The organism is Roseateles sp., from assembly GCF_039929605.1.
GTDB lineage: Bacteria > Pseudomonadota > Gammaproteobacteria > Burkholderiales > Burkholderiaceae_C > Pelomonas.
The window spans coordinates 1-44232 of record NZ_JBDSQX010000157.1 but is presented as its reverse complement, the minus strand read 5'-3'; the positions used below and the strand labels follow the sequence as shown (position 1 = coordinate 44232).

The following is a 44232-nucleotide window of genomic DNA, read 5'->3' as shown; positions in this document are numbered from 1 at the left end:
TGTTTGAGCAGAGCGTAGCGACGCGAGTTCGGCGCGGGGCTTCGGGGCTGAGTACCGCAGGGAACCCGAAGCGCAGCGAAGGGCGGGGCGGTCAGGGGGGAGCTTTTTGCTTACTTTTTGGCGGCCCAAAAAGTGAGTCGCCCGCCGGGGCGAACTCCCGGCACCAGTCTCACGCGCTGCTGAAGGTTTCGCCATGAGCACGGCCGCCCCCACCGTCGGCCTCCGTGCCTCCCGCCCCGCCTACGCCCTCTTCGTCCTCCCCTTCGTCGCCGTCTACGCGGCGCTGCTGCTCTGGCCCTTGGCCAAGGGCATCTTCATCAGCTTCCACGATCACGACCTGCTGTCCGACGACAGCATCTGGATCGGCCTCGCCAACTACCAGGAACTCTGGGGCGACGAGGTCTTCCACCAGGTCGTGTGGAACACCATCCGCTTCGTCCTCATCAGCACACCGATCTTCGTGATCCTGTCGCTGACGCTGGCCCTGGCAGTCAACCGCCCCGGCAAGCTCGCCACCTTCCTGCGCGCCACCTTCTTCTGCGCGTCGGTTTTCTCGGTGACGCTGATCACCCTCGTCTGGAAACTCGCGCTGATGCCCGAACGCGGCCTCATCGCGCAGTTTTTCGCGGCGCTCGGCTTGCCCGAACTACCGCTGCTGACCAGCGACAACCTCGCCCTGCTGACCGTGGCCCTCGTCACCGTCTGGTGGATCATCGGCCTGCCAATGATCATGTTCCTGTCGGCGCTGCAGCAGATCCCGGGCGACATCTACGAAGCCGCCGCGCTGGACAACACGCCGCGCTGGCGTGTGCTGACGCACATCACGCTGCCCAGCCTCAAACGCGCCATCGTCCTCGTCGCGCTGATCGAGGTGATCCGCCAGTTCCAGGTCTTCCCGCAGATCATGCTGATGACCAACGGCGGCCCCAACAACACGACACGCTCCGTCGTGCAGTTCATCTACGAACAGGCCTTCATGCAGCTCTCGCTGGGCTATGCCACTGCGGCTTCACAGGTGCTGCTGGCCATCATGCTGATCGGCGTGTCGACGCAGCTTTGGCTTGAGCGCGACAAGACAGGAGGTCAGCGATGAAGCAGGCCGAGCGCCGGGCCGCTCCCAAGCCGGCCTGCATCCCCCCGGGGGATCGATCAATGTACTCATGGAGCGAGGGGCAGACATGAACCCGCTGCTCAGGAGAAGCTGGTTCGACCGCTCCGTCATGGTCGCGCTGACGCTGCTCGCCCTCGTCTGGATGGCGCCGCTGCTGTGGGTCGTGGCGCTGTCGTTCAAGCCCAACGAGTTCCTGCTGACGCGCACCGACGTCTTCCTCGCGCCGCCCTACACGCTGGCCAATTACGCGGACATCCTGCAGACCTCGCAAGTGTTCCGCTGGCTGGGCAACAGCGCCCTCGTCGCGGGGCTGCAGACCGTCGGCGTGCTGGTGCTGTCGTCGCTGGCCGGCTACGGCTTCGCTCGTTGCGAGTTCCCCGGCCGCAAGTGGCTATTCGCGCTGGTCATGTTCGGCCTGGCCGTGCCGGCGCAGTCGGTCTTCATCCCGCTGCACCGCCTGTTCTCGGACTGGAACCTGCAGAACACCATTGCCGGCCTGACGTTGCCGGGCATGGCCGCGCCCTTCGGCGTCTACCTGATGACCCAGTACTTCAAGGCCATTCCGACGGAGCTGGAAGAGGCCGCGCTGCTGGACAACGCGTCGCGCCTCAAGACCTTCTTCAGCATCATCCTGCCGCTGAGCCTGCCGGCCCAGGCGACGCTCGGCATCTTCACCTTCCTGGGTTGCTGGAACGACTACCTCTGGCCGCTCGTCATCGCGACGCAGCCGGACATGTACACGCTGACGCGCGGCCTCGCGTCCACGCAGACCAACTTCGCGCAGTCGGAAGGTTTGGGCTTCCTGATGGCGCAAGCCGTGTTTGCCGGCATGCCCGCGCTGATGCTGTATCTCTTCTTCCAACGCCACCTGGTCACGGCCGTGGCGGGCACGGGAAAGTCATGAAGCGCGTCGCTCTTCTTCTTTGCGCGGCGCTGCTTGCCGCCTGCGGCGCCCGCACACCGGAAGCCGGCAAGACCGAGATCACGCTGATGCGTTTCTTCGGCAGCTGCGAGGCCAAGTTCGGCGACGTGGTCAAGGCCTCCGAAGGCGTCGGCGAGTGCGGCATCGTCACGGCGCTGGTCAACGAGTTCAACGCGACGAACACCGACGGCATCGTCGTGAAGACGCAGATCGGCGAGTGGGGCCCCTACTACGACCAGCTCACCGCGCGGCTGGTGGCCAAGGACATCCCGGCCATCGCCGTCATGCACGAGTCGGCCCTGGGCGACTACGTGCGCCGCAAGCTGGTGCTGCCGCTGAACGACGATTTCAAGCGCGTCGGCGTGCCGGTAGACGACTTCACCGAGCACGCACGCCGTGGCACCTCGTTCAACGGCCAGACCTACGCGCTGCCCTTCGACACCTGGGCCTGGCTCTGGCACATCAACACCGGCTTGATGAAGAAGGCCGGCCTGACGGGCGCAGATGGCCAGCCCGTGTTGCCGCGCTCGCCGGACGAGTTGCTGGCGCAGGCGCGGCAGTTCAAGCAGCGCACCGGCAAGCCCTATTTCGCCTGGGCCGTGGCCAACGAGACGGCGGCGAATGACCGCACCTTCCTGACGCTGGTCGCGCAGCAGAACGCCAAGCTGTTCTCAGACGACGGCAAGACCATAGACATGCACCAGCCCGCCGTCGTCAACGCGCTGACGCTGATGCAGACGCTCTACCGCGAAGGCCATGTGCGGCCCAACCTCGACTACGCGGCCGCCAACCAGGCCTTCCTGAACGGCGAGGCGGGCGTCGTTGTCGTCGGCACCTGGACGATCGACCAGTTCCTGCGCGAGTCGCAAAAGCCCGAGTCCAAGATCCTGAACAGCTACACGGTGCGGCCGTTCGCGCAGCTCTATGAGAAGCCCGCCGTGTTCGCCGACGGCCACTCCTGGGCGCTGTTCAAGGGCGGCACCCAGGACGCCAAGGCGCACGAGGCCAGCGTCAAATTCCTGAAGTTCGTCTGGGAGCACACGGCCGAGTGGTCGCGCACGGGCCACCTGCCGGTCAGCAAGAGCGTGGCCGAGAGTGCGGCCTTCCGCGCGCTGCCGTTGCGCGAGGCGCTGACCGAGATCACGCAGACCGGCGCCGGCATGCCCGGCAACGTGCCGACGCAGCGCGCCATCGAACTGCTGATCGGCGAGGACGTGGCCAACGTGATGATCTCGGGCAAGCCGGTCGACGAGGTGCAGGCCAGCGTCGAGAAACGGGTCAACAAGGCGCTGCAGAAGGCTCGCCGCTGACATGAAAACCAAACAAAGCCACAGAGGCACAGAGGCACAGAGGCGGCGGGATGACGCCCTCTCCGTGTCTCTGTGCCTCTGTGGCTGTGTTCTCTTGCCGCAGGCCACCTGATGTTCAAAGCCACCCTCACCGTCGACCGCCACTTCGACCTCGCGCCGCTGGACCGCCGCCTGTTCGGCGTCTTCGTCGAACACCTGGGCCGCTGCGTCTACAACGGCATTCACGAGCCCAGCCACCCGACGGCGGATGAGCACGGCTTTCGTGGCGACGTCATCGAGTTGACGAAGGAACTCGGCGCCACCATCGTGCGCTACCCCGGCGGCAATTTCATGTCGGGCTACAACTGGGAAGACGGCGTCGGCCCCAAAGCCGAGCGCCCGCGCCGGCTGGACTTGGCCTGGTTCTCGACCGAGACCAACCAGGTCGGCACGCACGAGTTCATGCACTGGTGCGAGCAGGTCGGCATCGAGCCGATGTTCGGCGTCAACCTCGGCACGCGCGGGCCGGACGAAGCGCGCCACTACCTCGAATACTGCAACCACCCGGGTGGCACAGCGCTGTCGGACCTGCGCCGCGCGCATGGCGCCGAGGCGCCGCTGGGCATCAAGTTCTGGTGCCTGGGAAACGAGATGGACGGCCCCTGGCAAATCTGCCAGAAGACACCGGACGAGTACGGCCGCATCGCCCAGGAAACCGCCAAGCTGATGCGCATGGTGGACCCGAACGTGGAGCTGGCGGCCTGCGGCTCGTCGGCCTACGACATGCCGACCTACGGCGCCTGGGAAGACCGCGTGTTGGAGCACTGCTTCGAGCAGGTGGACTACCTGTCGCTGCACAGCTACTTCGTGAAGCCCCCGAGCGACGACAGCACCGAGAGCTTCTTCGCGCAGATCGAGACAAACGCGCACTACATCGAGGACACCGTCGCCATTGCCGATGCGGTGGCGGCGCGCAAGCGGTCCGCCAAGCGGCTGATGCTGTCCTTCGATGAATGGAACGTCTGGTACCGGGCCCGCCACGGCGAGCACCTGAAGCAGGCGGGCTGGCCCGAGGCGCCGCGGCTGCTGGAAGAGGTCTACACGTTCGAGGATGCCCTGCTCGTCGGCGGCATGCTGACGATGATGATGAACCACGCCGACCGGCTCAAAGTGGCGTGCATGGCTCAGCTCTGCAACGTCATTGCGCCCATCATGACGGAGCCCGGCGGCCCGGCCTGGCGGCAGACGATCTTTCACCCCTTCGCTCAAGCCGCGCGCTGGGCCAAAGGCAGCGTGCTGCGGCCGGTCATCGAATCGCCCGGTTTCGCCAATGCCAAGCACGGCGAGCTGCCCTATCTGTGCGCCAGCGTCGTCGATGACGCGGCGACCGGGCAGACAGCCGTCTTCCTGCTGAACCGCAGCCTTAGCGACGAGATGGACCTGTCCATCACGCTGCGCGGCCTGGGCACCGAGCGCGAGTTGGTTCAAGCCGAGCAACTGCACAGCGCCGACCTGCAAGCCACCAACACCGCCGACGCGCCCGACCGCGTCGCGCCGCAAGCGCTGGACAGCATCGCCATCGACGGCGAGCAACTGCGCGTCAAGCTCAAGCCCGCCTCCTGGAACGTCATCGTCACGAAAGCGCAGCGCGCATGAACAGCTGGAACAACCCCGTCGTTGAACAACGCGCCGACCCGCACCTGAGCCTCGTCGACGGCCGCTACTGGTTCACGGCCTCGGTGCCCAGCTATGACGGCATCGAGCTGCGCTGCGCCGACAGCATCGCCGGCCTGGCGACCGCGCCCACCAAGACCATCTGGCACAAGCACGACAGCGGCCCCATGAGCTGGCACGTCTGGGCGCCCGAGCTGCACCGCATTGCCGGTCGCTGGTTCGTCTACTTCGCGGCGGCCGAGCGCGGCGACATCTGGAAGCTGCGCATGTACGTCCTCGAATGCTTGGGGCAAGACCCTCTGAAGGACGAGTGGATCGAACGCGGCCAGATCGCGACGCCCGAGGAAGGTTTCTCGCTGGACGCCACGCCCTTCGAGCACGGCGGCAAACGCTACCTGTGCTGGGCGCAGAAGAGCCCGCCGACCGAGAGCAATCTCTACCTCGCCGAGCTGGCCAACCCGTGGACGCTGGCCAGCGTGCCGGTCGTCATCACGCGGCCCGAGCTGGCCTGGGAGCGCATCGGCTTCCACGTCAACGAAGGCCCGGCCGTGCTGAAGCGCAACGGCCGCGTCTTCATCGCCTACTCGGCCGCCGCGACCGACGCCAACTACTGCATGGGCCTGCTGTGGGCCGGCGAGAACGCCGACCTGCTCGACCCGGCAAGCTGGCACAAGTCGCCCACGCCGGTGTTCAAAACCGATGAGACGGTGAGCCAGTTCGGCCCCGGCCACAACAGCTTCACGACGACGCCCGACGGCCAGACCGACCTGCTGGTCTATCACGCGCGCAACTACCGCGACATCGTCGGCGACCCGCTCAACGACCCCCACCGCCACGCACGCCTGCAAGCCTTTGGCTGGCGCGACGACGGCTTCCCCGACTTCGGCACGCCTGCCGCCGACGGTCCCTATTCACTCTGACGACAACGACACCATGCGCCTCATCGCTTCGCTCCTGCTCTCCCTGCCCGTTCTGGCTCAAGCCTTGGGCAGCCCCGACGGCCAGCTCCAGGTCGACGTCTCCATCAATGCCGAACAGCAGTTGGTCTACACGGTGCAACGTGCCGGCCAGCCGGTGCTGCTGCCCTCGCGCCTGGGCCTGGTGCTGGAGCAAGGCGATTTCGCCAACGGCCTCAAGCTCGTCGCCACGTCGCCCATCAAGGCCCACCGCGAGCAGTACACGCTCGCCGCCGGCAAGAAGAGCAGCGTCGACTACCGCGCCAACGAGCAGCGCTTCACCGTCGCCAACGCGGCCGGCCAGAAGCTCGTGCTGACGCTGCGCGCCTCCAACGACGGCCTGGCGCTGCGTTACACGGTGGACGGCGCGGGTCGCAAACAGTTCAAGGACGAGCTGACCAGCTTCGCGTTCGCGCCCGAAGCCCGCGCCTGGCTGCAGCCCATGTCCGTCGCCAAGACGGGCTTCGCGCGCACCAACCCGTCCTATGAAGAGCACTACCAGGTGGACATCGCCGTCGGCACGCCGTCGCCGATGCCGGCGGGCTGGATCTTCCCCGCGCTGTTCCGCAGCGGCGCCAACTGGGTGGCGTTGACCGAAGCCGGCATGGACGGCCGCTTCCACGCGTCGCGCCTGCAGGCCGATTCGACCGGCGGCATCTACCGCATCGGCCTGCCCGATCCGCGCGAGGTCTTCACCGGCGGCCATCTGCTCGCCGACATCAATGGCCCGTTAACCACGCCCTGGCGCGTGCTTGCCATCGGCCCGCTGAAGACGGTCATGGAGTCCACCCTCGGCACCGACCTCGCCGCCCCAGCGGTGCCCTTCGACAAGAACAAGCTCAAGCCCGGCCACGCGTCCTGGAGCTGGGCGCTGCTGAAGGATGCAGCCACCGTCTTCGACGTGCAGAAGCGCTTCATCGACTACGCGGCCGACATGCACTGGAACTACACGCTGGTGGACGCCGAATGGGACCGCCAGATCGGCGACGCGAAGATGAAGGAGCTGGCCGACTACGGCCGCACGAAGGGCATCGGCCTGCTGGCTTGGTACAACTCCGCGGGCGACTGGAACGACGCCCCGCAGACGCCCCGCGGCAAGCTGCTGACCGCGGCCGACCGGCAGCGCGAGTTCGCGCGCATGAAGGCCATCGGCGTGGCGGGCTTGAAGGTGGACTTCTTCGGTGGCGACGGCGCGTCCATGATTGCCTATTACGTGGACCTGCTGAAGGAATCGGCCGCGGCCGGCTTGCTGATGAACTTCCACGGCGCCACGCTGCCGCGCGGCTGGAGCCGCACCTATCCCCACCTGATGACGGTGGAGGCGGTGCGCGGCCTGGAGTTCACGACCTTCACGCAGGAAGACCAGGACGCCGTGGCCACGCATGCCGCGATGCTGCCCTTCACGCGCAACCTGTTCGACCCCATGGACTTCACGCCCATGGTGTTCGGCGACAACCCCAACATCAAGCGCACCACGCGCAACGGCTTCGAGCTGGCCGAGAGCGTGCTCTTCCTCTCCGGTATCCAGCATTTCGCCGAAACGCCCGACGGCATGGCCGCCGTGCCGGCCTATGTGAAGGGCTTGCTGCGCGAGCTGCCGCGCCATTGGGACGAAGTTCGCTTCCTGGACGGCGAGCCGGGCAAGTTCGTGGTCATCGCGCGCCGTGCCGGCAAGCAGTGGTTCATTGCCGGCCTCAACGCAGACAGCCAGCCTCGCGACGTGCAACTGGACCTGGGCTGGCTGGGCAAGGCCGAAGGCCAGCTCATCACCGACGGGGCCGGCGAGCGCGAGTTCACCGAAGGCAAGCTCGCGGCACCGGCAGCCCAACTGACGCTGGCACCCAAGGGCGGCTTCGTGGCGCGCTTTCGATAATGAAGGCTCTACTGACCAGCCAGGCGCCCATGCGAACCCGAGCGGACCACTCCACCTACAGCGCCCAGACCGAGGGCAAGAGCCAGCACGGCCGCATCGTCAGCGAGCTGGGCCTGTCCATCGTTGGCGGGGAGCTGAAGCCGGGCGACAAGCTGCCGCCCGAGGCCCAGTTGCTGGAGCGCTTCGAGATCAGCCGCCCGGTGCTGCGCGAGGCGGTGCGCGTGCTCGTGGCCAAGGGGCTGGTGGTGTCGCGCCAGCGTGCCGGCGCCATCGTGCGGCCGCGCAACGAGTGGCATCTGCTGGACCCGGACGTGCTGTACTGGCTCATCCAGGCCCAGCCGCAGCGCGACTTCGTGCAGACGCTGCTGGAAGTGCGCCAGATCTTCGAGCCCGCCGCCGCAGCCCTCGCCGCCCGTGCCGCGACGAACGAGCAGCTCGCGTCCATCGCCAAAGCCTACGAAGGCATGGCCGCCGCCAAAACGACCGAGCAGCTGCTGGAGCCCGACCTGGCCTTCCACCGCCGCATTGCCGAGGCCACGGGCAATGACCTGCTGGCCTACATCGGCAACATGCTGTCGCTGGCGCTGCGCGAGTCCATCACGCTGTCCAGCCAGCTGCCCAACACGCACGAGCTTTCGTTGCCGCGCCACAAGGCCATCCTGACGGCCCTGCAGGCCCGCGACCCGCGTGGCGCCCGCCAGGCCACGCTGGTGCAGTTGGATGAAACGGGTGACGACATCAACAGCGTGTTGGCCGCCGATGGCCGCGTCAATCTCGCCTGAGATGAGACTGCCCCGTCTGCACAGGTTCAGGAACATAGCCACAGAGACACAGAGGCACAGAGAGAGCGGCTTGTTCTCTGTGCCTCTGTGTCTCTGTGGCTGTGTTGGCATTTTCTTAGCCCGTCTGCCACTGGCGCGTGGCTTGACGAAGGACTGACATGGCCCGCGACGACGACGATGACAACGGCGGCCTGACCGACCTCAGCCCCAACCCGAACTGGTTCCTGCGCGCGCGGCTGAAGACGCGCCAGCTGCTGCTGCTGATCGCGCTGGACGACGATCGCAACATCCACCGTGCCGCCGAAGCGCTGTGCATGACGCAACCGGCCGCGTCCAAGCAGCTCAAGGACCTGGAGGACATGCTGGACGTGAAGCTCTTCGAGCGTCACCCGCGCGGCATGGAGCCCACGCTCTACGGCGAGACGATGATCCGCCACGCGCGCATGGCGCTAACGTCTCTGTCGGCCGCACACGACGACATCGTCGCGCTGAAGCACGGCCTGTCGGGCCAGGTCGAAGTGGGCGTCATCATGACCCCGGCCATGGGCCTGCTGCCGCGCGCCATCTCGCGCATCAAGCTGCAGGCGCCTCGCTTGCGCATCGGCGTGCAGATGGACAGCAGCAAGGTGCTGCTGGACCTGCTGCGCCGGGGCAAGCTGGACTTCATGATCGGCCGCATCGTCGAGGAGGAAGGCGCCGCCGGCATGCACTACGAGGAGCTGACGGTGGAGCCCGCTTGCGCCGTTGCGCGCGTTGGCCACCCGCTGCTGAAGGTCGACAACCTCAAGCTGGCCGACCTGGCCAACCAGCCCTGGATCCTGCCGCCGCTCGGGAGTGTGTTGCGGCATCGATGGGAGTTGATGTTCCGCCGGGCTGAGCTGGAGCCGCCGGCCAACAACGTCGACACGACGGCATTGCTGTTGATCACCGCGCTGTTGCAGCAGACGGATTCATTGCATGTGATGCCCGTCGAAGTGGCGCGTTATTACGCGTCGCTGAATGTGCTGGCGATCCTGCCGATCGAGCTGCCCTGTCACATGGACGCGTTCGGGATCATCACGCGTGAAGGGCATCTGATGTCGCCGGGGGCGAGGCAGTTGTTGCATGAGGTTCGGCTCGCTGCGCGGGATTTGTATTGATCATTCGGCTGGGGTGGTGGGGCTGTTTTTGCGACACGTGCGTCTGCTCGCTGCATTGCCGGGAGTCCGTCCCGGCGGCCGGGTAACTTTCTTCTGCGGGGCCAGAAGAAAGCCCACCAAAGAAGAGGCCCTGAACCGCGCGCGAGCATCACAACGCCAGGAGCGGCGCGCGAAAACACTCACTACCTTGGTGCCAAGACGCGACCCGCTTCGCTCTCGCTGCTGTCCCTGTGAAGAGCGCCAGCCATCGAACCTTCACGCCGCTTAACGCCGGCTGCACGCCGGGCTCACGTGGAATGCCAAAGAAAGCGGCGCTCGGGCGCCGCGACCACGCTGTCGGGCAGGTCGCGACCCGCCTCGCTGACGGCGCCGCTCAGGTGCTCACCGCACTCGTGAACGTCAACCGGTTGCCGAACGGATCGGTCACGGACACATCCCGCGAACCCCAGGGGGTGTCGTGGATGCCCGGGTGCGCGTGGCCGTAGTGTTTGGCGCTGAGTTCCGCGTGGAAGGCATCGATGTCGCTGACGCGGATGCGCATGCCGGCGCCCGGGCAGCAGTCGCCGTGGTGCTCGCTCAGGTGCAGCACGCAGTCGCCGCGCGACACCTGCATGTACAGCGGCATGCCCGGCTCGAAGCGATGCTCAAAGTCCACCGTGAAGCCGAGGAAGTCCACATAGAACTCGCGCGCCTTGGCCTCGTCGAAGCTGCGCAGGATGGGGGTGGTCTGGTCGAATTGCATGGGGCGCAGTGTGAAGGCTTGGCGTGGCGACGGGCAAGGCGCAGGGACCGGGACGGTGAAGCGCGCCGTCAGTCGTCGGGGTCAGTGAAAGCCGCCTGAAACGCCTCGGCGAACTCGGCCGAGGCGCTGAACGTCAGCGTCACCGTCAGCCAGCCGCCCGCCTCGTGCTGCACAAGCAGCTCGTGGTCCCAGGCGTTGCCGTCCTCCACCGGCCCCTGGCGTCCGCCGAACTCGGCCTGCGCCCAGGCCAGCACCTGCGCCACCTCGGCCATCACGGCCGCATGGTCGGCCTCGCGCGTGGAGGCCATGGCGTCCAGCGTGAGGACGTCGTCGGAGCCATCGGTGAGGTCGAAGCTGAGGTGGCGCATGCGGCGTGGGCTGTTACTGGCCAAATTGTTAGCGGATAAGTCGGGCCCTCTTGCTGGCGTTCCTGGCAAGTAGCATCCGCGCTCGTGGCGTGGCGGGCTCGGGCTCTCGCGCAGACGAGCGTTCACAGGCCAAGATCGTCACGACATGCAAAAGCATCCTCACCCTCTCACGCTGCCGTTGCTGATTTTGTCCTTGGCGTTAGCGCCGGCCGGGGCCGCGACGGCGCAGCCCGCTGCGGCCGAGGCCGTCCCGGCGCGGTTGAACGTCCAGCAGTTCCGCGTCACGGGCAATACGCTGCTGCCGGAGGCCCAGCTGCAGCAAGCCCTGGAGCCCTTCAAGGGCGAACACAGCCTGGCCGAACTGCAGCAGGCCGCAGCGGCCCTGCAGGCGCTGTACCGACAGGCCGGCTACGGCGGGGTGGTCGCCTATCTGCCCGAGCAGAGCCCGGCGCCCGGCACGCTGACCATCGCGGTGCTGGAGGGTCGGTTCAGCAAGATCACGTTCAGCGGCAACGCCCGCACCAGCGAGGCCGCGCTGCGGCGCAGCCTGCCGCTGTTGCGCGAAGGCCTGACGCCGCAGCCTCAGCGCCTGGACGCGCAGATCCAGCTCGCCAACGAGAACCCCGCGCGCCAGGTGGCGGTGTCGCTCGAGCCGGGCGCGCAGCCGGGCGAGGTGGACGCCCAGGTGCTGGTCAAGGAGCAGCCGCCCGCGCGCTGGACGCTCGGCCTGGACAACACCGGCAACGCCAGCACCGGCCGCATGCGCACCACCGTCGGCTATCAGAGCGCCGAGCTCTGGGGGCTGGACCATGTGCTGACGCTGCAGTACCAGACATCCCCCGAAAAGCTCGATTCGGTGTCGGTGCTGAGCGCGGGCTACCGCGTGCCGCTGTACGGCGCCGGCCTGATGCTCGATGTCTTCGCCGCGCATTCCGATGTCGACGGCGGCCGCACGGCCACGGTGGCGGGGCCGCTGCAGTTCGACGGCAAGGGCGACGTGCTGGGCATGCGGCTGGGCGGGCGGCTCGCGCGCAACGGCGAGCTGGTGCAGCGGCTCGCCGCAGGGCTGGACCGGCGCGCCTATCTCAACAACTGCAGCATCGAGGGCCTGCCGGCGGGTGCCTGCGGCAGTGCCGGCGAGAGCGTGACCGTGCATCCGCTGTCGGTCGACTACCAGCTGAATTGGACGGGCAGCGATCCGGCGAGCCTGGCGCTGACCCTGTCGCAGAACCTGGAAGGCGGCACCCATGGCCGCGCCGCGGATTTCCAGGCGGTGCGCCCGGGCGCCAACCCCGGCTTCATGGTGCTCAAGTTTCAGGCGGCCCGCGCCAGCGCCTTGCCGGCCGGCTGGCAGCTGCAGTGGCGCCTGCAGGGGCAGGCCAGCCCCGACGCCCTCGTGCCCGGCGAGCAGCTGGGGCTGGGCGGCGCCAACGCCGTGCGCGGCTACGGCGAGCGCGAGCTGATCGGCGACCAGGGCCTGCTGGGCTCGGTGGAGGCGCTCACCGCCGATTTCGCGCCGCTCGTGGGCGGCACGCAGGCCCAGCTGCGCGGCCTGTTCTTCGTCGATGCGGGCAAGGTCTGGAACCGCCTCGGCACGCCCTGCCGCGACGGGCAGTCGAGCTGTGCGCTGGCGTCGGTGGGCCTGGGCGCCCGCATGGTCATCGCCGGGCTGCAATTGCGCCTGGATCTGGCACACACGCTCAAACCAGGCCTGCAGACGGGCCGGCACGAGCCGCATGCGCACCTGAGCGCCACCTACAGCTTTCACTGAGGCCTGAGCCATGAACCGAGTCATCTTGCCGCGACATCTGAGGTTCCTCCCGCTGGCGGCCGCGCTGGCCCTGGCGGCCACCTGCGCGCAGGCGCAGCAGACCCTGCCCAGCGGGCTGCAGGTCGCGGCGGGCCAGGCTTCAGCGCAGACGCAGGGCGGCGTGCTGACCGTGACGAATTCGGCCAACGCCATCCTGAACTGGCAGAGCTTTTCCATCGGCACCCAGAATGCCGTGCGCTTCGTGCAGCCCAGCGCGAGCAGCCAGGTCCTCAACCGCGTGACCGGCAGCGATCCCTCGGCCATCCTCGGCAGCCTGAGCAGCAACGGGCGCGTCTGGCTGCTCAACCCCAACGGCGTGCTGTTCGGCCAGGGCGCCCGCGTCGACGTGGCCGGCCTCGTCACCTCGACACTGAACATCGCCAACGAGGACTGGCTCGCCGGCCGCTACGTGCTCGGCGGCGGCGCAGCAGCAGCCGGCATCGTCAACCAGGGCGAAATCCGCACCAGCCTGGGCGGCCGCGTGGCCCTGGTGGGGGGCTCGGTCGAGAACCAGGGCCTCATCGAGGCCCCCGGCGGGCAGGTGCTGCTGGCTGCGGGGCGCAGCGTCGAGCTGGTCGACACCGGTGCGCCCAATCTCGCCGTCAGGATCACGGCGCCGCAGGGCGATGTTCTCAACCTGGGCACGCTCAGCGCGGCCGGCGGGCGCATCGACGTGCATGGCGCGGCCGTCAACCAGCAGGGCCTGGTGCGCGCCGACAACTTGTCGGTGGGGCCGGGCGGCGAGGTCGTGCTGAAGGCCAGCGAGCGCCTGACGCTGGCCGCAGGCAGCGTCACGAGCGCGGACGCGGCGGCGGGTGGCGGCGGGCGTGTCCAGCTGCTCGGCCGGGAGGTCGGCGTGCTCGACGGCGCCTCGGTCAGCGCGTCGGGCCGCGACGGCGGCGGCACCATTCTCGCGGGCGGCGACGCCCAGGGGCGCGATGCCGCCGTGCCCAATGCCCGGGCCCTCTTCCTCGGCCGCAGCGCCAGCCTGTCGGCCGATGCGCTGGGCCGGGGCGACGGCGGGCAGATCGTCCTCTGGAGCGATCTGGCGACGCGCGCCTACGGTGCCTTGAGCGCCCGCGGCGGCGCGCTCGGCGGCAACGGCGGCCTGATCGAGACCTCGGGCGGCTGGCTGGACGCGCGGCCCGCGCGGCTGGACGTGAGCGCCCCGCGCGGCCGTGCCGGCACCTGGCTGCTCGACCCCTACAACATCACCATCACCGACGGCGGCAGCGGCGTCGACACCGGCTTCGACGCCAGCTTCACCGCCACCGCCAACGACGCGGTGATCACCACGGCCACCCTCAACGCCGCGCTGACTGCGGGCACCAATGTCACGGTCTCGACCGGCACCGGCGGCACGCAGGCCGGCAATATCACGGTCACGAGCGCCAACATCACGCCCTCCAACAACGCGCCGGTCACGCTGACGCTGCAGGCCGCCGGCGACATCGTGCTGGACAACGCCCAGATCGCCAGCAGCGGTGCGCCGCTGAACGTGTCGTTGGAGTCGGCGGGGAGCGGCGTCGGTGCGGTCAGCATCAACAACAGCTTCGTCTCGACCGGCGGCGGCAACCTCATGATCGGCGGCCCTGGCGGCGGCCCGGCCGTGGGACACGCCGGCATGCCTGACGGCGTCAAGATCGTCGCGATCGACCTCACCACGGAAGCCGGTGGCAACGGCCCCGCAGGCAACGTCACCATCAACGGCAGGACGGCCGAAGCCGGTGGCCGTGGCGTGTTCTTCGCCACCGATGCGATGAGCAGCAGCAACTCCGGCAGCTCCATCAACAACTTCACCGTCACCGGCAGCTCGACCCAGGGCCGCGGCGTGGAGATCAACGACCTGACCCTGCAGGAGGGCAATGGGGCGATCAGCATCACCGGCACCGGCACGGACGGCCTCTACATCACCAACCAGCAGTTCCCGCAGGTCTACCTCAATGGCGCCAGCATCACGCTGACCGGCACGTCCACCGGCACCGGCTACGGCCTGTACATGACGTCGGACTCGGCCAGCAGCACCCTGATCGACATCAACTTTCGCGACTTCAAGGCCACCGGCCAGAACACACCGGGCGGCCTCAACGCCCTGACGATCATGGGCGGCGGCAGCGACATGTTCTCGCTCATCGCCAACCTCACGCTGACCGCCTTGGGCGGCGGCGCGCTGCTGAGAGACCTGAACATGACGGCCGCGGCCTTCACCAGCACGGTCGAACTCTTCAGCGACACCACGCTGACCCTCGACAACAGCTCGCTCTCGGCCAACTTCATCCACGTGCGCAGCTTCTCGACCCAACTGCTGGGCACGACCTCGCTCCACGGCCCGACCATCCTCATCGAAGGCCCGGCCAACAACCCGACCAGCTTCTTCGACAACAAGGCCGGCAGCAACGCGCTGAGGACCGACTCCAACTCCAGCGGGCGTTGGCTGATCTGGAGCTTCGACCCCGCCGGCAACCCCAGCATCAACCTCGGCGGCCTGGACTACGACTTCCAGCGCTACGGCACCAAGGCCGTGGCCGATACGGCCACCGACGTCGGCAGCGGCGTGGCCTCCTTCAACGTGCAAAACGCCACCATGAACGGCACGGTGGCCCCGCGTGCCTACAACGGCACGACCCAGGCCTCGCTCAGCAACCTGAGCTTCACGCTGGACGTGGCCGGCGACACGATGGGCTCGACCCCCAGCTACACGGCCAACTTCTCCAGCAAGGACGTCGGCACGCGCGCCGTGACCCCCAGCTTCAGCGCGGCGCCGCAATTCATGGACGCCACCGGCCATCCGGTCTACGGCTACACGCTGCTGAGCGCCGCCATCGGCACCATCACGCCGGCCCTGCTCAGCGCAAGCGTCAGCGCCGCCAACAAGGTCTACGACACCACCACCGGCGCCACGGTCACTGGCAGCGGCATCACCGGCTTCATCGGCAGCGAGACCGTGGGCGTGGCCGGCACCGGCGCCTTCGCCAACAAGAACGTCGGTACGGGCAAGGTCGTGACGGCCAGCTACCAGCTCAGCGACGGCAGCAATGGCGGCCTGGCGGCCAACTACCAGTTCCAGCCGCCGACGGGCAACATCACGGCCAACATCACGCAGGCCCCCATCAGCTTCAGCGGCACAGCCCAGGACAAGGTCTACGACGCGCAGCCGACCGCCACGCTCGCCAACATCGTCATCACGCCCCTGGGCAACGACCAGCTCACGCTCAACACAGGCACGGCGACGTTCAGCGACAAGAACGTCGGCACGGGTAAGCCGGTCTCCATCAGCGGCGCCACCCTCACGGGCGCAGACGCCGGCAACTACCAGCTCGTCGCGCCCACCGGCCTCGCGGCCAGCATCACCCCGGCCGCGCTCACCTTCACCGCCACGGCACAAAGCCGCAGCTACGACGGCACGACCGTGGCCCAGCTCACCGGCCTGGGCGCCACGCCGCTGGGCAGCGACCAGGTGACGCTGAATGCCGGCACGGGCGCCTTCGCCGACAAGAACGTCGGCACCGGCAAGGCCGTCAGCATCAGCGGCTTCAGCCTGTCCGGCGCCGACGCCGCCAACTACCTGCTGGCCGCGCCCACCAGCCTGGCCGCCAACATCACGCCGGCCACGCTCGCCGGCAGCGTCAGCGCCGCCAACAAGGTCTACGACACCACCACCGGCGCCACGGTCAGCGTCAGCGGCATCACCGGCTTCATCGGCAGCGAGACCGTGGGCGTGGCCGGCACCGGCGCCTTCGCCAACAAGAACGTGGGCACGGCCAAGGTCGTGACGGCCAGCTACCAGCTCAGCGACGGCAGCAATGGCGGCCTGGCGGCCAACTACCAGTTCCAGCTGCCGGCCGGCAACGTCACGGCCAGCATCACGCCGGCCACGCTGACCTACCTGGCCGACCCCGCCCTGATGCTGAGCGGCGCGGCCTTCCCCACCTTCACCGGCACGGTGAGCGGCTTCCTCGGCAGCGACGCCGTTGGCAACGCCACCACCGGCACCGCGACGTATCAGGCCGGTGTGGCCACCAGCGCGCTGCCCGGCATCTACGCCATCAACGGCAGCGGGCTCTCGGCAGCGAACTACGTCTTCGTGCAGGACAGCCGCAATGCCCAGGCCCTGCAGATCGACCCCAGCGTCAGCCCGGCCCAGGACACGGCCCAGACCGGCACGGCGAACCTGGCGCGCGCGCTGCAGGCCGCCCTGCCCGACACACCCGCCTTCACACCGCGCGACACCGGCTTGCTGGACATGACGGCCCCGCGCCCGGCCAGTAAGGTCGCGCCGCAAACCAGCGCCAGCCAAGCGGCGATGGCCTTCGGCCCGCAACCCGTTAGCGACATGTCCGAGGGCGGCCTCGTCTCCCTGCTCGGCGCGCGGGATGCCTACAAGCGAAGCCTGTTCGCGCCGGCCATCCGCCGCCTCGAGCAGGACCCGACCCTGGCCGACCTGCCGGGCTGCCGCAGCCTGCAGGAGCTGGCCGAAGGCAAATGCCTGCTGACCGAGGAACTCAAGCGCCAGGCCCAGGCCCTGCGCATCGCGGCGGTCACCGGGACGCCGTCACCGGCGGCCGCACCCGCCGCATCCACCCCAACCGCAGCCCCGCCGGCCCCCGTGGCCCCTGTTGCGGCGGCACCGGCGCCCGCCACCACGCCTGACTTCTCGCAGCTCGGCAAGCGGCCCGTTCGGCAGGCGGCCCTGCCCCAGATCACGCGCAAGATGGCCCTGCTGATCGGCGCCGGCACCTACCAGGACCCGCGCGTGCCCAGCCTGGCCAATGCGGTCGGCGACGTGCGCGCCGTCGGCCAGCTGCTCGAAAGCCAGCTCGGCTATGAAACCGTCGTCATCGAAAACGCCACCCGCGCGTCCCTCATCGCGGCGCTGAACCAGATGGCGGTGGAGGCCGGACCGCACGATTCGGTGGTGGTCTATTACGCCGGCCACGGCGAGCTGGTCGACGCGAAGGGTCAGGGCGAGGGCCAGGGCGAACGCCACGGCTATTGGCAGCTGGTCGACAGCCGGGCCGACGAGGCCGAGAGCTGGCTGTCCAACAGCGACATCACCCGGCTGCTGAACCAGATCGACGCCTCGCAGGTGGCCCTGATCTCCGACAGCTGCTACTCGGGGGCCCTGGCCAGTGGCGAGCGGCTGCGCGCCGTGCCGGGCACGCCCAACCCGGCCACGCTGCTGGCCGGCCGCAGCGTCGTCGTGATGTCCTCGGGCGGCAACGAGCCCGTGTTCGACAGCGGCAAGGACGGCCATTCGCCCTTCGCCTGGAACCTGATGAACACCCTCGGCAAGGTGTCGGGCTGGCAGCCCGGCGGCAACGTCTTCGAGCGCGTACGCTTCGCGGTGGCGCGCGAGTTGCCGCAACGCCCGCAATACGCGGCCGCAGCCGGCCACCAGCAGGGGGGTGACTACCTGTTCGAGCGCCGCCAGCTGGACACCGCCAAACCATGAATCCGCATCGGTCGGCCACCCAGGCTGATCGCCACCTCGCAGGAGACCTCCGATGAACTCTTTCAAACGATTCACCCTTTGGTCGGCTTCGCTGCTGATGCTGTGCTGCGGCGCTGCGGCGCAGGCGCAGACCGGCCCCGCCGCCAACCCCGTGCTCAAGGGCAACCAGGTCACCGAGTCGGCCCTGGTCGACGCCCTGGCCATCGAACCGCCCGAAGCCGCCAGCGGCGTCATGCGGGGCTTTCGCCCGGCGAGCAAGCCGGGCGCGCCGCCCGTCAAGGCCGGGCCCGGCAAGGCCAGCCTGCTGATCACCTTCGCGACCAACGCCGCCGCCCTCAGCGCCGACGCCCAGCGCCAGCTCGACGTGATGGCGCGCGCCCTGCAGACCGACACCCTGGCGGGCTTCTCCTTCCGCGTGGAAGGGCATGCCGACGCGCGCGGCGAGGCCGAGACCAACCAGCGACTGTCCCAGCAACGGGCCCAGGCCGTCGCCGACTACCTCGTCAGCAAACACGGCATCCTGCCGGATCGCCTCAACGCCGTCGGCAAGGGCTCGTCCGAGCCCCTGAACAAGAACCAGGCCGACGCGCCCGAGAACCGCCGCGTCACCTTCGTCACGACACGCGGCTGACGCGCGCCTGCGGGGCTGCGCCTTGCACCCGGTCCGCCCCGTCCGAGTGGTACGCCCTGCTCGACTGATCTCGCTGGGCCTGCTGCTCCTCGTGATCGCCGGGACCAGTGTCGGCCTGCTGATGCGCCACGCCGGTGGCGAGATGCAGCCGCCGCTGCCGGCATCGCCACCCCATGTCGAACTGGCGTCGGTGGCTGAATTGCTGGCGCTGCGCCCTGAGGCCGAGTGGCAGCTGCGCTGGCTGCACGGCAAGGGCGCCGTGCTGGTCATCCAGTTCCCCAACCTGTGGGCCCAGGGCCGGGCCCTGAACCGCGCTGCGGCCCTGCTCGAAAAGGGCGGGGCGCGCCGCGACCAGGTGCTGACGGACGCCGGGTTGCGGGCCGCCCTGGCCGCCGCCGATGACAACGAGGCCAGCTATTTCCTGGGCCACGACTATCGCGCCGACGACCTGGCGAGGTTCTTCAACCTGGCCCAGGCCCAGCAGGTGGCGCTCAATGCCAACGAACTGCGGCTGCGCCAGCTGCTGCTGGACGCTGGCCTGCTGCACGCGGCCGCGCCCGGCCAGTTCAGCGGCCAGCCCGACCGCGCCCTGATCAGCTTCAGCGCCGAGCAGGCCGACGACCCCGCCACCCCGCAGGACGAAGGCATGGACAGCCAGCGCCGCGAGTCCGTGCTGAGGCATGAACTCAGCCACGGCCGCTACTTCACCGACGCCCGCTACCGCGACCATTGCCGGCACTTCTGGACCCGGCTGCTGTCCGAAACGGAGCGCCAGACCTGGCGCCGCTACCTTGACCAGCTGGGCTACGACCCAGCCGACGAGACCCTGATGGTCAACGAGACCCAGGCCCTGCTGATGCACACGCCCGACACCCGCGACTTCGACGCTGCGGCGCTGGGCATTGGCGCGAGCGAGCTCGAAGGCCTGCGGGCGCGGTTCAGGCAGGGGATGCCGGCGGGGGAGTGACGTTCAGGCTTGAAGAGGCCAGGTCGCGAGTCCGTTGAGAAGCGGGTCTAGGAGGCTGTCGGTGAGGTCGAAGGTCAGGTGGCGCATGGGGTGGGAGGGTAGTGGGCTTTGGCTGGCTGGTTGCTCGGGTTGGATGCTTTGGCGGATAGCAGTGCTCGCTCGGTGCATTGCCGGGAGTCCGTCCCACCAAAGAAGAGGCCCTGAACCGCACACCGGCGTCACAGCGCCAGCAGCGGCGCGCGAAAGCAACCGCTCGGTTTGCACCCAGACGCGACCCGCTGCGCTCTCGCGGCTGTCCCTATGACGAGCGCGGCTCATCGAACCTTCACGCCGCTTAACGCCGGCTGCACGCCGGGCTCATCAGGAATACCAAGTCAGCGTCGCTCGGGCGCCGCAAAGCACCTCGCGCTGGCTCATGTTGCAGAGCGCGAGGAACGAAGTGAACGCTGGGGTTCGCCGGGCTCACCCCATTAGCCTACCGAGCTTGTTCACTACATCCGACCCCTTGCGCCCCATGGGTGTGCCGCTGCAGCCGGCCGGCCGCATGCCCCGCGAGTGACAGCATTCGCCAGCAGAATCTCGATGTAAATTGCAGCACCCTGCGGAGAAATTGCCGATGAATCAAGCACTTGTCATTGATCTGACCCTCTTCAATACGCAGACACCAGCTGCATTACGCAGACTGGCGACAACACGTTAGACCCCAGCAATCATCGGCAACCTATGTTGATACTTTGGCTAGTCTCTCTCGTATTGGCGGGTGCAGCCTACTGGCGCTTTCGGCGAGCCGCCTTTGTTGCGCGACTTGGAGCCGTGGCCATTGCGCTGGTTGTACCGGTTGTGCTTACGCTAGCTGTCGCATTCGTCGGCGACGAAGCCCGCGAAGGATCGGTCGTTATCTCGCCACCCGCGACGGCCTCTCAGCCGTGAGCACGGTGAGGTCTAATCGGGTAGCCGGGAGTTTCTAGCTCCCAGCCCCCACACCACCCACCGTGCGGGTCCGCAGTGGGCGGTTCAACCAGTTGGCACGCTCGACGAAGCCGTTATGTCGAATAGCCCTGGGCCTTGCACCACAGCTCTTTGACGCTGACCAAGCCTTGCGCTTTCAACCACGCATTGGACATCGCCTGCTGCGTTACCGGGGTTCGTGCCATGTGCCAGTAGCCGTGGCTGCTGACACCGTGCTGGATGGCCGACTTCAGGCTCACGCCCAAGGCCAGCAAATGCTTGATCTTCGTGCGTACCCAGCGCCACTGTTTCCAGTAGCACATGCGCAGGCGCCGTCTGATCCAGTCGTCCAGTTCAGGTACTGGCCTGTAGTACTGGCTGATGCCAAAGTACGCCGTCCAGCCCCGCACGCATTGCCCCAGCTTCTCCAGCCGGTAATCCATGGAGACGCCCCAACTGCGCCCTGTGAGTTCCTTGACCCGGTGCTTGAAGTTCGCCAGCGCCTTGTCGGTCCAGCGGATTTTCTTGCCCTTGATCGTGAAGCCCAGGAAGGCGCAGTCGCTCATCGGCGCGGCCTTGCTTTTGGCAGGGTTGACCTTGAGTCTGAGGGTGTGTTCCAGATACCGCGTGATGTTGCGCATCGCCCGCTCGGCGGCACGCTGGCTTTTAACCAGGATGACCAAGTCATCCGCGTATCGCGCAAACCGGTGGCCCCGCCGTTGCAACTCTCGATCGAGTTGGTCCAGCAGGATGTTGGCCAGCAGTGGCGACAAAGGCCCGCCTTGAGGCGTGCCCACGTCGCTGGGTTCGATGTGCTCACCGACCAGCACCCCGGCGCGCAGGTAGCGCCCGATCAGAGCCAGCAGCCGTTTGTCGGCGATGGTTCGCCCGAGCAGGTTCATCAACACGTCGTGATTGACGGTGTCGATGAACTTGGCCAAGTCGATGTCCACCGCGATACGGCAGCCGTCACCCACGAATGCCTGCACCTGCCGAATGGCCTGGTGTGCGTTGCGGCCCGGTCGAAAGCCGAAGCTCGAATCCGAGAACGTCGGATCGAAGATCGGCGTGAGCACCTGGGCAATCGCTTGCTGGACCACGCGGTCGGTGACCGTGGGAATTCCCAGCAAGCGTTTGCCGCCGTCGGGCTTGGGTATCTCGACCCTTCGCACCGCCTGCGGCATGTAGCGCCCTTGTTTGATCTGCTCTCGCAGCGCCGGCCAGTGTGCGCGTGCAAGGGCGGGCCAGTCCTCGATGGTCACGCCGTCAATGCCCGGCGCCCCCTTGTTGGACTTGACCCGTTTCCAAGCGCGCGCCAGGTTGTCGCTGGCCAGTACCTCGTCGAGCATGTCTTGCTTTGCTTCGTCTTGTTTCAAGGCTCGGTGCGCGCCGACCGCCGTCGCATCTCCCCCGGACGGGGTCATTGATGCATTCGAGGCCGGCTGCGTCTGCTCCTTGCGTCTCGTTGTTCAGCCCTTCAGTCGCCCGACTCCTGGCGGCCTACTACGGCGTTTGCTGACTTCTGCGCCGTCACGGCGCGCGTTGCCGCGCGTCGCGCTGTGCGCCTGGATGGGGGTGCTGCCGTTTCATCGCATGCAGCGGGCAGCTCGCCGCAGCGCCGGGTTCTTGATGTCCCGGTTGAACCGTCCGGGTAATGCCGCCATCCACACGCACCGCTCGCGGCGCAGATCTCCCCAGGTAATGACGCGAACTGTCGGTGCACAAGCGCCGCATTTACCGTAGGCTGCGCACCGGTGGGCTTTGCTGTCATGTGCCAGCTCGCCTCGCATCCCTCGGCCTTGACTATGCGGTTTCTGTCCGTCGCCTCGCACCTCTTGCACTCCGGCTTCCTCCAGACCATGCCTTGCGACATCGCCCTTGCCTTCGGCTCGTGGTTATCCTTGCTCACGATGAGTCCAAGTCGGTACTCCCACAGGGGACTTCCACCCCATAAGTTCGCGCCCATGCTGGGCGCACACCCATCCGTCAAGCGGATATTCGCCAGCTCCGCTGGCTGTCCGCTTACCGTAAACGTTGGGCGTCTTATATGACATTGATCGGAGAATCCAGTGACAGCATCTGAGCGAATCGCCAACATAGCCAAGCAGCTCGAAAACGGCGAGTCAATTCAACCGGTCACGGTGCGTGAATTCCTTTCTTGGTTTGGCGCGCAGCGTCGCGGCTTCTGGATCGTTGCCGAGATTCACCACGAGCTTGAGAAGCACAAGCTGACGACCGCACCAGACTTCGAATCCCAATACATCGACTCGCCGATTTCTCTCGCGCTCATTCCCGCCAAAAAGAAGGGTAAGCCGGCGCCGGAGACGAAGGCTGTCGAACTCGCCGCCTCGGGTGAAGCATCATCTGACGGAGTCGCCACACTCACAGTGGCAGTGCCTTATGCAGATCCAACATACAGGATCAGCAAGCTCGCGGCAGCGAACAACTCGCCGCTCACAGTCGCTCCAGACGCGTCGCTGTCCGAGGCTGCAACAAAGATGCTCACCCACGGCTACTCGCAATTGCCAGTGATGAACGGCCGCGATGTCAAGGGAGTTGTCAGCTGGGCGTCCATAGGAACGAGACTGGCGCTGGGAAGCAAGGGTTCACGAGTTCGAGAACTGATGGACCAAGCGCACGAGATCAGAGCTGACGCGTCGATGTTTCAGGCGATACCAATCATCGTTCAGCATCAATACGTTCTGGTCCGAGCAGCGGACAACAGGATATCTGGGATCGTTACGTCGAGCGACTTGAGTCTGCAGTTTCAGCTGCTCGCCGAGCCGTTCCTTATGCTTAGTGAAATCGAGAATCACATTCGCCGCCTCATTGGCAGCAAGTTCTCGCAGCCCGAACTCGTACAGGCACGCGACCCTGGGGCAACAGACCGAACAGTCAATCGCGTGGAGGACCTCGCATTCGGCGAGTACCTCCGACTTCTGGAGAATCCAGAGCGATGGACCAAACTTGGCCTTGCAATCGATCGCGCCACCTTCTGCAAGCAACTAGACCGCGTGCGCGAAATCCGAAACGAGGTCATGCACTTTGATCCGGATGGAGCTTCGCCCGCCGACAGAGAAACGCTGCGGGAATTCGCGCAGTTCCTCCAGAAGTTGCATAGCATTGGCGTCTCTTAGTATCTCGCCGCGAAGCGCGGCTCACATGCTCCCCATGGAGACGCCCAATCAGGTAGCCTGAGGTATTTAGTCCCCTGTACCCACACCACCCACCATGCGGGTTCGCAGTGGGCGGTTCAACCAGTTGGCACGCTCGACGAAGCCGTTATGTCGAATAGCCCTGGGCCTAGCACCGCTAGCTCTTTGACGCTGACTAAGCCTTGCGCTTTCAGCAACGTGTTGGACATCGCCTGTTGCGATCCCTCCACTCAACCACTGAATTCGCGAATCCCGCACGCGTCGCCCGAGCGACGCTGACTTCGCATTCCTGATGAGCCCGGCGTGCAGCCGGCGTTAAGCGGCGTGAAGGGGCGATGGATGGGGCTCGTCATAGGGACAGCAGCGAGAGCGAAGCGGGTCGCGTCTGGGCGCAAAGACAGCGGCCGTTTTCGCGCGCCGCTCATGGCGTCGTGACGCTCGTGTGCGGTTCAGGGCCTCTTCTTTGGTGCTTTCTTCTGGCCCCGCAGAAGAAAGTTACCCGGCTGCCGGGACGGACTCCCGGCAATGCAGCGAGCGGACACGCTCTCCGCAATAACAGCCCGACAACGATTCAGGACTTGCGCGCCGCCACAGCAGGCAACGCCCTCAACACCCTCGCCAACGGCGTCACCGCCCCCTCCATCCCCGCCCCCTTCGCCACTGCCACCGCCCGCAACGCAGCCAGCCTCTCCACCGTATCCGGATGGCTCCGCAACCAAGCCGTCCCGGCCGGCGCATCGTCCGCCTGCGGCAGCGCGGTGAACAGCGTCACCAACCCGCCGCCATGACCGTAAAGGGCGAGGCTGGCGGCCAGGGCCTCGGCGTCGGCCTGGCGTTCGGCGTCGCGCGAGTAGCCCAGCAGCGCCAACTGGGCCGCACCGCTCAGCAGGCTCTGCGCGGTCTGCGCGCCGCTTTCGGGCAGCACCACCGAGAGCACCAGCGCCACCGCCAGCCCGTGCCCCATGTTGGCGGCCACATGCCGGTGCTTGACGTGGGCGATCTCGTGGGCGAGTAGCGCGGCCAGCGCTTGCTCGCTGTCGAGCTTGCGCAGCAGGCCGTGGAACACGTGGATGCGGCCGCCCACCGTCGCATAGGCATTGACCAGCTCCGAGGGGTCGTCGCTGACCACCACCCTCATGCCGGGCGGCAGCGCCATCACGGCCGCCACCCGGTCGGCCAGTGCCTGCAGCGCGGCCCGGCGCTCGCGGGCAGCGGCCGCCACCGCAGAGGTGGCAGCGGTCGGTTCATCGTTGAACACACGTTCGGCCAACGCCACTTCGTACTCGAAGGGCAGCCTGGGTGCGAGCCAGCGGGCCGACAGGCCCGTCACCAGCACCAGCAAGGCCAGCGCCGCGAGGCTGGCGGCCAGCAGCCAGGCCAGCTCGCGCAGCGGGTGATCGTCACGCTCCAGCAGGTCTTCCGGCGGGAGCCGGTTTTCCAGGCGCGGTGCGGTCATGCGGCTCGCGGCGAGGCAGCGATCAAAGCGCCGGCTTGGCGGGCATCACATCAGGCGCGGCCTGGCGCTGGACCTCAATCAACGCCGTGCCGAACGCCATGATCTCCACCGAAGGCGTGGCCGACCCCGCGATGGTGGTGCTTTGGAAGCGCACGCCGATCACCAAGGTGCTGCCTGCCGCCTCCGCCTGTGCCTTCAGGCGCAGCAGCGCCTCGCGGCGCGCCCGTTCCAGCAGCGTCTCGTAGCCGCGAAAGCGCCCGCCGAAGAACGAGCGGAAGCCGGCCACAAAGGTCTTGAAATAGTCCGACGAGATGACCACGCCACCCGCCACCAATTGCGCCGAGCCGGCCACCACGCCCTCGGGCACGTAGCGCGTATTCAGCGCGACGATGTGGCGCAGCGCCTGCTCGCGCTCGCGGATGCTGCGGTAGTGGCGGCGCTCCAGCCAGCGGCCGACGCCGTAGCCCAGGATCAGCAGGCCCAGCGGTAGCCACAGGTTGAAGGTTTCGAACAAGAAGTTCGTCATGGTGATGAACGCGCGGCTGGCGTCAGGCGGGCTCAGGCTCGACCGTCACCGCCGAGCCGTAGGCCAAAATTTCGGCCGCGCCCATGGTGATGCTGGTGGTGACGAAGCGCACGTTCAGCACCGCATTGGCGCCCACCGCGCGGGCCTCGGCCGTCATGCGCTCCACTGCCTCGGCACGCGCCTCCTGCATCAGGTCCGTGTACGCCTTGAGCTCGCCGCCGACGATGTTCTTCAACCCGGAAAGGATGTCCTTGCCGACGTGCTTGGCGCGCACCGTGCTGCCCTGCACGATGCCCATGTGGGCGGTGATGCGGTGGCCGGGGGCGGTTTCGAGGTTGCTGACGAGCATGGCGGTGGGCTCCCTGGTGTCATTTGAGGCCGTGATGATGCACGACGCTGCGCCCGGCCAAGCCCGTGAATTTCACCGCGCCAACGCTGAGTTCGGGGGCCTGCCCGGCCCACCGAATGCGCGGGCTTTTCGGGCGCCGTCAGGCCGCGCGCAGCGCTTCCAAATGCCCCAAGGTGGCGAGCATCAGGTCGTCCACCAGGTTGAGCACCCGCCTGCGCTCAGCGGCAGCAGCCGTAGCCTCGCCGGCGCGCTGGGCGCCCAGCAGCAAATGAAACGGCAGCCCCAGCGATGCGCCAGCCATGGGGCCGCGCGCGCCGTCCGCCAAGCCGCTTTGGGGCGTGCAGGGGCGCGGCGTCAGGTCGACCATCGTGCCGACCATGCGGGTGGCGCGCCCGTCGGCGGCCTTTTCGATGACACGCCCCCGGGAGAGCATGACGCGATAGCCCGAGCCGTTGCTGCGCAGGCGGAACGTGGCTTCGTAGGTGGATTCGGTGCCGGACAGGTGTTCGCGCATCGCCGTCAGCATGCCTGGCAGGTCGCCGGGATGCACCCGGCAGCGCCAGAAGTGCGTGCTGTCGGCACGGTGAGGCTCCGGGAAGCCCAGCCGCAGTTTCCACTGCGGCGAGTAATGGACCGTCTCCAGCTCGGGGCGAAGATCCCAAAGCCCTAGCTCACCCGCGTCGACGGCTTCTTGCAAGCGCAGCGCGGGTGTTTGTGCCTTCGTGTCCATGCACGGAATTGTGGCGGTCTCGCCCGCTGCAAGGCCGCAACACAGCCACGCGCCAGAACGGCCCGGTGCACTTAGCCACGGATCGCGCGTCTGTGGGCCCGTAGATCAGGGTTTGCAAGCCGCCGAAGGATTCGCCTTCGGGCCCGACTTCGTCTGCGGGATGTACGGAATCGTCCCGTCCGGCCGATACGAAAATTCCTCGATCGCCACCGACCGCCGGTACTCACTGCCGCCCGGCAGCTCGGCGTTGTGATACGCCACGTAGCTCTTGCCGTTGAACTCGAAGAAGGCCTGGTGGATGGTCTTGGTGTTGAAGTTCTTGCCCATGACGACGCCACGCGGCGTCCACGGGCCGGTGGGGCCCGGGCCGGTCATGTAGGCCGTCTCTTCGGGGAAGCCCTGCGAGTAGCTGAGGTAGTACACGCCCTTTCGCTTGTGCAGGTAGGAGGCCTCGACGAAGTCCTTCACCGGCACGGCCGTGATCGGGCCGTCCAGCTCGGTCATGTTGGCCTTGAGCTTGGCGTACTTCATGACCGTGTTGCCCCAGTACAGATACGCCTGGCCGTCGCTGTCGATGAAGACGGCCGGGTCGAGGTCGTCCCAGCCGACGTCGGTCTGCTGGGTCATGTCGTTGGTGATGAGGGCGGAGCCGCGCGCATCCTTGAACGGGCCGGTCGGCGAATCGGACACGGCAACGCCGATCGAGAAACCCGGCACCGTCGCGTGCTCCACCGTCGAATAGAACCAGTACTTGCCGTGGCGCTTGACCACATCCGACGCCCAGGCGCGGCCCTTGGCCCAGGCGAAGTCCTTGGCTTTGACCGGTACGCCCTCGTCCTTCCAGATCACCATGTCGCAGGTGGAGAACAGGCGCCACTCGTGCATGACGTAGTCCTTGCCCTCGGGCAGGGCCTCGTCGTGGCCGGTGAACAAATAGACGCGGCCACCGTCCACCAGCACGGCCGGGTCGGCGGTGTAGAGCTGGGCGAACAGCGGGTTGGTGGCGGCGTGGGCGGCGCCGCAGGCCACGGCGGCGGCCATCAAAATCTTCTTGAACATTTCAGCGATCCTTTCGCATGGCAGGCCCCGCGACGCGCGAGACCACGGTATTCGGGCCAAGCGCCGGGCCGCTCCCAAGCTGGCCCGCGTTGGCGATGCGCTTGCGGCTCCACGCCGCAGGCATCGCCGTCCCCACGGGACACCGGCTGGGCTCACCCGCGTTCAGCGGCGCGAGACGGGCGAGGGGCTCACATCACTTCAGGCAGTTGCTTTCTTGAGAGACAGCAGCCGCTGCACGGCGCAGAAGAGGAACAGCAGCGCGCCGATGACGATCTTTGTCCACCAGGAGCTGAGGGTGCCGTCGAAGGCGATCAGCGTCTGGATGAGGCCGAGCACGAGCACGCCCGACAGCGCGCCGGCCACATAGCCATAACCGCCCGTCAGCACGGTGCCGCCGATGACGACGGCGGCAATCGCGTCCAGCTCCACGCCCTGCGCATGCTGGCCGTAGCCGCTGAGCATGTAGAACGCGAACAGCAGGCCGGCCAGCGACGCGCAGAAGCCGCTGAGCGCGTACACCGCCACCTTGGTGCGGCCCACGCTCAGGCCCATCATCAGCGCCGAGGCTTCACTGCCACCGAGTGCGTAGACCGTGCGGCCGAAGGCGGTGCAATGCGCGATCCACAAGCCGGCGCCCAGCACCGCGACGGCGATCAGCGCACCGGGCGAGAGGAAGCCACCGAACAGCGGCACTTGCGTTTGCGACAGCGTGACGAACAGCGGCGCGTCGATGGTGATGCTGTCCACGCTGATGAGGAAGCACAGGCCACGTGCCAGGAACATGCCGGCCAGCGTGACGATGAAGGGCTGCAGCTTGAAGACGTGGATGACGCCGCCCTGCAGCGCGCCGAAGGCCGCGCCGCCGAGCAGCACAACGACGACCACCAGCTCAGCCGGCCAGTGCGCGACCTGCAGGAGCCAGGCGCCCACCATGGTGGTGAGCGCCAGCACCGAGCCCACCGACAGGTCGATGCCGCCGGAAAGGATGACGAAGCTCATGCCCACGGCGATGACGAGCAGGAAGGCGTTGTCGATGAGCAGGTTCAGCACGACCTGCGTGGATGCGAAGCCGGTGTAGCTGGCCGCGCCGAAGCCGAACAGCGCCACCATCAGGGCCACGCTGACCCAGCTTGTGAAGGAAGGAGCGGCCATCGCCGCGCGCAGCGCTTTCATGCCGACCTCCGCGCCGACCAGATGGACGACTGCGAGATGCAGACGGCGAACACGACGACGGCTTTGACGACCATGGTGACCTGCGGCGGCACGCCGAGCGCGTAGATGGTGGAGGTGAGCGTCTGGATGATGAGCGCGCCGATGAGGCTGCCGGCGAGGCTGAACTTGCCGCCGCTGAGCTGACCGCCGCCGAGGGTGACGGCGAGGATGGCGTCCAGCTCCAGCAGCAGGCCGGCGTTGTTGGCGTCGGCGCTCTTGATGTTGGACGAGATCAGCAGCCCGGCCAGGCCCGCGCCGAGGCTGCAGTAGACGTAGACGAAGAAGACGATGGCTGCCGTGCGCACGCCGGCCAGGCGCGCGGCGACGGGGTTGATGCCAACCGTCTGGATGAACAGGCCCAGCGCCGTGCGCTTCATCAGCAGCCCGGTCAGGCCCGCCACGACGGCGACGACGAACAGCGACACCGGCAGGCCGAGCAGGTAGCCGCCGCCGAGCCAGAAGAAGCTCGTCGGCTCGTAGACCGTGATGATCTGACCGTCGGTGAACAGCTGCGCCAGGCCGCGGCCGGCCACCATCAGGATCAGCGTGGCGATGATGGGCTGCAGGCCTAACGCCGACACCAGCAGGCCGTTCCACAGGCCGCACAACAGGGCCGCGCCCAGGCCTGCGGCGAAGGCGATGAACAGCCCATGTGAGCCGACCAGCACGCAGGCCACCGTGCCGGCGATGGCGACGACGGCGCCCACCGACACGTCGATGCCGCGCGTGGCGATGACGAGCGTCATGCCCAGGGCCGCGAGCATCAGGGGTGCGGCGCGGTGCAGGATGTCGATGAGGCTGCCGTAGAGGTGGCCGTCCTTGATCTCCAGGTGCAGGAAGCCCGGCACGAAGATGGCGGCGACGAGCAGCAGCAGCGCGAGCGCGGCCAGCGGCCTCAGCAGGGGATGGCGCCAGAAGGCGGCGGGCGCAGGAGGAGAGGACATGGCAAGCGTTGGAGGACTCATGGGGACTTGAACTGCAGCGCGGCGGCGTCGCCCCGGTAGACGACGGACCGGGTTTGACCGGCGCTGCCGCCGGCGGCGTCGATCAGCGTCACGTTGAAGCGGCGTTGCTCGACGAGGCCGGGGAAGCGGCCATCGCGCGCACCGACGTTCAGCGTGCGCCGGGCGTCGTCCCAGCGCAGCGTGACGGTGGCGCGCTCGCCGCGTTCATAACGGTAGGTCTCAACGTCATCCTCGTAGAGCGTGAACTGGGCGTCGGCACCGGGGTAGATGCGGATGTCGTAGGGCGCGTCGGGTTTCTCGCCGACATGCTCGATGACCGGGCCCATGGGCAGGATGCTGCCGGCGCGCACGAACAGCGGGAACTGGTCGAGCGGGTATTCGCGCGCCACCGGCTGGCCGCCTGTGTGGGGTTTGCCGGTCCAGAAGTCGAACCAGGTATTGCCGGCCGGCAGCAGCGTGGCCTGGCGCTTGTCGATGTGGCGTTGCGCGTCTGCCAGCGCGAGCAACTGGGCCGGCGTGCGCCAGGCCAGGCGCTGCTTGCGGCCGCCGCCGTCCTGGTAGAAGTCGATGCGCACGCGAAGGTTCTGGCCGGCGGTGAGCTTGATGCGGGTGCTGGTGAAGCGGGCCGCACCGTTCTTCCAGTCGTCCACCACGAGCTTGTCGTCCAGCCACAGGCGGAAGCCGTCGTCGCCTTCCAGGCCGATCTCGTACTCGCCGGTTTCCGGTGCGGTGAGCGAACCCTGCCAGCGCGCCGAGAACTGGTTCAGGCTGAGCAGGCCGGGCGGCACGCTGCCCAGCGGCGCCGGCGGCCAGTCGTGGTCGACAGACCCGTCCACCGTGCGGCTGGCGGGCTTCTCGAAGTTCATCCCCTGGAAGTACTCCAGCTGCAGCCCCGGCTCGCCCTGAGGCGTGCGCAGCGCGCTGGCCGGCACGGTGGCGGCACGCGGCACCTCGGGGTAAAGCGTGGAGCGCGTGATGGGCTGCACGAGGAAGGCCGGGCCGAACATGTAGGTGTCGTCCGCCTTGCGCAGCGGCTGCTGATCGGGGAAGTCCATGGCCAGGCCGCGCATCATCACGTAGCCCTCTTCGTGGGCGCGCCAGGCCAGGCCGTAGAGATAGGGCAGCAGGCGGTAGCGCAGTTGCGCGGCGCTCAGCAGCGAGCGGTAGACGGTTGGGTCCAGCGTCTTGTACAGATAGGGCTCGCGCTCGACGTCCGTGCCGTGGATGCGGTAGATGGGGTTGAAGATGCCGAACTGGTTCCAGCGCGCGTACAGCTCGCGCCAGGCCGGGTTGCGCTCACCGCCGGAGTAGCGTACGAAGAAGCCGCCGGTGTCCTGCGTCCAGTAGGGCGTGCCGGCCATGCCGACGTTCAGGCCGCCGGCAATCTGCGCACGCAGCGTGGCCCAGCTGGCCGTCGTGTCGCCCGACCAGGGCAGGGCGGCGTAGCGTTGCTGGCCGGCCCAGGCGGAGCGGGTCAGCGTCATGGCGCGCTTGTCGCCGCTGGCGCGCTGGCCTTCGTAGACGCCGCGCGTCGTCACCAGGCTGTAGACGTTGAGGTAGCGCGTGAAGTCGCCCATCGCGTTGCGGCCGAGGCGCTTGATGTCGGCCTCGACCTCGCCGGCATCGTGAGCGGCGCCGCCCACCTCGACCTCGGTGCCGTCCATCCACAGCGCGTCCACGCCGATGTCGAGCAGGCCCTTCTTGGCGTGCTTGAAGTAGATCGCGCGACCCTCGGCGCTGAAGGCGTCGTAGATCTGCGCCTTGCCGGAGATCCAGTGCTTGGGCGCGAAGCGCAGGCCCTTGGCGTCGAGCTCATGCGCCAGTTCGGTGTCGTCACCGACCGAGGGCCAGATGGACACCATCAGCTTGGTGTTCAGCTCGCGGTGCAGCGTGTCGACCATGCCGCGCGGGTCGGGGAAGCGCTCGGCGTTCCAGGTCATGCCGCTCCAGGTGCCGTCCTTGTCACCGCCCCAGTACTGCCAGTCCTGCACGATGGTGTCGAGCGGGAAGTGCTCCGCGCGGAAGCGCTTCGCGACGTCGAGCAACTGCTGCTGGGTCTTGTAGCGCTCCTTGCTCATGAAAAGGCCTAAGGCGCTCTTGGGGAACATCGGCGCCGCGCCGGTGAGCTGGCGGTAGCCGGCCATCACGTCGTCCATCGTCGTGCCGGCGACGAGGTAGTAGTCGGCGCCGGCCGGCGCGCTCTCGGCCCAGAAGCGCGCGCCCTGCGCGTCGTCGGTGAAGCGCATCTTGGAGTAGACGTCCCACAGCAGGCCCCAGCGGCGCGTGGAGACCATGAAGGGCAGCACGATGCCGATGTTGGTCTGCACCATGGACACGTCGCGGCCGCGGTAGTCCATGTAGGGCTCGTTGTACTGGCCCAGGCCGTAGAGCGACTCGTCGGCGGTGAGGCTGAAGGCCTGCGTCATCGCGTAGGTCGGCGCGCCGGAGATGTCGACCGGCGTCAACGCGGCGGGCGCCTGCTCGCGGGTGAACAGGCTGCCATCGGGCCGGTAGAAGGCCAGCGCGCCCGTGCGCTTGTCGATGTCCACGCGCAGGGCGGCGCTGGTCAGCACCAGCGCGTCAGCGGCGTCCTTCACGTCGAAGGGCACGGCTTGCGGCGAGGCAACGACAACCAGGCTGGCCTGAGTGGCGTGGCTCTGGCCCAGGTGGGCCGTCACGCGGACGAGGCCCGGGCCGTAGAACAGCACGTTGCGGGTGAGCGCGCCGAGCTGCAGCTGCACGCCGGCCTCCAGCCGCGTCCACGCGAAGCCGCTGTCGGCCGCCGCCAGCGGCTGGCGCAGCGTCTGGCCATGGGCGTCCAGGCCGCTGGGCGGCGCGGCGAGTGCCGTCAGGCCGACCAGCGCGAGGCCCGCCAGCGCGGCCCGCAACAGGCGCGCCGCGCTCGATCCTTGTTCAGGCTTCAGCATGATATTCAGCAGTAGTTGTGGCTGCAGGCTCGGCGGCGATGACCTCGAGCACGCTGCGTTCGTCCAGCTCGCCACGGCGGTATTCGCCGGCAGCGCGGCGGTCGCGCAGCACCAGCAGGCGGTCGCTGCAATGCAGCACTTCGGGCAGCTCGGAGGAGATGAAGAGGATGGCCATGCCGGTGCCGCCTTCTTCAGCCGGGCGATGGGCCAGCGCGCGCACCAGGTCCATCAGGTCTTCCTTGGCGCGCACGTCGATGCCGCGGGTGGGTTCGTCGAGGATGAGCACGGTGGGTTTCGTCGCCAGCCAGCGCGCGAGCAGCGCCTTCTGCTGGTTGCCGCCGCTGAGCTGGCCGATGGGCGTGTCGGCGTTGGGCGTCTTGATGCCCAGGCGCTGGATGTAGTCGTCGGCCAGGGCTTGCTGCTCGTCGTGGCTCATGACGAGGCGCAGGCCGTGGCGAGCCTGCAGCGCGAGCAGGATGTTGTCGCGCACCGAGAGGTCAAGGATGGCGCCTTCGTGCTTGCGGTCTTCCGAGCAGAAGGCGATGCCGGCGGCGATGGCTTCGCGCGGCGAGGCCCAGCGGCGCGTGCGGCCGTCCATGTCGACGTGGCCGGCGTCGGCCGCGTCGGCGCCGAACAGCAGGCGCGCAGCCTCGGTGCGGCCGGAGCCCAGCAGGCCGGCGAGGCCGACCACTTCACCGCGCTTCAACTCCAGGTCCAGCGGGTGCAGCGCGCCGCTGCGGCCCAACCCGGCGGCCCGCAGCACGGGGGCGCCGGTCTCGGCGGCGCGGCTGTCCAGGCGGGTGGGCTGCTGGTCGGGCGGCGCGCCCACCATCTTGTTGACGAGGGCCAGGCGGCTCAGGTCGGCGGCCAGGTACTCGCCCTCGGTTTCGCCGTTGCGCATGACGGTGATGCGGTCGGCGAGCGCGTAGGTCTGATCAAGGAAGTGGGTGACGAACAGGATGGCCAGGCCCTGGTCGCGCAGGCGCCTCAGCACCGTGAACAGGCGCTGCACGGCGGCGTCGTCGAGGCTCGACGTGGGCTCGTCCAGGATGAGCACGCGGGCCGAAATGCGCAGCGCGCGGGCGATGGCCACCATCTGCTGGATGGACAGCGAGTAGCGCGACAGCGGCGCGGTGACGTCGATGTCGATGTCCATCTGCGTGAGCACGCGGCGGGCTTCGGCGTTGACGGTGTCCCAGTCGATGCGGCCCCCACCCAGCCAAGGTTTGCGCGGGAAGCGCCCGGCGCAGATGTTCTCCGCCACGCTGAGGTTGGTGCAGAGGTTGACCTCTTGATAGACGGTGCGGATGCCGAGGGCCTGCGCGTCTTCGGTGCGCTTGGGCGCGATGGCGTTGCCGTCGAGCGTGATGGTGCCGGCTTCAGGCTGGTAGAGGCCGGTGAGCACCTTGATCAACGTCGACTTGCCGGCGCCGTTCTGACCCATCAGCGCATGGACTTCACCGGGGTAGAGGCGCAGGCTGACGTCAGTCAGTGCCTTGACGCCGGGGAAGGATTTGTGGATGCCGGTCAGTTCCAGCACGGGGGGGGTCGTTGTCATGTCTTTGCACCTCTGTCTTGGTGCCACGTGTGGTGCCGGGAGTTCGCCCCGGCGGGCGACTCACTTTTTGGGCCGCCAAAAAGTAAGCGAAAAGCTCCCCCCTGACCGCCCCGCCCTTCGCTTCGCTGCGGGTCCCCTGCGGTGCTCAGCCCCGAAGCCCCGCGCCGAACTCGCGTCGCTACGCACTGCTCAAACAGGCGTCGCGAGTCAGAGCTTGAGGTTCGCCGCGCGAACGGGCTTCGGGTCTTCCGCTCCTCGGCGGGGCTAAAAGGGGGCATACAAAAATACGTCGTGGCGAACGACTTTCGGGTTTGGCTGTTCGGCTGTTTCGTCACCCCCCTTTGGAGGAGCCGAGAAGCGCAGGAGCCCGGGGCGCGAGCGCAGCGAGCATCAACATCTGACTTCGCGCCGCTTGTTTGAACGCAGCGTAGCGAAGTGAGTTCGGCGCGGCCCCGGGTTCCGAGCATCGCAGGGCACCCCTCGCAGAGGGGCGACGGAACTGGGGCGACTTTTTGCCTTCTTTTTGGTCGCTCAAAAAGAAGGTCGCCCGCCGGGGCGAACTCCCGGCTGGGCCTTGCCAAAGCACCCCAGCACCGAACCACGCTCAATACTTCCGATTCGGCAATTCCTTAGCCGCCACCTCAGCCGGGAACACGCCCTCCGTCACGGTGATGCGCTTCTCGATCGGCTTCTTCGCCACCACATCCTTGGCCAGCTGCATCAACTGCGGCCCCAGCAACGGGTTGCATTCAACGGTGACGTTCAGCTTCCCAGCCTTCATCGCCTCGAACGCGCCACGCACCCCGTCGATGGAGATGATGACGATGTCGACACCCGGCTTCAGCCCGGCCTCTTCGATGGCCTGGATCGCGCCAATCGCCATGTCGTCGTTGTGCGCGTACAGCACGTCGATCTTCTTGTCGCGCTGCTTCAGGAAGGACTCCATCACTTCCTTGCCCTTGGCGCGAGTGAACTCGCCGGACTGCGAACGGATGATCTGCAGCTTGGGGTTGGTCTTGATGACTTCCTCGAAGCCCTTCTTGCGGTCGATGGCCGGGGCCGAGCCCACGGTGCCTTGCAGCTCGACGATGTTCAGCGACGCGTTCGGCGTCTTGGCAGCCCGCTCCAGCAGCCACTTCGCCGCCTTGCGGCCCTCTTCGACGAAGTCGGAGCCGATGAAGGTGACGTAGAGCGACGGGTCGGCGACCTTGACGGCGCGGTCGGTCAGGATGACGGGGATGCCGGCTGTCTTGGCTTCCTTCAGCACCGTGTCCCACCCCGACTCAACGACGGGCGAGAAGGCGATCACGTCGACCTTCTGCGCGATGTAGCTGCGGATGGCCTTGACCTGGTTTTCCTGCTTCTGCTGCGCGTCGGCGAATTTCAGCGTGATGCCGGCTTCCTTGGCCGCAGACTTGATGGACGCCGAGTTGGCGGTGCGCCACTCGCTCTCGGCGCCGACCTGGGAGAAGCCCATGGTCAGCGGTGCGGCCAGCGCGGTGAAGGCGGGCAGGGTCAGGGCTGCGGCGAGCAGCGTGCGGCGGGCAATGAGCTTCATCATTCGGTTGTCTCCGTGGGGTGGTTGGGTGTGTCTAACGCAGTAGGCGCAGGCCGTAAAGCCCGCCGGCGATGGAACCCGGCTTGGCGACGAACTTCACGTTCAACTTGCCGGCCGCAGCCCGCACCAGGTCGGCAGGCAAGGGGAAGTCGCGCGTGTAGATCTCGTCGGCAGTGTCAGGCTTGCCCAGCTCAACTTCGGCAATGAGCTGGCCGTTGACAACGACATCGAAACGGCGGCCGGCGTCGCCCTTGGCGAAGCTCAGGCGCAGCGCGCGGGCTTCGGCCTTCGGGTCGTTGAGGTCGTAGCTGAACCACTGGTGCGCATGCCGCCAGCGGCCCGCACCGGCGATGCCGTTCTCGGCGCCCTCACCCTTGAACTCGTGGTCGGACTCGGGCTGCTGCTCGCCGGGTGCGACCTGGTCGATGGTGATTGCGTCCAGTGCCAGGCGCGCTTCCTCGGCCTTGGCGAGCTCCACACGCAGCAGGCTCTGCTGGGCCGGCGTGCTGCGCGCCCAATAGACCATGTAGCGCGAATCGTGCAGGCGGAAGAAGGGGATGAGCTGCAGCTTGTCCGCATCCTTGCGACCCTGGATGAGGCCGGGCGCGGTGAAGGTCAGCGGCTGGCCGGGCACGGGCTTGAAGCGGCGAATGAAGTCCGCCTTGTCGCTCACGAACACGGGCGCCGAATCCTGCGGGCAGACCGGCCCTTGAGCGACGTGGCCCATGCGCGAGCCATCGGCGGTGAAGTTGAGCTTCTCGCCGGCCTGCGGCGTCTTGGCGGCCAGCACGATGGGGCCGTGCAGCACGGCCACGTAGTTCTTCAAACCCGGCATGGGCTCAAGCGTCGTGCGCATCGGCAGCTCGACGTCGACATGGTCGCCAGCCTTCCACTCGCGCCGCAGCTCGACGTGGCCACCAGGCTTGGCCTTGACGGCGACCGGTTTGCCGTTGAGCTTGACCTTGAGCGCGCCGGGCGCGACCCAGCCGGGGTAGCGGATCTTCAGCGCGAACTCGCCCTCCCTCTCGACGCTGTCGACCGTCAGCCGCGTGCGCGACTCGTCGGGGAAGCGCGTGCTCTGCGTCAGCTGGATGCCGCGCTCGCGCCAGTCCAGCTTGGAGGCGATGAAGAGGTTGACGTAGACGCTGTCGGCGTCGTGGGCGTAGATGAACTCGCCGTGGCGGGCGTGGCTCTCGATGCCCGAGCCGACGCAGCACCACATGGCGTCGTCCACCTTGGAGTAGACGCGGTAGTGCTGCGGCCGCATCGGCGTGAAGTAGACGAAGCCGCCCTCGCCCGGGTGCTGCGACGCGAGGATGTGGTTGTAGAGCGTGCGCTCGTAGAAGTCCGTGTAGGCGCCAATGTCCGGCGACGCCTGCGACAGCAGCGCCGTCAGCTTCAGCATGTTGTAGCTGTTGCAGGTCTCCGGGCCTTCCACCTCGTTGAGCATGGGCTTGAAGTCTTCAGCCGGGTGGAAGTGCTCCTTGACGCTGTTGCCGCCGATGGCAACGCTGCGCTTGTCCGTCACTGTCTTCCAGAAGAACTCGGCGGCGCGGCGGCCCTCGTCCTCGCCACCGATCTGGGCGATGCGGGCGAAGCCGATGACCTTGGGGATCTGCGTGTTGGCGTGCAGGCCCGTCAGCTTGTCCTGCTCGTGGGCCAGCGGCTGCAGTAACGCCTGGTGCGAGAAGCGCCGGGCCAGCGCCAGGTAGCGCAGGTCGCCAGTCATCTCGGCCACGTCGGCCAGCACCTCGTTCATGCCGCCGTGCTCGGCGCGCAGCATGTCCTGCATCTGCGCGTCGGTCAGCGGCGTCGTCAGGCGCAGTGCCCAGTCGCTCAAGCGGATCAGCATGGCCTTGGCGTCGGCATTGCCAGCGTGCACCGCTGCGTCGCGCAGGCCGGCGAACAGCTTGTGAATGTTGTACCAAGGCACCCAGCGGCCATTGACGGAGAAGCTGTCGACCTTGAGCTCGCCCCTGCCCACTTCAGCCCAGGCCTTGGCGCCGTCGGGGATGCCGCCGATGTAGCCCGTGCCGATGGCGTCCTGGCAGCGCTTGAGCTCAGCAATGAAATCGTCGAGCCGCTTCTTCACTTCCGGGTCGCCGGTGGACGCCCACATCAGCGCCAGCGCCGACACGTAGTGGCCGCCCATGTGGCCGTCCAGCCCGCTGGACTCCCAGTTGCCGTAGCTCGGCGTGGGTACCGGTAGGCCGGCCTCGCGGCGGAAGGGCGCGAGCAGGCGCTCGGGGTCCAGCGCCATCAGGTAGTGGAGGTCGGTGTCCTGAGCTTCCAGGAAAGGGCCGTCGAGCAGGCGGACGTTGCTGAGCGGGAACATCTGTGTCGCCGCAAGCGCGCCGTGCGAGCATAGAAATGCAACCACAGAGGCACAGAGCCACAGAGAGATTCCTCTGCGTTTCCTCTGTGTCTCTGTGTCTGTGTGCTTGCCTTTGGGTTTCATGTCATGCCTCGGTCGTGATGGCCCACAGCGCCACGCCGCTGGACGACAGCGCGCTGAAGCTCGCGACGACCGTCCGGCGCGAGCGAGCGGGCGACGCGCACGTTGTAGCCGCCGTTCGCGGCCAGGTCGCCCTACGACGTGAACAGGTAGTCGTACTTGCTCGTCGGGCTGTAGAGGATGTAGGCGCCCTCGATCTCGGCATGGTTGCCGCCGAGCAGGTGTTTGCCGTAGCCCTGACCGGCTGGACCAGATACAGGCAGGCCCGTCGCCGAATCCATTGCCAGGATGAAGATGCCGCCGGAGTAGGAGCCGTAGACCATCCACAGCTTGCCGGTCGCGTCCTTGAAAACCTGGGGTCGACGGCGTTGGGATGCTTGGTCCAGTTCATCAGGTCCGTCGTCTTGGCGGCGGCGAGGTGGGAGCCGAAGACGTAGTAGGTGCTGCCGTCCTTGATGACAGACGGGTCATGGACCGACGCATTGCCGAAGGTCAGCGCCGTCTGGACAGGGTTGGGATTGGTCGACGTGGGGACGGGCTCCGCAGGCGTGATGGTGCCCGCGCCACCGCCGCCACCGCAGGCGGTCAGCGCGAAGACGGCAGAGCCCGCAAGGAAGCTGCGTCGGTTCTGGAAGCCCATGGTGTGTTTGTCTCCGGGTCTGACGGTTGTGGCGGGCGCAGCCTATGAGGCTCGGCGGCCGCGCACCAATGACATTGCAGACGCGGTTGATGCTGGTTTGGGTATGGCGCGTGCGGGCCACGAACACAGCGCAAAGCCTGGGCAAGCAGCATGGCAGCAGGCCCTGGTTTGCGGTTCAGGAAGAGGCGCTTGGCCGCACGGGGCAATCAGCCCTCGACGGCGACGACCACGACGGACTTGGCCGGCAGCTTCAACGTCAGCTTGCCGTTGGCAGCCTTGGCTTCGAAGTCGACGGGCGTGACCTGGGCCGGCTTGCCCAGCTCGTTCTGCGAATCCATCGCGCCGGCGGTCAGCAGCTTGCCCTTGACGGCCTTGGGCGCTGCTGAGCCGACCTGCAGCGTCAGCTCGGCCGGCTGGTTCGCATCGGAGTTGACCAGGGCGACGTAGAGCTTGCCGTCCTTGCCACGCGCGGCGGTGGCGGACAGGCCCGGCATCTCCTTGGCGCCGACCTTGTAGACCGGGTTGTTCTCGATCTTGGCGGGCAGCGAGGTCGCGTCCTGGAAGGGCGTGTACATCGCGAAGGCGTGGTACGTCGGCGTCAGCACCAGCTTGTCCTTGCTGGTCTGGATCATGGCCTGCAGCACGTTGACCATCTGCGCGATGTTGGTCATGTGCACGCGATCGGCGTGGGCGTGGAAGACGTTGAAGTGCAGGGCCGCCAGCAGCGCGTCGCGCAACGTGTTGCGCTGGACCAGGAAGCCGGGGTTGCTGCCCGGATCGGGGTCATACCAGCTGCCCCACTCGTCGAAGTAGAAGCCGATCTTCTTGGACGGGTCGTTCTTGTCGAGGACGGCCGTGTTCTTCGTGATCATCTCGTCGATCTGCTGGACGTTGGCCAGTGTCGAGATCCATTCGCTCTCGGGGAAGCCGATGGCCGCGCCCTTTTTCTCCCAGACGCCGGTGGGCAGCGTGTAGGAGTGGTGCGAGATGGCGTTGACGCTGTGCACGCCCTTGCTGAGCGCCTCGGTCCACTCCGTCTGCATGCCGTTGCCGCCGCTGGCGATGAAGATCGGGCGGTTGTTCCCCGGCGTCTTCAGGAAGGTGGCGACCTGGCGGTACTGGTCGGCGTAGTACTCGGGGCGCATGTTGCCGCCGCAGCCCCAAGCCTCGTTGCCGACGGCGAAGTAGTGCACGCGGAAGGGCTTGTCGCGGCCGTTCTTGCGGCGCAGCTCGGTCAGTGTGGACTTGCCCTCGCCGGTCATGTACTCCAGCCACTCGGACATTTCCTGCGCGCTGCCAGTACCGAGGTTGCCGTTCACATAGGCCTCGGCACCGAGCTGCTCGACGAGGTCGAAGAACTCGTGCGTGCCGACGGCATTGTCCTCAGGCACGCCGCCCCAATTGGTGTTGATCTTGGTGGGGCGCTTGTCGCGCGTGCCGATGCCATCGCGCCAGTGGTATTCGTCGGCGAAGCAGCCGCCGGGCCAGCGCACCAGCGGCACCTTCAGCTCCTTCAGCGCCGCGACGACGTCCTTGCGCCAGCCGCGCACGTTGGGGATCTTGGACTGGGGGCCGACCCACATGCCTTCGTAGATGCCGGTGCCGAGATGCTCGGCAAACTGGCCATAGATGTTGCGGTGAATGACCGGGCCCGGCTGGTCCGGGTTGACGACCAGCTTGATGTCGGCGGCCAGGGCGCTTGCGCCCAAGGCGAGCGCTGCCACAAGGGCCAGCAGTTGCTTCTTCATGTCGTTTGTCTCCTTCGTTGTTCTGTTCGGGCCGATGCGTGTCAGTTGCGGGTCAAAGCGCCATCACGGCGGCGCCACACGCCGCGCTCGTTCGGTTCGCGCAGCACCGCCGGCAGCAGCGCGCGCGGCAGGTTCTGGTAGCAGACGGGGCGCAGGAAGCGCTGGATGGCGGCTGTGCCGACGGAGCTGCTACGGCCGTCGCTCGTCGCCGGGAAGGGGCCGCCGTGGACCATGGCCGTCGACACCTCGACGCCGGTGGGGTAGCCATTGGCCAGGATGCGGCCGACCTTGCGCTCCAGCGCCGGCAGCAGCGTGCGGGCGGCGGCGATGTCGGCCTCGTCGTCTTCCTGCAGTTGCAGCGTGGCGGTGAGCTGGCCTTCCAGGCCCTCGATGACGGCGAGCAGTTCGGCGAGGTCGGTGCAGGCGATCAGCAGCGACGCCGGGCCGAAGATTTCGGACTGCATCGCGTGGTTGGCCAGGAAGGCGGCGCCGGTGGTCTTGAACAGGCTCGGCGCGCCCTGGCAGCCGCTCGACTCGCCGCGCAGCAGCGTGGCGACTTCGGGCTGGCCGGCGAGCTGGTCTTCACCGCGCTGGTAGGCACCGGCGATGCCGGGGGTCAGCATCGTGGCGGCCGGCACGGGCTTGAGGGCCTCGGCAGCGGCGCTGGCGAAACGGTCGAAGTCATCGCCCGCGATGCCCAGCACCAGGCCGGGGTTGGTGCAGAACTGGCCGACGCCCATGACGAGCGAGCCGGCAAAGCCGGTGGCGATGTCGGCGCCACGCGCGGTGAGCGCGCCGGGCAGCAAGACGACGGGGTTGATGCTGCTCATCTCGGCATAGACCGGAATGGGCTGCGGGCGGGAAGCCGCAGCGGCCATCAGCGCCGTGCCGCCGCTGCGCGAGCCGGTGAAGCCGACGGCCTGGATGGCCGGGTGGCGCACCAGCGTGTCACCGATGCCGTGGCCGCTGCCGGTCAGCAGCGCGAACACGCCGGCCGGCAGCTTGGACAGCTTGACGGCCTCGACGACCGCGCGGCCGACGAGCTCCGACGTGCCGGGGTGGGCCGAGTGCGCCTTGACGACGACGGGGCAGCCGGCGGCCAGCGCCGCAGCGGTGTCGCCACCGGCGACCGAGAAAGCCAGCGGGAAGTTGCTGGCGCCGAACACGGCGACGGGGCCGACGCCGACGAAGCGCAGGCGCAGGTCGGGCCGGGGCGGCGTGCGCGTGGGCAGCGCGGTGTCGATGCGGGCGTCCTGCCAGCTGCCTTCGCGCAGCAGCTCGGCGAACAGCTTGAGCTGATTCATCGTGCGGCCACGCTCGCCTTCGAGGCGCGCGCGCGGCAGGCCGGTTTCGGCCATCGCGCGCAGGATCAAGTCGTCGCCCAGCGCAAGGATCTGCGCGGCGATCTGCTCCAGGAAGTCGGCGCGATCCTGGTCGCTGGTGGCGCGGTAGGCGTCGAAGGCGGCGCCGGCCAGGGCGCAGGCTTCGGAGACCTGTGCCACATCAACGGCGTTGAAGTCGGGGCCGAGGGGTTCGTTCTTGCTCGGGTCGAACGCCTGGAAGGGCTTGCCGGCGCCGCGCACCGGCTGGCCGTTGATCAAGGCCAGGCCTTGGAGGGTGTTGCTCATGAAAACCTCGGAATTAGTGTGAGTGGCGCGGCACGGCCGAGCCGCGCTTGCCGAGCAGGAAGTCGAAGTCGCAGCCTTCGTCGGCCTGCAGCACGTGTTGAACGTAGAGCTGGCGGTAGCCGCTGGCGTCTTGCGGGTCCACGGTCTGGGCCGCAGCCCAGGCGGCCAGGCGCTCGGCCAGTTCGGCGTCGGAGATGTCCAGGTGCAGGCGGCCGGCGGCGCAGTCCAGCTCGATGAAGTCGCCTTCCTGCACGACCGCGAGCGGGCCACCGGCGCGCGCCTCAGGCGCCACGTGCAGCACGACGGTGCCATAGGCGGTGCCGCTCATGCGGGCGTCGGAGATGCGCACCATGTCCTTCACGCCGGCCGCGAGCAGCTTGGGCGGCAGGCCCATGTTGCCGACCTCGGCCATGCCGGGGTAGCCCTTGGGGCCGCAGTTCTTCATGACGAGGATGGAGGTCGCGTCCACGACCAGGTCGGGGTCGACGATGCGGGCCTTGTAGTCCTCGAAGTGCTCGAAGACGACGGCGCGGCCGCGGTGCTTCATCAGCTCCGGCGTGGCGGCCGAGGGCTTGAGCACGGCGCCGCGCGGCGCCAGGTTGCCGCGCAGGATGCAGATGCCGCCGTCGGCGATCAGCGGGTTGTCCAGCTGGCGGATCACTTCGTCGTCGTAGATGGGCGCGTCGACGACGTTCTCCCACAGCGTCTTGCCGTTGACGGTCAGCGCGTCCTTGTGCGGCAGCAGGCCACCCTCACCGAGGCGGCGCAGCACGGCGGGCAGGCCACCGGCGTAATAGAACTCTTCCATCAGGAAGCGGCCCGAGGGCAGCAGGTCCACCACGGTGGGCGTGCCGCGGCCGATGCGGGTCCAGTCTTCCAGCTCCAGGTCCACGCCGATGCGGCCGGCGATGGCCTTCAGGTGGATGACGGCGTTGGTGGAGCCGCCAATGGCCGCGTTGACACGGATGGCGTTCTCGAAGGCTTCTTTGGTGAGCACCTTGGACAGCGTCAGCTCTTCCCACACCATCTCGACGATGCGCATGCCGGACAGATGGGCCAACACATAACGGCGTGCATCCACGGCAGGAATGGCGGCGTTGTGCGGCAGGGACGTGCCGAGCGCTTCGGCCATGCAAGCCATCGTACTGGCCGTGCCCATGGTGTTGCAGGTGCCGGCCGAACGCGAGTGGCCGGCCTCGGCGGCCATGAAGTCGTGCATGCTGAGCTCGCCGGCCTTGACCTGCTCGTGCAGCTGCCACACGGCCGTGCCCGAGCCGATGTTCTTGCCCTTGAGCTTGCCGTTGAGCATCGGCCCGCCGGTGACGACGATGGCCGGCACGTCGACGCTGGCCGCGCCCATCAAGAGAGCCGGCGTGGTCTTGTCGCAACCCACCAGCAGCACGACGGCGTCCATCGGATTGCCGCGGATGCTTTCCTCGACGTCCATGCTGGCGAGGTTGCGCGTCAGCATGGCGGTGGGGCGCAGGTTGGACTCGCCGCTGGAGAACACCGGGAACTCGACCGGCCAGCCACCCGCTTCGATGATGCCGCGCTTGACGTGCTCGGCCAGCTTGCGGAAGTGGGCGTTGCAGGGCGTCAGCT

The 44232-nt window shown here is 67.7% G+C and carries 31 protein-coding genes; 13 read left to right on the top strand and 18 right to left on the bottom strand.

Annotated elements, in window-relative coordinates:
• Positions 1–193: 193 nt before the first annotated feature.
• The 8 genes from ABIS05_RS21790 (at position 194) to ABIS05_RS21755 (ending at position 9746) form a co-directional block, all read left to right on the top strand.
• The gene (locus ABIS05_RS21790) at positions 194–1093 is read left to right on the top strand and encodes a sugar ABC transporter permease (RefSeq protein ID WP_348013681.1); all 900 of its coding nucleotides are present in this window, start codon (positions 194–196) and stop codon (positions 1091–1093) included.
• Between the two features lie 85 nt (positions 1094–1178).
• Positions 1179–2015, top strand: coding sequence for a carbohydrate ABC transporter permease (locus tag ABIS05_RS21785; RefSeq protein ID WP_348013680.1), 837 nt, complete (start codon positions 1179–1181; stop codon positions 2013–2015).
• On the top strand, positions 2012–3343 hold the full coding sequence (locus tag ABIS05_RS21780) for an extracellular solute-binding protein (RefSeq protein ID WP_348013679.1): 1332 nt from the start codon (positions 2012–2014) through the stop codon (positions 3341–3343). Before ABIS05_RS21785 ends, ABIS05_RS21780 begins: the two co-directional genes overlap by 4 nt.
• Before the next feature lie 111 nt (positions 3344–3454).
• Positions 3455–4978 carry an alpha-N-arabinofuranosidase gene (locus tag ABIS05_RS21775; RefSeq protein ID WP_348013678.1) on the top strand — a complete coding sequence of 508 codons (1524 nt, stop codon included), beginning with the start codon at positions 3455–3457 and terminating at the stop codon, positions 4976–4978.
• On the top strand, positions 4975–5916 hold the full coding sequence (locus tag ABIS05_RS21770; protein ID WP_348013677.1) for a glycoside hydrolase family 43 protein: 942 nt from the start codon (positions 4975–4977) through the stop codon (positions 5914–5916). Before ABIS05_RS21775 ends, ABIS05_RS21770 begins: the two co-directional genes overlap by 4 nt.
• A gap of 13 nt (positions 5917–5929) precedes the next feature.
• Complete coding sequence (locus tag ABIS05_RS21765) at positions 5930–7825, top strand: glycoside hydrolase family 97 catalytic domain-containing protein (protein ID WP_348013676.1); 1896 nt, start codon at positions 5930–5932, stop codon at positions 7823–7825.
• A gap of 29 nt (positions 7826–7854) precedes the next feature.
• The gene (locus ABIS05_RS21760) at positions 7855–8607 is read left to right on the top strand and encodes a FadR/GntR family transcriptional regulator (RefSeq protein ID WP_348013675.1); all 753 of its coding nucleotides are present in this window, start codon (positions 7855–7857) and stop codon (positions 8605–8607) included.
• A 158-nt stretch (positions 8608–8765) separates the two neighbouring features.
• On the top strand, positions 8766–9746 hold the full coding sequence (locus ABIS05_RS21755; protein WP_348013674.1) for a LysR family transcriptional regulator: 981 nt from the start codon (positions 8766–8768) through the stop codon (positions 9744–9746).
• 373 nt (positions 9747–10119) lie between these two features.
• Here ABIS05_RS21755 and ABIS05_RS21750 read toward each other — a convergent pair whose 3' ends face one another.
• The gene (locus ABIS05_RS21750) at positions 10120–10488 is read right to left on the bottom strand and encodes a glyoxalase superfamily protein (RefSeq protein ID WP_348013673.1); all 369 of its coding nucleotides are present in this window, start codon (positions 10486–10488) and stop codon (positions 10120–10122) included.
• Between the two features lie 68 nt (positions 10489–10556).
• Positions 10557–10856, bottom strand: a complete 300-nt coding sequence (locus ABIS05_RS21745) for a hypothetical protein (RefSeq protein ID WP_348013672.1) — start codon at positions 10854–10856, stop codon at positions 10557–10559.
• A gap of 145 nt (positions 10857–11001) precedes the next feature.
• Between ABIS05_RS21745 and ABIS05_RS21740 the strand changes: the two genes are divergently transcribed.
• The 4 genes from ABIS05_RS21740 to ABIS05_RS21725 are packed head-to-tail and all read left to right on the top strand — an operon-like array spanning position 11002 to position 19716.
• The gene (locus tag ABIS05_RS21740; RefSeq protein WP_348013671.1) at positions 11002–12627 is read left to right on the top strand and encodes a ShlB/FhaC/HecB family hemolysin secretion/activation protein; all 1626 of its coding nucleotides are present in this window, start codon (positions 11002–11004) and stop codon (positions 12625–12627) included.
• 10 nt (positions 12628–12637) lie between these two features.
• Positions 12638–18118 carry a YDG domain-containing protein gene (locus tag ABIS05_RS21735; RefSeq protein ID WP_348013670.1) on the top strand — a complete coding sequence of 1827 codons (5481 nt, stop codon included), beginning with the start codon at positions 12638–12640 and terminating at the stop codon, positions 18116–18118.
• Positions 18119–18170: 52 nt separating this feature from the next.
• A complete protein-coding gene (locus ABIS05_RS21730; protein WP_348013669.1) occupies positions 18171–18749 on the top strand; it encodes an OmpA family protein in 579 nt (192 codons plus the stop codon).
• Positions 18750–18795: 46 nt separating this feature from the next.
• A complete protein-coding gene (locus ABIS05_RS21725) occupies positions 18796–19716 on the top strand; it encodes a hypothetical protein (RefSeq protein ID WP_348063332.1) in 921 nt (306 codons plus the stop codon).
• A 1043-nt stretch (positions 19717–20759) separates the two neighbouring features.
• Here the strand turns inward: ABIS05_RS21725 and ltrA are convergent.
• Positions 20760–22040: a group II intron reverse transcriptase/maturase gene (ltrA, locus tag ABIS05_RS21720; RefSeq protein ID WP_348013667.1), complete on the bottom strand. Its 1281-nt coding sequence runs from the start codon at positions 22038–22040 to the stop codon at positions 20760–20762.
• A 693-nt stretch (positions 22041–22733) separates the two neighbouring features.
• Between ltrA and ABIS05_RS21715 the strand changes: the two genes are divergently transcribed.
• The gene (locus ABIS05_RS21715) at positions 22734–23801 is read left to right on the top strand and encodes a CBS domain-containing protein (protein ID WP_348013666.1); all 1068 of its coding nucleotides are present in this window, start codon (positions 22734–22736) and stop codon (positions 23799–23801) included.
• Positions 23802–24390: 589 nt separating this feature from the next.
• Here the strand turns inward: ABIS05_RS21715 and ABIS05_RS21710 are convergent.
• The 15 genes from ABIS05_RS21710 to ABIS05_RS21640 all read right to left on the bottom strand — a co-directional run.
• Positions 24391–25275: a M48 family metallopeptidase gene (locus ABIS05_RS21710; RefSeq protein WP_348013665.1), complete on the bottom strand. Its 885-nt coding sequence runs from the start codon at positions 25273–25275 to the stop codon at positions 24391–24393.
• Between the two features lie 22 nt (positions 25276–25297).
• On the bottom strand, positions 25298–25801 hold the full coding sequence (locus ABIS05_RS21705) for a heavy metal-binding domain-containing protein (protein WP_348013664.1): 504 nt from the start codon (positions 25799–25801) through the stop codon (positions 25298–25300).
• Between the two features lie 22 nt (positions 25802–25823).
• Positions 25824–26150: a YbjQ family protein gene (locus ABIS05_RS21700; protein ID WP_348013663.1), complete on the bottom strand. Its 327-nt coding sequence runs from the start codon at positions 26148–26150 to the stop codon at positions 25824–25826.
• Between the two features lie 139 nt (positions 26151–26289).
• A complete protein-coding gene (locus ABIS05_RS21695) occupies positions 26290–26880 on the bottom strand; it encodes a PAS domain-containing protein (RefSeq protein ID WP_348013662.1) in 591 nt (196 codons plus the stop codon).
• Positions 26881–26985: 105 nt separating this feature from the next.
• Complete coding sequence (locus ABIS05_RS21690; protein WP_348013661.1) at positions 26986–27939, bottom strand: glycoside hydrolase family 43 protein; 954 nt, start codon at positions 27937–27939, stop codon at positions 26986–26988.
• Positions 27940–28137: 198 nt separating this feature from the next.
• Positions 28138–29112 carry a galactofuranose ABC transporter, permease protein YjfF gene (yjfF, locus tag ABIS05_RS21685; protein ID WP_348013660.1) on the bottom strand — a complete coding sequence of 325 codons (975 nt, stop codon included), beginning with the start codon at positions 29110–29112 and terminating at the stop codon, positions 28138–28140.
• Complete coding sequence (locus ABIS05_RS21680; protein WP_348013659.1) at positions 29109–30095, bottom strand: ABC transporter permease; 987 nt, start codon at positions 30093–30095, stop codon at positions 29109–29111. Before ABIS05_RS21680 ends, yjfF begins: the two co-directional genes overlap by 4 nt.
• Before the next feature lie 17 nt (positions 30096–30112).
• On the bottom strand, positions 30113–33043 hold the full coding sequence (locus ABIS05_RS21675) for a TIM-barrel domain-containing protein (protein ID WP_348013658.1): 2931 nt from the start codon (positions 33041–33043) through the stop codon (positions 30113–30115).
• Positions 33030–34601, bottom strand: a complete 1572-nt coding sequence (locus tag ABIS05_RS21670; RefSeq protein WP_348013657.1) for a sugar ABC transporter ATP-binding protein — start codon at positions 34599–34601, stop codon at positions 33030–33032. Before ABIS05_RS21670 ends, ABIS05_RS21675 begins: the two co-directional genes overlap by 14 nt.
• A 604-nt stretch (positions 34602–35205) precedes the next feature.
• Positions 35206–36159, bottom strand: a complete 954-nt coding sequence (locus ABIS05_RS21665) for an ABC transporter substrate-binding protein (protein ID WP_348013682.1) — start codon at positions 36157–36159, stop codon at positions 35206–35208.
• A 34-nt stretch (positions 36160–36193) separates the two neighbouring features.
• Complete coding sequence (locus ABIS05_RS21660; protein WP_348013656.1) at positions 36194–38494, bottom strand: glycoside hydrolase family 127 protein; 2301 nt, start codon at positions 38492–38494, stop codon at positions 36194–36196.
• Between the two features lie 254 nt (positions 38495–38748).
• A complete protein-coding gene (locus tag ABIS05_RS21655; RefSeq protein WP_348013655.1) occupies positions 38749–38937 on the bottom strand; it encodes a hypothetical protein in 189 nt (62 codons plus the stop codon).
• 523 nt (positions 38938–39460) lie between these two features.
• Positions 39461–41002, bottom strand: coding sequence for an alpha-L-arabinofuranosidase C-terminal domain-containing protein (locus ABIS05_RS21650; protein ID WP_348013654.1), 1542 nt, complete (start codon positions 41000–41002; stop codon positions 39461–39463).
• Positions 41003–41043: 41 nt separating this feature from the next.
• Positions 41044–42630, bottom strand: coding sequence for an aldehyde dehydrogenase (NADP(+)) (locus ABIS05_RS21645; RefSeq protein WP_348013653.1), 1587 nt, complete (start codon positions 42628–42630; stop codon positions 41044–41046).
• A 13-nt stretch (positions 42631–42643) separates the two neighbouring features.
• The coding region (locus tag ABIS05_RS21640; protein WP_348013652.1) for an IlvD/Edd family dehydratase at positions 42644–44232 on the bottom strand (1589 nt) is incomplete at its 5' end.

Coding starts and splice junctions, on each gene's coding strand:
- ABIS05_RS21790 (WP_348013681.1), top strand. CDS start 194: ATGAGCACGGCCGCCCCCACCGTCGGCCTCCGTGCCTCCCGCCCCGCC.
- ABIS05_RS21785 (WP_348013680.1), top strand. CDS start 1,179: ATGAACCCGCTGCTCAGGAGAAGCTGGTTCGACCGCTCCGTCATGGTC.
- ABIS05_RS21780 (WP_348013679.1), top strand. CDS start 2,012: ATGAAGCGCGTCGCTCTTCTTCTTTGCGCGGCGCTGCTTGCCGCCTGC.
- ABIS05_RS21775 (WP_348013678.1), top strand. CDS start 3,455: ATGTTCAAAGCCACCCTCACCGTCGACCGCCACTTCGACCTCGCGCCG.
- ABIS05_RS21770 (WP_348013677.1), top strand. CDS start 4,975: ATGAACAGCTGGAACAACCCCGTCGTTGAACAACGCGCCGACCCGCAC.
- ABIS05_RS21765 (WP_348013676.1), top strand. CDS start 5,930: ATGCGCCTCATCGCTTCGCTCCTGCTCTCCCTGCCCGTTCTGGCTCAA.
- ABIS05_RS21760 (WP_348013675.1), top strand. CDS start 7,855: ATGCGAACCCGAGCGGACCACTCCACCTACAGCGCCCAGACCGAGGGC.
- ABIS05_RS21755 (WP_348013674.1), top strand. CDS start 8,766: ATGGCCCGCGACGACGACGATGACAACGGCGGCCTGACCGACCTCAGC.
- ABIS05_RS21750 (WP_348013673.1), bottom strand. CDS start 10,488: ATGCAATTCGACCAGACCACCCCCATCCTGCGCAGCTTCGACGAGGCC.
- ABIS05_RS21745 (WP_348013672.1), bottom strand. CDS start 10,856: ATGCGCCACCTCAGCTTCGACCTCACCGATGGCTCCGACGACGTCCTC.
- ABIS05_RS21740 (WP_348013671.1), top strand. CDS start 11,002: ATGCAAAAGCATCCTCACCCTCTCACGCTGCCGTTGCTGATTTTGTCC.
- ABIS05_RS21735 (WP_348013670.1), top strand. CDS start 12,638: ATGAACCGAGTCATCTTGCCGCGACATCTGAGGTTCCTCCCGCTGGCG.
- ABIS05_RS21730 (WP_348013669.1), top strand. CDS start 18,171: ATGAACTCTTTCAAACGATTCACCCTTTGGTCGGCTTCGCTGCTGATG.
- ABIS05_RS21710 (WP_348013665.1), bottom strand. CDS start 25,275: ATGACCGCACCGCGCCTGGAAAACCGGCTCCCGCCGGAAGACCTGCTG.
- ABIS05_RS21705 (WP_348013664.1), bottom strand. CDS start 25,801: ATGACGAACTTCTTGTTCGAAACCTTCAACCTGTGGCTACCGCTGGGC.
- ABIS05_RS21700 (WP_348013663.1), bottom strand. CDS start 26,150: ATGCTCGTCAGCAACCTCGAAACCGCCCCCGGCCACCGCATCACCGCC.
- ABIS05_RS21695 (WP_348013662.1), bottom strand. CDS start 26,880: ATGGACACGAAGGCACAAACACCCGCGCTGCGCTTGCAAGAAGCCGTC.
- ABIS05_RS21690 (WP_348013661.1), bottom strand. CDS start 27,939: ATGTTCAAGAAGATTTTGATGGCCGCCGCCGTGGCCTGCGGCGCCGCC.
- yjfF (WP_348013660.1), bottom strand. CDS start 29,112: ATGAAAGCGCTGCGCGCGGCGATGGCCGCTCCTTCCTTCACAAGCTGG.
- ABIS05_RS21680 (WP_348013659.1), bottom strand. CDS start 30,095: ATGTCCTCTCCTCCTGCGCCCGCCGCCTTCTGGCGCCATCCCCTGCTG.
- ABIS05_RS21675 (WP_348013658.1), bottom strand. CDS start 33,043: ATGCTGAAGCCTGAACAAGGATCGAGCGCGGCGCGCCTGTTGCGGGCC.
- ABIS05_RS21670 (WP_348013657.1), bottom strand. CDS start 34,601: ATGACAACGACCCCCCCCGTGCTGGAACTGACCGGCATCCACAAATCC.
- ABIS05_RS21665 (WP_348013682.1), bottom strand. CDS start 36,159: ATGAAGCTCATTGCCCGCCGCACGCTGCTCGCCGCAGCCCTGACCCTG.
- ABIS05_RS21660 (WP_348013656.1), bottom strand. CDS start 38,494: ATGTTCCCGCTCAGCAACGTCCGCCTGCTCGACGGCCCTTTCCTGGAA.
- ABIS05_RS21655 (WP_348013655.1), bottom strand. CDS start 38,937: ATGGTCTACGGCTCCTACTCCGGCGGCATCTTCATCCTGGCAATGGAT.
- ABIS05_RS21650 (WP_348013654.1), bottom strand. CDS start 41,002: ATGAAGAAGCAACTGCTGGCCCTTGTGGCAGCGCTCGCCTTGGGCGCA.
- ABIS05_RS21645 (WP_348013653.1), bottom strand. CDS start 42,630: ATGAGCAACACCCTCCAAGGCCTGGCCTTGATCAACGGCCAGCCGGTG.